The 57,465-nt window shown below is 50.4% G+C and carries 58 protein-coding genes (2 of these 58 running past the window's edge); 29 read left to right on the forward strand and 29 right to left on the reverse strand.

All coding sequences use genetic code 11. From position 1 onward, the window contains the following. Both pyk and hexR read right to left on the reverse strand, forming a co-directional pair. A protein-coding gene (pyk, locus tag ACU8XX_RS10050) for a pyruvate kinase (protein ID WP_000091148.1) crosses the window boundary here: on the reverse strand, positions 1–825 show its 5' portion. 618 nt of this gene lie to the left of the window's left edge; the window shows 825 of its 1,443 coding nt (coding positions 1–825); the start codon lies at positions 823–825; its stop codon lies off the left edge, out of view. A 127-nt stretch (positions 826–952) separates the two neighbouring features. Then, positions 953–1,822, reverse strand: a complete 870-nt coding sequence (gene hexR, locus ACU8XX_RS10055) for a DNA-binding transcriptional regulator HexR (RefSeq protein ID WP_001056706.1) — start codon at positions 1,820–1,822, stop codon at positions 953–955. Positions 1,823–2,159: 337 nt separating this feature from the next. Between hexR and zwf the strand changes: the two genes are divergently transcribed. The 3 genes from zwf to kdgA all read left to right on the forward strand — a co-directional run bounded on the left by zwf (position 2,160) and on the right by kdgA (position 6,359). Further along, positions 2,160–3,635, forward strand: a complete 1,476-nt coding sequence (gene zwf / locus ACU8XX_RS10060) for a glucose-6-phosphate dehydrogenase (protein ID WP_000301720.1) — start codon at positions 2,160–2,162, stop codon at positions 3,633–3,635. Between the two features lie 234 nt (positions 3,636–3,869). Continuing rightward, complete coding sequence (edd, locus tag ACU8XX_RS10065) at positions 3,870–5,681, forward strand: phosphogluconate dehydratase (protein WP_112033980.1); 1,812 nt, start codon at positions 3,870–3,872, stop codon at positions 5,679–5,681. Positions 5,682–5,717: 36 nt separating this feature from the next. Then, on the forward strand, positions 5,718–6,359 hold the full coding sequence (gene kdgA, locus ACU8XX_RS10070; protein ID WP_000800512.1) for a bifunctional 4-hydroxy-2-oxoglutarate aldolase/2-dehydro-3-deoxy-phosphogluconate aldolase: 642 nt from the start codon (positions 5,718–5,720) through the stop codon (positions 6,357–6,359). 55 nt (positions 6,360–6,414) lie between these two features. Here kdgA and purT read toward each other — a convergent pair whose 3' ends face one another. Then, a complete protein-coding gene (gene purT, locus ACU8XX_RS10075) occupies positions 6,415–7,593 on the reverse strand; it encodes a formate-dependent phosphoribosylglycinamide formyltransferase (RefSeq protein WP_004016280.1) in 1,179 nt (392 codons plus the stop codon). Positions 7,594–7,726: 133 nt separating this feature from the next. Here purT and yebG point away from each other — a divergent pair, with 133 nt between their 5' ends. From yebG to ptrB, 4 genes are all read left to right on the forward strand, one after another. Continuing rightward, on the forward strand, positions 7,727–8,017 hold the full coding sequence (gene yebG, locus ACU8XX_RS10080) for a DNA damage-inducible protein YebG (RefSeq protein ID WP_000257738.1): 291 nt from the start codon (positions 7,727–7,729) through the stop codon (positions 8,015–8,017). Positions 8,018–8,083: 66 nt separating this feature from the next. Beyond that, the gene (gene yebF, locus ACU8XX_RS10085; protein ID WP_001295500.1) at positions 8,084–8,440 is read left to right on the forward strand and encodes a protein YebF; all 357 of its coding nucleotides are present in this window, start codon (positions 8,084–8,086) and stop codon (positions 8,438–8,440) included. Positions 8,441–8,766: 326 nt separating this feature from the next. Further along, positions 8,767–9,426, forward strand: coding sequence for a tellurite resistance TerB family protein (locus tag ACU8XX_RS10090; protein ID WP_000024745.1), 660 nt, complete (start codon positions 8,767–8,769; stop codon positions 9,424–9,426). Positions 9,427–9,634: 208 nt separating this feature from the next. Continuing rightward, entirely contained in the window at positions 9,635–11,695 is a 2,061-nt protein-coding gene (gene ptrB / locus ACU8XX_RS10095) for an oligopeptidase B (RefSeq protein ID WP_000936951.1), read from the forward strand. Here the strand turns inward: ptrB and exoX are convergent. The 3 genes from exoX to holE all read right to left on the reverse strand — a co-directional run bounded on the left by exoX (position 11,692) and on the right by holE (position 13,366). Further along, positions 11,692–12,354 (reverse strand): exodeoxyribonuclease X, encoded by a 663-nt coding sequence (gene exoX / locus ACU8XX_RS10100; protein ID WP_000944256.1) that lies wholly within the window; start codon positions 12,352–12,354, stop codon positions 11,692–11,694. The two genes, ptrB and exoX, sit on opposite strands and share 4 nt — an antisense overlap. Positions 12,355–12,377: 23 nt before the next feature. Further along, positions 12,378–13,034 (reverse strand): carbon-nitrogen hydrolase family protein YobB, encoded by a 657-nt coding sequence (gene yobB, locus ACU8XX_RS10105; RefSeq protein WP_000011657.1) that lies wholly within the window; start codon positions 13,032–13,034, stop codon positions 12,378–12,380. Positions 13,035–13,135: 101 nt separating this feature from the next. After that, positions 13,136–13,366: a DNA polymerase III subunit theta gene (gene holE / locus ACU8XX_RS10110; RefSeq protein ID WP_000916763.1), complete on the reverse strand. Its 231-nt coding sequence runs from the start codon at positions 13,364–13,366 to the stop codon at positions 13,136–13,138. A gap of 138 nt (positions 13,367–13,504) precedes the next feature. Here holE and yobA point away from each other — a divergent pair, with 138 nt between their 5' ends. From yobA to pphA, 4 genes are all read left to right on the forward strand, one after another. Next, positions 13,505–13,879 carry a CopC domain-containing protein YobA gene (yobA, locus tag ACU8XX_RS10115; RefSeq protein WP_000168738.1) on the forward strand — a complete coding sequence of 125 codons (375 nt, stop codon included), beginning with the start codon at positions 13,505–13,507 and terminating at the stop codon, positions 13,877–13,879. Between the two features lie 3 nt (positions 13,880–13,882). After that, positions 13,883–14,755 carry a copper homeostasis membrane protein CopD gene (copD, locus tag ACU8XX_RS10120; protein WP_000879286.1) on the forward strand — a complete coding sequence of 291 codons (873 nt, stop codon included), beginning with the start codon at positions 13,883–13,885 and terminating at the stop codon, positions 14,753–14,755. Positions 14,756–14,767: 12 nt separating this feature from the next. Continuing rightward, positions 14,768–15,109 carry a YebY family protein gene (locus ACU8XX_RS10125; protein WP_000976472.1) on the forward strand — a complete coding sequence of 114 codons (342 nt, stop codon included), beginning with the start codon at positions 14,768–14,770 and terminating at the stop codon, positions 15,107–15,109. 395 nt (positions 15,110–15,504) lie between these two features. Further along, entirely contained in the window at positions 15,505–16,161 is a 657-nt protein-coding gene (pphA, locus tag ACU8XX_RS10130; protein WP_000812739.1) for a protein-serine/threonine phosphatase, read from the forward strand. On the opposite strand, the gene ACU8XX_RS10135 is transcribed toward pphA, so the two are convergent. The 5 genes from ACU8XX_RS10135 to yebS form a co-directional block, all read right to left on the reverse strand. Next, positions 16,162–16,353, reverse strand: coding sequence for a YdfD/YebW family protein (locus ACU8XX_RS10135; RefSeq protein ID WP_001313035.1), 192 nt, complete (start codon positions 16,351–16,353; stop codon positions 16,162–16,164). It abuts the gene before it with no gap. 104 nt (positions 16,354–16,457) lie between these two features. Next, positions 16,458–16,694, reverse strand: a complete 237-nt coding sequence (locus ACU8XX_RS10140; protein ID WP_001295499.1) for a YebV family protein — start codon at positions 16,692–16,694, stop codon at positions 16,458–16,460. Between the two features lie 117 nt (positions 16,695–16,811). After that, positions 16,812–18,251 carry a 16S rRNA (cytosine(1407)-C(5))-methyltransferase RsmF gene (rsmF, locus tag ACU8XX_RS10145; protein ID WP_024176540.1) on the reverse strand — a complete coding sequence of 480 codons (1,440 nt, stop codon included), beginning with the start codon at positions 18,249–18,251 and terminating at the stop codon, positions 16,812–16,814. 79 nt (positions 18,252–18,330) lie between these two features. Next, positions 18,331–20,964, reverse strand: coding sequence for a lipid-binding membrane homeostasis protein YebT (gene yebT, locus ACU8XX_RS10150; RefSeq protein ID WP_089640258.1), 2,634 nt, complete (start codon positions 20,962–20,964; stop codon positions 18,331–18,333). Next, positions 20,933–22,216, reverse strand: coding sequence for a membrane integrity lipid transport subunit YebS (gene yebS, locus ACU8XX_RS10155; protein WP_001741872.1), 1,284 nt, complete (start codon positions 22,214–22,216; stop codon positions 20,933–20,935). Before yebS ends, yebT begins: the two co-directional genes overlap by 32 nt. A 129-nt stretch (positions 22,217–22,345) precedes the next feature. On the opposite strand from yebS, the gene msrC reads away from it, so the two are divergent. From msrC to htpX, 4 genes are all read left to right on the forward strand, one after another. Then, entirely contained in the window at positions 22,346–22,843 is a 498-nt protein-coding gene (gene msrC / locus ACU8XX_RS10160; protein ID WP_001043882.1) for an L-methionine (R)-S-oxide reductase, read from the forward strand. A 96-nt stretch (positions 22,844–22,939) separates the two neighbouring features. Continuing rightward, positions 22,940–23,638 (forward strand): RNA chaperone ProQ, encoded by a 699-nt coding sequence (proQ, locus tag ACU8XX_RS10165; RefSeq protein ID WP_000431370.1) that lies wholly within the window; start codon positions 22,940–22,942, stop codon positions 23,636–23,638. Positions 23,639–23,657: 19 nt separating this feature from the next. After that, positions 23,658–25,706, forward strand: a complete 2,049-nt coding sequence (gene prc, locus ACU8XX_RS10170) for a carboxy terminal-processing peptidase (RefSeq protein WP_097466566.1) — start codon at positions 23,658–23,660, stop codon at positions 25,704–25,706. A 191-nt stretch (positions 25,707–25,897) separates the two neighbouring features. Then, entirely contained in the window at positions 25,898–26,779 is an 882-nt protein-coding gene (htpX, locus tag ACU8XX_RS10175) for a protease HtpX (RefSeq protein WP_000984517.1), read from the forward strand. Positions 26,780–26,824: 45 nt separating this feature from the next. Here htpX and ACU8XX_RS10180 read toward each other — a convergent pair whose 3' ends face one another. Further along, the gene (locus ACU8XX_RS10180) at positions 26,825–28,198 is read right to left on the reverse strand and encodes an MFS transporter (protein ID WP_001127216.1); all 1,374 of its coding nucleotides are present in this window, start codon (positions 28,196–28,198) and stop codon (positions 26,825–26,827) included. A gap of 176 nt (positions 28,199–28,374) precedes the next feature. Here ACU8XX_RS10180 and kdgR point away from each other — a divergent pair, with 176 nt between their 5' ends. Further along, positions 28,375–29,166 (forward strand): DNA-binding transcriptional regulator KdgR, encoded by a 792-nt coding sequence (gene kdgR, locus ACU8XX_RS10185; RefSeq protein WP_001262182.1) that lies wholly within the window; start codon positions 28,375–28,377, stop codon positions 29,164–29,166. Between the two features lie 142 nt (positions 29,167–29,308). Here the strand turns inward: kdgR and ACU8XX_RS10190 are convergent, their stop codons facing one another. Beyond that, positions 29,309–29,548, reverse strand: a complete 240-nt coding sequence (locus ACU8XX_RS10190) for a YobH family protein (RefSeq protein ID WP_001211011.1) — start codon at positions 29,546–29,548, stop codon at positions 29,309–29,311. A gap of 158 nt (positions 29,549–29,706) precedes the next feature. On the opposite strand from ACU8XX_RS10190, the gene mgrB reads away from it, so the two are divergent. From mgrB to rlmA, 5 genes are all read left to right on the forward strand, one after another. After that, on the forward strand, positions 29,707–29,850 hold the full coding sequence (gene mgrB / locus ACU8XX_RS10195; RefSeq protein WP_000714550.1) for a PhoP/PhoQ regulator MgrB: 144 nt from the start codon (positions 29,707–29,709) through the stop codon (positions 29,848–29,850). A gap of 74 nt (positions 29,851–29,924) precedes the next feature. Continuing rightward, positions 29,925–30,212, forward strand: a complete 288-nt coding sequence (locus ACU8XX_RS10200; protein ID WP_001006866.1) for a YebO family protein — start codon at positions 29,925–29,927, stop codon at positions 30,210–30,212. 668 nt (positions 30,213–30,880) lie between these two features. Then, positions 30,881–31,024 carry a DUF2627 domain-containing protein gene (locus ACU8XX_RS10205; protein ID WP_001295496.1) on the forward strand — a complete coding sequence of 48 codons (144 nt, stop codon included), beginning with the start codon at positions 30,881–30,883 and terminating at the stop codon, positions 31,022–31,024. Positions 31,025–31,036: 12 nt separating this feature from the next. Next, complete coding sequence (cspE, locus tag ACU8XX_RS10210) at positions 31,037–31,246, forward strand: transcription antiterminator/RNA stability regulator CspE (protein ID WP_001062678.1); 210 nt, start codon at positions 31,037–31,039, stop codon at positions 31,244–31,246. Between the two features lie 165 nt (positions 31,247–31,411). Next, on the forward strand, positions 31,412–32,221 hold the full coding sequence (gene rlmA / locus ACU8XX_RS10215) for a 23S rRNA (guanine(745)-N(1))-methyltransferase (RefSeq protein ID WP_016242188.1): 810 nt from the start codon (positions 31,412–31,414) through the stop codon (positions 32,219–32,221). Here rlmA and mntP read toward each other — a convergent pair. The 5 genes from mntP to manX all read right to left on the reverse strand — a co-directional run bounded on the left by mntP (position 32,218) and on the right by manX (position 36,424). After that, entirely contained in the window at positions 32,218–32,784 is a 567-nt protein-coding gene (gene mntP, locus ACU8XX_RS10220) for a manganese efflux pump MntP (RefSeq protein ID WP_001296134.1), read from the reverse strand. The two genes, rlmA and mntP, sit on opposite strands and share 4 nt — an antisense overlap. 428 nt (positions 32,785–33,212) lie before the next feature. Then, on the reverse strand, positions 33,213–33,671 hold the full coding sequence (locus ACU8XX_RS10225; RefSeq protein WP_000156255.1) for a DUF986 family protein: 459 nt from the start codon (positions 33,669–33,671) through the stop codon (positions 33,213–33,215). Between the two features lie 54 nt (positions 33,672–33,725). After that, positions 33,726–34,577 (reverse strand): PTS mannose transporter subunit IID, encoded by an 852-nt coding sequence (gene manZ, locus ACU8XX_RS10230; protein ID WP_000228655.1) that lies wholly within the window; start codon positions 34,575–34,577, stop codon positions 33,726–33,728. A gap of 12 nt (positions 34,578–34,589) precedes the next feature. Continuing rightward, on the reverse strand, positions 34,590–35,390 hold the full coding sequence (manY, locus tag ACU8XX_RS10235; RefSeq protein ID WP_000406926.1) for a PTS mannose transporter subunit IIC: 801 nt from the start codon (positions 35,388–35,390) through the stop codon (positions 34,590–34,592). Positions 35,391–35,452: 62 nt separating this feature from the next. Next, positions 35,453–36,424, reverse strand: coding sequence for a PTS mannose transporter subunit IIAB (gene manX / locus ACU8XX_RS10240; RefSeq protein WP_000150543.1), 972 nt, complete (start codon positions 36,422–36,424; stop codon positions 35,453–35,455). 316 nt (positions 36,425–36,740) lie between these two features. Here manX and ACU8XX_RS10245 point away from each other — a divergent pair, with 316 nt between their 5' ends. Further along, positions 36,741–36,899 (forward strand): protein YoaL, encoded by a 159-nt coding sequence (locus ACU8XX_RS10245; RefSeq protein ID WP_001327808.1) that lies wholly within the window; start codon positions 36,741–36,743, stop codon positions 36,897–36,899. After that, positions 36,887–38,443 carry a CNNM family cation transport protein YoaE gene (gene yoaE, locus ACU8XX_RS10250; RefSeq protein WP_000394983.1) on the forward strand — a complete coding sequence of 519 codons (1,557 nt, stop codon included), beginning with the start codon at positions 36,887–36,889 and terminating at the stop codon, positions 38,441–38,443. The genes ACU8XX_RS10245 and yoaE overlap by 13 nt, the downstream gene beginning before the upstream one ends. Before the next feature lie 3 nt (positions 38,444–38,446). Here the strand turns inward: yoaE and ACU8XX_RS10255 are convergent, their stop codons facing one another. The 4 genes from ACU8XX_RS10255 to pabB all read right to left on the reverse strand — a co-directional run bounded on the left by ACU8XX_RS10255 (position 38,447) and on the right by pabB (position 43,667). Then, positions 38,447–40,045 (reverse strand): EAL domain-containing protein, encoded by a 1,599-nt coding sequence (locus ACU8XX_RS10255; protein ID WP_112033981.1) that lies wholly within the window; start codon positions 40,043–40,045, stop codon positions 38,447–38,449. 130 nt (positions 40,046–40,175) lie between these two features. Beyond that, the gene (gene sdaA / locus ACU8XX_RS10260; protein WP_000624298.1) at positions 40,176–41,540 is read right to left on the reverse strand and encodes an L-serine ammonia-lyase; all 1,365 of its coding nucleotides are present in this window, start codon (positions 41,538–41,540) and stop codon (positions 40,176–40,178) included. 183 nt (positions 41,541–41,723) lie between these two features. Next, entirely contained in the window at positions 41,724–42,302 is a 579-nt protein-coding gene (locus tag ACU8XX_RS10265) for a CoA pyrophosphatase (RefSeq protein ID WP_000456725.1), read from the reverse strand. A gap of 3 nt (positions 42,303–42,305) precedes the next feature. Further along, positions 42,306–43,667: an aminodeoxychorismate synthase component 1 gene (pabB, locus tag ACU8XX_RS10270; protein ID WP_000854972.1), complete on the reverse strand. Its 1,362-nt coding sequence runs from the start codon at positions 43,665–43,667 to the stop codon at positions 42,306–42,308. A 73-nt stretch (positions 43,668–43,740) separates the two neighbouring features. Here pabB and ACU8XX_RS10275 point away from each other — a divergent pair, with 73 nt between their 5' ends. After that, positions 43,741–43,920, forward strand: a complete 180-nt coding sequence (locus ACU8XX_RS10275; RefSeq protein WP_000457334.1) for a YoaH family protein — start codon at positions 43,741–43,743, stop codon at positions 43,918–43,920. Between the two features lie 119 nt (positions 43,921–44,039). Here the strand turns inward: ACU8XX_RS10275 and ACU8XX_RS10280 are convergent, their stop codons facing one another. The 3 genes from ACU8XX_RS10280 to ACU8XX_RS10290 all read right to left on the reverse strand — a co-directional run bounded on the left by ACU8XX_RS10280 (position 44,040) and on the right by ACU8XX_RS10290 (position 45,882). After that, entirely contained in the window at positions 44,040–44,339 is a 300-nt protein-coding gene (locus ACU8XX_RS10280; protein ID WP_001111993.1) for a DUF1889 family protein, read from the reverse strand. Between the two features lie 259 nt (positions 44,340–44,598). After that, a protein-coding gene (locus ACU8XX_RS10285; RefSeq protein ID WP_103215986.1) for an IS1-like element IS1A family transposase occupies positions 44,599–45,296 on the reverse strand; the annotation gives its coding sequence in 2 pieces (ribosomal slippage) (positions 44,599–45,047 and positions 45,047–45,296; 699 coding nt in all). A 241-nt stretch (positions 45,297–45,537) separates the two neighbouring features. Further along, positions 45,538–45,882 (reverse strand): RidA family protein, encoded by a 345-nt coding sequence (locus ACU8XX_RS10290; RefSeq protein ID WP_001295493.1) that lies wholly within the window; start codon positions 45,880–45,882, stop codon positions 45,538–45,540. Between the two features lie 131 nt (positions 45,883–46,013). Between ACU8XX_RS10290 and ACU8XX_RS10295 the strand changes: the two genes are divergently transcribed. From ACU8XX_RS10295 to rnd, 5 genes are all read left to right on the forward strand, one after another. Next, a complete protein-coding gene (locus tag ACU8XX_RS10295; RefSeq protein WP_000128847.1) occupies positions 46,014–47,924 on the forward strand; it encodes an ATP-dependent DNA helicase in 1,911 nt (636 codons plus the stop codon). Between the two features lie 57 nt (positions 47,925–47,981). Next, positions 47,982–48,677 carry a tRNA (adenosine(37)-N6)-threonylcarbamoyltransferase complex dimerization subunit type 1 TsaB gene (tsaB, locus tag ACU8XX_RS10300; RefSeq protein ID WP_001220966.1) on the forward strand — a complete coding sequence of 232 codons (696 nt, stop codon included), beginning with the start codon at positions 47,982–47,984 and terminating at the stop codon, positions 48,675–48,677. Between the two features lie 39 nt (positions 48,678–48,716). Continuing rightward, positions 48,717–49,298, forward strand: a complete 582-nt coding sequence (gene yeaY, locus ACU8XX_RS10305; RefSeq protein ID WP_000290576.1) for a Slp family lipoprotein YeaY — start codon at positions 48,717–48,719, stop codon at positions 49,296–49,298. A gap of 204 nt (positions 49,299–49,502) precedes the next feature. Continuing rightward, complete coding sequence (fadD, locus tag ACU8XX_RS10310; protein ID WP_000758422.1) at positions 49,503–51,188, forward strand: long-chain-fatty-acid--CoA ligase FadD; 1,686 nt, start codon at positions 49,503–49,505, stop codon at positions 51,186–51,188. Between the two features lie 81 nt (positions 51,189–51,269). Further along, positions 51,270–52,385 (forward strand): ribonuclease D, encoded by a 1,116-nt coding sequence (gene rnd, locus ACU8XX_RS10315; RefSeq protein ID WP_001318538.1) that lies wholly within the window; start codon positions 51,270–51,272, stop codon positions 52,383–52,385. Positions 52,386–52,438: 53 nt separating this feature from the next. On the opposite strand, the gene yeaX is transcribed toward rnd, so the two are convergent. The 4 genes from yeaX to dmlA all read right to left on the reverse strand — a co-directional run. Then, positions 52,439–53,404, reverse strand: a complete 966-nt coding sequence (gene yeaX, locus ACU8XX_RS10320) for a carnitine monooxygenase reductase subunit YeaX (RefSeq protein ID WP_001287031.1) — start codon at positions 53,402–53,404, stop codon at positions 52,439–52,441. Positions 53,405–53,459: 55 nt separating this feature from the next. Beyond that, positions 53,460–54,584 carry a carnitine monooxygenase, oxygenase subunit YeaW gene (gene yeaW / locus ACU8XX_RS10325; protein WP_000067822.1) on the reverse strand — a complete coding sequence of 375 codons (1,125 nt, stop codon included), beginning with the start codon at positions 54,582–54,584 and terminating at the stop codon, positions 53,460–53,462. A gap of 31 nt (positions 54,585–54,615) precedes the next feature. Further along, a complete protein-coding gene (gene yeaV, locus ACU8XX_RS10330) occupies positions 54,616–56,226 on the reverse strand; it encodes a BCCT family transporter YeaV (RefSeq protein WP_000987525.1) in 1,611 nt (536 codons plus the stop codon). A gap of 250 nt (positions 56,227–56,476) precedes the next feature. Further along, positions 56,477–57,465, reverse strand: partial view of a multifunctional D-malate/3-isopropylmalate/tartarate dehydrogenase gene (dmlA, locus tag ACU8XX_RS10335; RefSeq protein ID WP_032174071.1) — the 3' portion only. Its footprint extends 97 nt past the window's final position; the window shows 989 of its 1,086 coding nt (coding positions 98–1,086); its start codon lies off the right edge, out of view; the stop codon is at positions 56,477–56,479.

A 57,465-nucleotide genomic window follows, 5' to 3' on the forward strand; every position in this document is an offset into this window, starting at 1 on the left:
CTGACGCGCACGACGGATCAACGCTTTCTGAATGCCGACCAGTTCCGGGTCGCCAATTTCCACACCGAGGTCGCCACGTGCAACCATTACCACGTCAGAGGCGAGGATGATGTCATCCATTGCATCCTGGCTGCAAACGGCTTCCGCACGTTCAACCTTGGCAACAATTTTCGCATCACATCCTGCATCGCGTGCCAGGCGACGGGCATAGTTCAGATCTTCGCCACAGCGTGGGAAGGAGACAGCCAGGTAATCTACGCCAATCAACGCCGCAGTCTTAATGTCTGCTTTGTCTTTTTCGGTCAGCGCTTCAGCCGACAAACCGCCGCCAAGTTTGTTGATACCTTTATTGTTGGAGAGGGGACCACCGACGGTGACTTCGGTGAACACTTTCATGCCCTGAACTTCCAGTACTTTTAACTGGACGCGACCATCGTCCAGCAGCAGGATGTCACCAGGCACGACGTCAGCAGGCAGGCCTTTGTAGTCGATACCGACTTTTTCTTTGTCGCCTTCACCTTTACCCAGGTTGGCGTCGAGCAGGAATTTATCCCCAATATTGAGGAAAACTTTGCCTTCTTTAAAGGTGGATACACGGATTTTGGGCCCCTGGAGGTCACCCAGAATAGCCACATGACGCCCCAGTTTTGCGGCAATCTCACGAACTTTATCCGCGCGCATTTTGTGATCTTCAGGCGAGCCGTGAGAAAAGTTCATACGTACAACGTTGGCACCCGCCGCGATAACTTTTTCAAGATTATTATCGCGATCTGTTGCTGGGCCTAACGTGGTAACGATTTTTGTTCTGCGAAGCCTTCTGGACATGTAATACTCCGTTGACTGAAACAACCAGGTGTTGCTTGAACATGAAATCCGAATGAAATAACGCCGCGATGGCGATAAATTAATCTCATTCGGATGTCGTATAAGATTAGGACAGTGACAGTCGTTTTTAGCGATCGTCACTTAAATTAAGTAACTGCTTATCAAAACGCGATTCCTTCAGCGCTTCCTTGACCCGCTTCAAGTTATCTCTGAATTTTGCACCGCGTCGCAAAGTAAATCCTGTCGCCAGCACATCTATCACGGTCAGCTGTGCAAGTCGAGAAACCATGGGCATATAAATGTCAGTATCTTCCGGTACGTCGAGGGTAATTGCCAGCGTTGCTTCCCGGGCGAGCGGGGTACCCGCAGAGGTGAGGGCAATCACCATTGCGTCGTTTTCGCGAGCCAGCTGCGCCAGCTCGACCAGATTTTTTGTTCTTCCAGTGTGAGAAATCAGCACCACCACGTCTCCGTCGCTACAATTCATACAACTCATGCGTTGCAGCACAATATCATCGGAGTACACCACCGGAACATTAAAACGAAAGAACTTATTCATCGCATCGTGGGCAACGGCGGCTGAAGAGCCTAATCCGAAAAAGGCGATTTTTTTTGCCTGAGTGAGCAAGTCGACGGCGCGGTTGATGGCAGATTTATCCAGTGAATGACGGACATGATCGAGCGTTGCCATTGCGGACTCAAATATTTTCCCTGTGTATGATTCAACGCTGTCATCTTCATTGACGTTGCGATTAACATAGGGAGTGCCATTCGCCAGACTCTGTGCCAGATGAAGTTTAAAATCAGGAAAACCGCGCGTGTCCATGCTGCGACAGAAACGATTCACCGTCGGTTCGCTAACATTGGCTTCCAGTGCCATAGCAGCAATACTCGAATGGATCGCGTTATCGGGCGAAGCCAGAATGACCTCGGCAACTTTGCGCTCTGATTTGCTCAAATGTTCCAGCTGAGACTGGATTTTTTCCAGCATATTCATGATGTAAAGAGACTCACGGGTAATGACGATTTCCGCACTGAAAGAAATCGAAATGCAGTTTTGTCAGATATTACGCCTGTGTGCCGTGTTAATGACAAAAGCAGATAAAAAAGTTGTTATTTTTTTTCATAACATGATCAGTGTCAGATTTTTACCGAATGGAAAACGATGATTTTTTTATCAGTTTTGCCGCACTTTGCGCGCTTTTCCCGTAATCGCACGGGTGGATAAGCGTTTACAGTTTTCGCAAGCTCGTAAAAGCAGTACAGTGCACCGTAAGAAAATTACAAGTATACCCTGGCTTAAGTACCGGGTTAGTTAACTTAAGGAGAATGACATGGCGGTAACGCAAACAGCCCAGGCCTGTGACCTGGTCATTTTCGGCGCGAAAGGCGACCTTGCGCGTCGTAAATTGCTGCCTTCCCTGTATCAACTGGAAAAAGCCGGTCAGCTCAACCCGGACACCCGGATTATCGGCGTAGGGCGTGCTGACTGGGATAAAGCGGCGTATACCAAAGTTGTCCGCGAGGCGCTCGAAACTTTCATGAAAGAAACCATTGATGAAGGTTTATGGGACACCCTGAGTGCACGTCTGGATTTTTGTAATCTCGATGTCAATGACACTGCTGCATTCAACCGTCTCGGCGCGATGCTGGATCAAAAAAATCGTATCACCATTAACTACTTTGCCATGCCGCCCAGCACTTTTGGCGCAATTTGCAAAGGGCTTGGCGAGGCAAAACTGAATGCTAAACCGGCACGCGTAGTCATGGAGAAACCGCTGGGGACGTCGCTGGCGACCTCGCAGGAAATCAATGATCAGGTTGGCGAATACTTCGAGGAGTGCCAGGTTTACCGTATCGACCACTATCTTGGTAAAGAAACGGTGCTGAACCTGTTGGCGCTGCGTTTTGCTAACTCCCTGTTTGTGAATAACTGGGACAATCGCACCATTGATCATGTTGAGATTACCGTGGCAGAAGAAGTGGGGATCGAAGGGCGCTGGGGCTATTTTGATAAAGCCGGTCAGATGCGCGATATGATCCAAAACCACCTGCTGCAAATTCTCTGCATGATTGCGATGTCTCCGCCATCTGACCTGAGCGCAGACAGCATCCGCGATGAAAAAGTGAAAGTACTGAAGTCCCTGCGCCGCATCGACCGCTCCAACGTACGCGAAAAAACCGTACGTGGGCAATATACTGCGGGCTTCGCCCAGGGCAAAAAAGTGCCGGGATATCTGGAAGAAGAGGGCGCGAACAAGAGCAGCAATACAGAAACCTTCGTGGCGATCCGCGTCGACATTGATAACTGGCGCTGGGCCGGTGTGCCATTCTACCTGCGTACTGGTAAACGTCTGCCGACCAAATGTTCTGAAGTCGTGGTCTATTTCAAAACACCTGAACTGAATCTGTTTAAAGAGTCGTGGCAGGATCTGCCGCAGAATAAACTGACTATCCGTCTGCAACCTGATGAAGGCGTGGATATCCAGGTACTGAATAAAGTTCCTGGCCTTGACCACAAACATAACCTGCAAATCACCAAGCTGGATCTGAGCTATTCAGAAACCTTTAATCAGACGCATCTGGCGGATGCCTATGAACGTCTGCTGCTGGAAACCATGCGTGGTATTCAGGCACTGTTTGTACGTCGTGATGAAGTGGAAGAAGCCTGGAAATGGGTAGACTCCATTACTGAGGCGTGGGCGATGGACAATGATGCGCCGAAACCGTATCAGGCCGGAACCTGGGGACCCGTTGCCTCGGTGGCGATGATTACCCGTGATGGTCGTTCCTGGAATGAGTTTGAGTAATATCTGCGCTTATCCTTTATGGCTATTTTACCGGTAACATGATCTTGCGCAGATTGTAGAACAATTTTTACACTTTCAGGCCTCGTGCGGATTCACCCACGAGGCTTTTTTTATTACACTGACTGAAACGTTTTTGCCCTATGAGCTCCGGTTACAGGCGTTTCACTCATAAATCCTCTGAATGAAACGCGTTGTGAATCATCCTGCTCTGACAACTCAATTTCAGGAGCCTTTATGAATCCACAATTGTTACGCGTAACAAATCGAATCATTGAACGTTCTCGCGAGACTCGCTCTGCTTATCTCGGCCGGATAGAACAAGCGAAAACGTCGACCGTTCATCGTTCGCAGTTGGCATGCGGTAACCTGGCACACGGTTTCGCTGCCTGCCAGCCAGAAGACAAAGCCTCTTTGAAAAGCATGTTGCGTAACAATATCGCCATCATCACCTCCTATAACGACATGCTCTCCGCGCACCAGCCTTATGAACACTATCCAGAAATCATTCGTAAAGCCCTGCATGAAGCGAATGCGGTTGGTCAGGTTGCGGGTGGTGTTCCGGCGATGTGTGATGGTGTCACCCAGGGGCAGGATGGAATGGAATTGTCGCTGTTAAGCCGAGAAGTGATTGCGATGTCTGCGGCGGTGGGGCTGTCCCATAACATGTTTGATGGTGCTCTGTTCCTCGGTGTATGCGACAAGATTGTCCCAGGTCTGACGATGGCAGCCCTGTCGTTTGGTCATTTGCCTGCGGTGTTTGTGCCGTCTGGACCGATGGCAAGCGGTTTGCCAAATAAAGAAAAAGTGCGTATTCGCCAGCTTTATGCCGAAGGTAAAGTGGACCGCATGGCCTTACTGGAGTCAGAGGCCGCGTCTTACCATGCGCCGGGAACATGTACTTTCTACGGTACTGCCAACACCAACCAGATGGTGGTGGAGTTTATGGGGATGCAGTTGCCAGGCTCTTCTTTTGTTCATCCGGATTCTCCGCTGCGCGATGCTTTGACCGCTGCCGCTGCGCGTCAGGTTACACGCATGACCGGTAATGGTAATGAATGGATGCCGATCGGTAAGATGATCGATGAGAAAGTGGTGGTGAACGGTATCGTTGCACTGCTGGCGACCGGTGGTTCCACTAACCACACCATGCACCTGGTGGCGATGGCGCGCGCGGCCGGTATTCAGATTAACTGGGATGACTTCTCTGACCTTTCTGATGTTGTACCGCTGATGGCACGTCTCTACCCGAACGGTCCGGCCGATATTAACCACTTCCAGGCGGCAGGTGGCGTACCGGTTCTGGTGCGTGAACTGCTCAAAGCAGGCCTGCTGCATGAAGATGTCAATACGGTGGCAGGCTTTGGTCTGTCTCGTTATACCCTTGAACCATGGCTGAATAATGGTGAACTGGACTGGCGGAAAGGGGCGGAAAAATCACTCGACAGCAATGTGATCGCTTCCTTCGAACAACCTTTCTCTCATCATGGTGGGACAAAAGTGTTAAGCGGTAACCTGGGCCGTGCGGTTATGAAAACCTCTGCCGTGCCGGTTGAGAACCAGGTGATTGAAGCGCCAGCGGTTGTTTTTGAAAGCCAGCATGACGTTATGCCGGCCTTTGAAGCGGGTTTGCTGGACCGCGATTGTGTCGTTGTTGTCCGTCATCAGGGGCCAAAAGCGAACGGAATGCCAGAATTACATAAACTCATGCCGCCACTTGGTGTATTATTGGACCGGTGTTTCAAAATTGCGTTAGTTACCGATGGACGACTCTCCGGCGCTTCAGGTAAAGTGCCGTCAGCTATCCACGTAACACCAGAAGCCTACGATGGCGGGCTGCTGGCAAAAGTGCGCGACGGGGACATCATTCGTGTGAATGGACAGACAGGCGAACTGACGCTGCTGGTAGACGAAGCGGAACTGGCTGCTCGCGAACCGCACATTCCTGACCTGAGCGCGTCACGCGTGGGGACAGGACGTGAATTATTCAGCGCCTTGCGTGAAAAACTGTCCGGTGCCGAACAGGGCGCAACCTGTATCACTTTTTAAGACGACAAATTTGTAATCAGGCGAGAGAAAACTCTGATGAAAAACTGGAAAACAAGTGCAGAATCAATCCTGACCACCGGCCCGGTTGTACCGGTTATCGTGGTAAAAAAACTGGAACACGCAGTGCCGATGGCAAAAGCGTTGGTTGCTGGTGGGGTGCGCGTTCTGGAAGTGACTCTGCGTACCGAGTGTGCAGTTGATGCTATCCGTGCTATCGCCAAAGAAGTGCCTGAAGCGATTGTGGGTGCCGGTACGGTGCTGAATCCACAGCAGCTGGCAGAAGTCACTGAAGCGGGTGCACAGTTCGCAATTAGCCCGGGTCTGACCGAGCCGCTGCTGAAAGCTGCTACCGAAGGGACTATTCCTCTGATTCCGGGGATCAGCACTGTTTCCGAACTGATGCTGGGTATGGACTACGGTTTGAAAGAGTTCAAATTCTTCCCGGCTGAAGCTAACGGCGGCGTGAAAGCCCTGCAGGCGATCGCGGGTCCGTTCTCCCAGGTCCGTTTCTGCCCGACGGGTGGTATTTCTCCGGCTAACTACCGTGACTACCTGGCGCTGAAAAGCGTGCTGTGCATCGGTGGTTCCTGGCTGGTTCCGGCAGATGCGCTGGAAGCGGGCGATTACGACCGCATTACTAAGCTGGCGCGTGAAGCTGTAGAAGGCGCTAAGCTGTAAAAGTCAAAATGCCCGATCGAGGATCGGGCATTTTTGTAGCGTTTTTTTGCCGGGTTTAACCCTGTACTTTTACCTGTCCGGCGGCGTGCTTCGCGCGCTCAATGGCGTCAACAACACTCTCAGCGGTCGCCAGCGCAACACCCAGACGACGGTTGCCATCAATTTCCGGCTTACCAAATAAACGAATCTGCAAATCTGCGCCTACGGCATTCTGCACATTATCAAACGTGACATTCTGACTGGTCAGTTGTGGCAGAATAACGGCAGAAGCTGCAGGACCATACTGACGGATCCCGCCAACCGGAAGTCCGAGGAAGGCACGTACATGCAGGGCAAACTCTGAGAGATCTTGAGAAATTAACGTCACCATCCCGGTATCATGTGGACGAGGGGAGACCTCACTGAAAATCACCTCATCACCACAGACAAACAGCTCGACACCAAACAGACCATAACCGCCCAGTGCCAGCACCACTTTACGGGCAATCTCCTGCGCACGTTCAAGGGCAAGCGGGCTCATTTGCTGTGGTTGCCAGGATTCACGGTAGTCGCCATCTTCCTGGCGATGACCTACCGGTGCACAGAAATGGACGCCATCCACCGCGCTGACGGTTAGCAAGGTAATTTCGAAGTCAAACTTAACGACGCCTTCAACAATTACGCGGCCCGCTCCGGCGCGACCGCCTTGCTGAGCGTACTTCCATGCCTGAGCAAGTTGCTCTGCAGAACGAATAAACGTCTGCCCCTTGCCGGAAGAGCTCATCACCGGTTTTACAATGCAGGGATAGCCAATGTCAGCAACCGCCTCGCGGAAAAGGCTTTCGCTATCGGCAAAACGATAAGTGGAAGTGGGCAGCTGCAGCTCTTCTGCCGCCAGGCGACGGATACCCTCGCGATTCATCGTTAATTTCGTTGCGCGAGCGCAGGGGACAACATTCAGTCCTTCCTCTTCAAGTTGGATCAGCATATCGGTGGCAATAGCTTCGATCTCCGGCACGATATAATGTGGTTTTTCCAGTTCAACCACACGGCGTAATGCATCACCATCAAGCATATTAATGATATGGGAGCGATGCGCGACATGCATGGCTGGTGCGTCGGCATAGCGATCGACGGCAATCACCTCTACGCCGAGACGCTGACACTCGATTGCCACTTCTTTACCCAGTTCACCGGAGCCTAATAACATCACGCGAGTTGCTGCCGGACGCAGCGCAGTGCCTAATAACGTCATAACGAATATCCCCTGATTAATTCCGCGCGCAGTATAAACGAAAACGTTTGCGCGTGTCTTTATTGCTGATGTTGATTTCTCAACCGAAAAGAAATATACTGTATAAAATCACAGTTATTATGAGAGGCTGCAAATGGCGGTTGAAGTTAAATACGTAGTCATTCGTGAGGGCGAAGAGAAAATGTCGTTTACCAGCAAAAAGGAAGCCGATGCTTATGATAAAATGCTTGATACGGCGGATCTGCTTGACACCTGGCTGACAAATTCTCCAGTGCAAATGGAAGACGAGCAACGTGAAGCCCTTTCGCTATGGCTGGCAGAACAAAAAGATGTGCTGAGCACCATTCTGAAAACCGGCAAATTACCGTCCCCACAGGTCGTCGGTGCTGAATCCGAAGAGGAAGATGCCTCACACGCGGCCTGAAGCAACTTGCGCTCCTGACAATTTGTACCATGCTTTCTCCTGAATCATTGTGCTATGGAGAAAAACATGAAAAAAAGAGGGGCGTTTTTAGGGCTGTTGTTGGTTTCTGCCTGCGCATCAGTTTTCGCTGCCAATAATGAAACCAGCAAGTCGGTCACTTTCCCAAAGTGTGAAGGTCTGGATGCTGCCGGAATTGCCGCGAGCGTAAAACGTGATTATCAACAAAATCGCGTGGCGCGCTGGGCAGATGATCAAAAAATTGTCGGTCAGGCCGATCCCGTGGCTTGGGTCAGTTTGCAGGACATTCAGGGTAAAGATGATAAATGGTCAGTACCGCTAACCGTGCGTGGTAAAAGTGCCGATATTCATTACCAGGTCAGCGTGGACTGCAAAGCGGGAATGGCGGAATATCAGCGGCGTTAATGGCTTCTGATAATTCGATTGACCGTTGGCGGATGCGGCGCGAGTGCCTTGTCCGCCCCAGAACGCACCACAATCGTAGGCCTGAGAAGACGCAACAGCGTCGCATCGGGCAATCAGCATCAAACAATGCCACTCAAAACGACAAACTACTTTCACCTAAAATACCCTTATCACCTGATATACAGTAAATACCTTACCTGGCGCGAATTTCTTTGAATAACGGCCTACCGCCCCGCTTATTTGCGCATCTTTTGTCTCGATATACATTTTCTGACATCCTCATCCGCTATGCTACAGGCACTAAAAATGGTTATTGAGGAGCAAATATGGCTAACTGGTTAAATCAACTGCAATCCCTGCTTGGGCAAAGCAGTTCTTCTACCTCCTCGTCTGCGGATCAGGGATTGGGCAAACTGTTAGTGCCAGGCGCATTAGGCGGACTGGCTGGGCTGCTGGTCGCAAATAAATCAGCACGTAAACTTCTTACGAAATATGGCACCAACGCGTTACTGGTTGGCGGCGGAGCGGTAGCGGGTACGGTGCTGTGGAATAAATACAAAGATAAAATTCGCGCGGCGCATCAGGACGAACCGCAGTTTGGCGCGCAAAGTACGCCGCTGGATGAGCGTACAGAACGTTTGATCCTTGCGCTGGTCTTTGCCGCTAAAAGTGATGGTCATATTGATGCCAAAGAACGTGCGGCAATCGACCAGCAATTGCGTGAAGCCGGCGTGGAAGAGCAGGGACGTGTACTCATTGAGCAGGCAATCGAACAACCGCTGGATCCACAACGCCTGGCTACCGGGGTCCGCAATGAAGAAGAGGCGCTGGAAATCTATTTCCTGAGTTGCGCGGCTATTGATATTGACCATTTTATGGAACGCAGTTACCTGAATGCACTGGGTGACGCGCTGAAAATCCCCCAGGATGTTCGTGACGGCATTGAACGCGATCTCGAACAGCAAAAACGCACTTTGGCGGAATAATTCCGCTCTCTGGATAGCCTGAAGTTGACTATTTCGGGCTATCCAGAACCGCACAGCCATTTGAACAGGCTGATTTTCTCTGTCTGCATAACATTCGATATCCGCGCCATTACCTGTCATCATCTAAGCAATGACGACCCTGTTTCGCTTGCATCCCCGGTGAGTTTTGCCACCCTTATAAGATGTTTCAACCAGAAAGAACAATAACATGCTACCAAAAGCCGCCCGCATTCCCCACGCCATGACGCTTCATGGCGATACGCGAATCGATAATTACTACTGGCTGCGGGACGATACGCGTTCTCAGCCGGAAGTTCTGGACTACCTGCAACAAGAAAATAGTTACGGTCATCGGGTGATGGCCTCACAACAAGCCTTGCAGGATCGCATCTTAAAGGAAATCATCGACCGCATTCCGCAACGAGAAGTTTCTGCGCCCTACATCAAAAATGGCTACCGCTATCGGCATATTTATGAACCAGGCTGTGAATATGCTATCTACCAGCGTCAATCGGCATTCAGTGAAGAGTGGGATGAGTGGGAAACATTGCTCGATGCCAATAAGCGCGCAGCTCATAGTGAGTTTTATTCGATGGGCGGAATGGCGATTACGCCCGATAACACCATTATGGCGCTGGCAGAAGATTTTCTTTCCCGACGCCAGTACGGCATTCGTTTTCGTAATCTGGAAACTGGTAACTGGTACCCGGAACTGCTGGATAACGTTGAACCCAGCTTTGTCTGGGCAAATGACTCCTGGACTTTCTACTATGTTCGCAAGCATCCGGTGACGCTGCTGCCTTATCAGGTCTGGCGTCACGCCATCGGTACTCCAGCATCGCAAGATAAACTGATCTACGAAGAAAAAGACGATACCTATTACGTCAGCCTGCATAAAACGACCTCGAAGCACTATGTAGTCATTCATTTGGCCAGCGCCACCACCAGTGAAGTTCGCCTGCTGGACGCGGAAATGGCCGATGCCGAGCCGTTTGTTTTTCTGCCGCGCCGCAAAGATCACGAATACAGCCTTGATCACTACCAGCATCGTTTTTATCTGCGTTCCAACCGCCACGGCAAAAACTTTGGCTTATACCGTACCCGTATGCGTGATGAGCAACAGTGGGAAGAGTTAATTCCGCCACGCGAAAACATCATGCTGGAAGGGTTCACGCTGTTTACCGACTGGCTGGTGGTTGAAGAGCGTCAGCGCGGGTTAACCAGTTTGCGCCAAATTAACCGCAAGACCCGGGAAGTCATTGGTATTGCCTTTGATGATCCAGCCTATGTGACCTGGATTGCCTACAATCCAGAACCTGAAACCGCGCGATTGCGTTATGGTTATTCTTCCATGACCACACCAGACACTTTGTTTGAACTGGATATGGATACCGGTGAGCGTCGTGTATTAAAACAAACAGAAGTGCCCGGTTTTGATGCGGCGAATTACCGCAGTGAACACCTGTGGATAGTCGCCCGTGATGGCGTCGAAGTTCCGGTTTCGTTGGTCTACCATCGCAAACATTTTCGCAAAGGACACAACCCGTTGCTGGTGTATGGCTATGGTTCTTACGGCGCAAGTATTGATGCCGATTTCAGTTTTAGCCGCTTGAGTTTATTAGATCGTGGATTTGTCTACGCCATTGTCCATGTTCGCGGCGGCGGTGAGCTGGGGCAACAATGGTACGAAGACGGTAAATTTCTGAAGAAGAAAAATACGTTTAATGATTATCTTGATGCCTGCGATGCATTGTTAAAACTGGGCTATGGCTCTCCTTCGCTTTGTTATGCGATGGGCGGGAGTGCGGGGGGCATGTTGATGGGCGTTGCAATTAATCAACGCCCGGAATTATTCCACGGCGTTATCGCCCAGGTACCGTTTGTTGATGTTGTAACAACGATGCTTGATGAATCAATTCCTCTTACCACTGGTGAGTTTGAAGAGTGGGGTAACCCGCAGGATCCGCAATATTACGAGTACATGAAAAGCTACAGCCCGTATGACAACGTCACCGCACAGGCTTATCCGCATTTACTGGTAACGACCGGTTTACACGATTCTCAGGTGCAATATTGGGAACCGGCAAAATGGGTCGCTAAATTGCGCGAGCTGAAAACCGATGACCATCTTTTATTGCTCTGTACCGACATGGACTCAGGCCATGGCGGTAAATCTGGTCGCTTTAAATCGTACGAAGGCGTAGCGATGGAATATGCTTTTCTGGTCGCGCTGGCGCAGGGAACATTACCCGCTACGCCTGCGGATTAAGTATTTTCCAGATAATGTTTCAGTGTTAAACGCAGCTCCGGGCTCATACTGTCCAGGTTATTAAATAACCAGCGCAGATAGCCCGGATCGCGTTCGGCAACGTCGGAAACCGCTTTGCCACGGTATTTGCCAAAGGTGAAGGTCGTCATCAACGACGGACGTCCGGTGATATCGGCCATCTGTTCTGCCGTCCAGCCGGAGGTGTTCATAATATCGATAAGCAACGCGGCGGTGATATAACAGTCATACAACGCGCGGTGATGATGCAGGCCCGGCGGCGTCTGTACATTGAGCTTCCGTGTTTTATATAACGCCATATTGCTGTACTTGATTCCTGGCCACAAGCGACGGGCCAGTTTCATGGTGCAAATCCACTCACCGGGCATCTCAGGCAGTACGCGGCGGTCAAAGCTGGCGTTGTGCGCGACATACCATTCACTGCCGTAATAGTGTGGGATCACATCTTCAATCCACGGTTTATCGGCGACCATGGCTTCGGTGATGCGATGAATCGCCATCGCTTGTGGACTAATAGGACGATCGGGGCGCACCAGGTGGCTCATGGGGTTGACGATTTTTCCGTCAATGACATCAACAGAGGCAATCTCAACGATCCCTCCCTGCAAACCGCAGGTTTCTGTATCGATAATGCGCAACATGGCATGCTCCAGGCCGAAAAAGCCTAGCGTAATGGAATGATATCGCCTTGCCAACCCTGTGATGAACGCTGACCGACTAACAATAATGAACCATGATCGGCGCGAACGATGAGACGACCATATTCATCCCATAGTGCACTGTTACCACGGGCATTTGCCATCAGCACAGCAATCGAGTACTGATGTGAAAAAAATTGTAAGCGACGGGCCGACGCCAGCAGGTCGGGTTCTCCCAGACATTGCCCTGTCGTAAACAGTGAACAGGTCGGGTCCATATCCATACCTTGCGGTTGTTCATCTACCACCGTGATGGTTCTGGAACGACGGCCCAGACATGCACCATGACTCTGATGGTAGATCCCCGGCGTTTTTCGCCACGGTGCGAACACCGCAATTCCACGAATAAAGCGATCGTTATATTCAACGGGAAGGCCGGCAATGATGGTCATTCGCCAGGTCGTTGCGGCATAACAAAGCGGGTCTAACAGTGAGAGATCGGGTGGGGCAGGAAGGGCACGTCGCGAATAATCACACCCCAGTAAAGAAAGCGATGGAAAAACTAACAGCTGACATTGTTGCCTGGCGGCGGCCCTCACAAACTCCAGATGATGAGCTACCTGTTCGGTGAGTGAGGTTTTACGAGGCTCATATTGCGCTGCTGCAACTTTCCAGAACGACATAATGACTTCCTTTTCAAAATGACTGCAAATTATGGGTGCGGTTTAGAAAATACTCATAATTTAGCAGGCGTTATGTAAGAAAGTGTAACTCTGTATAAGTTTTATTTAAGTTTGGGCTCGTAAGGTAAACGTGACAGATTGACCGAAGCCAAACGGTGGGCAATAAGCCGCTCGCGAAACCAGCTGCGCAAATGTTCAGGCTGTTCACGTTCAACCGCTTCAGCGATCACCGGCATATTGTAGCGTTCTTTAAATGCCACCCCGGCCGCCGCCAAATCGACATTCACTTTATCCATTTCTGTTTGATCCAGTTTAGCCAGATTCTTCAGCATTCTTAATCTCCTCATCATTCGCGGGCAAAAGTTACTAAGAGTGAGCCTGGATGGCAAGCCGGAATTGATGATCCTCGACTCAGACATTAGACAAAGTTATGCTCTGTAAAAAAGTTATTACAAAAAGGAATAGATAATATGGCTTCAACTGCACGCTCCCTTCGCTACGCGCTGGCAATCCTGACCACTTCGTTGGTGACACCTTCCGTCTGGGCACATGCGCATTTAATGCATCAGTATCCTGCGGCAAACGCGCAAGTGACAGCATCTCCGCAGGCAATCACTTTAAACTTCTCGGAAGGCGTTGAAACAGGATTCAGTGGTGCAAAAATCACGGGGCCAAAAAACGAAAATATTAAAACATTACCGGCGAAGCGAAATGAGCAGGACCAAAAGCAACTGATTGTTCCACTGGCCGATTCGCTGAAACCCGGAACCTACACCGTTGACTGGCATGTTGTTTCGGTGGACGGGCATAAAACGAAAGGACACTACACCTTTAGCGTGAAATAAACCATGCTGGCGTTTACCTGGATCGCGCTGCGATTTATCCATTTCACCTCGCTGATGCTGGTTTTTGGCTTCGCAATGTACGGTGCCTGGCTGGCCCCCTTAACGATTCGTCGTTTGCTGGCGAAGCGTTTTCTGCGTTTACAACAGCACGCTGCCGTCTGGAGTTTGATCAGTGCCACTGCAATGCTCGCCGTTCAGGGCGGGTTGATGGGAACGGGATGGAAAGATGTATTTTCGCCAAACATTTGGCAGGCTGTTTTGCAAACGCAGTTTGGTGGCGTCTGGTTATGGCAAATTGTTCTCGCCCTCGTAACGTTGATCGTCGCCCTTATGCAACCGCGGAATATGCCACGTTTGCTGTTTATGCTCACTACCGCGCAATTTATTCTGCTGGCGGGAGTGGGGCATGCGACGCTGAATGAAGGGGTAACGGCGAAAATCCATCAGACTAATCACGCGATTCACCTGATTTGTGCGGCGGCGTGGTTTGGGGGATTACTGCCGGTGCTCTGGTGTATGCAACTCATCAAAGGCCGTTGGCGACACCAGGCTATTCAGGCGCTGATGCGTTTTTCCTGGTGCGGGCATTTTGCGGTGATCGGCGTACTGGCAAGCGGCGTGCTTAATGCATTGTTGATTACCGGATTTCCCCCCACGATTACGACTTACTGGGGCCAACTCTTATTGCTCAAAGCCATCCTGGTGATGATTATGGTGGTCATTGCGCTGGCTAATCGTTATGTTCTTGTACCGCGCATGAGGCAGGATGAAGATCGTGCGGCTCCCTGGTTTGTGTGGATGACTAAACTCGAATGGGCGATAGGTGCGGTAGTGCTGGTGATCATCAGCCTGCTTGCGACTCTCGAACCTTTTTGATGGATTACGAAAATGATGAAAAAAAGTATTCTGGCGTTTCTGTTACTCACCAGTTCTGCAGCGGCGCTGGCTGCACCGCAGGTGATTACCGTCAGCCGTTTTGAAGTGGGTAAAGACAAATGGGCGTTTAATCGCGAAGAGGTGATGCTGACTTGCAGACCGGGTAATGCTTTGTATGTCATTAACCCAAGTACCCTCGTGCAGTATCCTTTAAACGATATCGCACAGAAGGAAGTTGCCAGTGGGAAGACTAAAGCCCAACCCATTTCGGTGATTCAGATTGATGATCCCAACAATCCCGGCGAAAAAATGAGTCTGGCACCGTTTATAGAACGAGCTGAAAAACTCTGTTAATTACCTAAAATAGCCTTTTGATTTCCAATAAAAAAACCGCCTCAGTTCTTTCACCAGAACGGGCGGTTTTTAACATTTAAGCTGATGACCACCGCGCTTTTTATTGACCATTTTGCACGCAAACTGGAAAACCTGGCGTCGTCATCTATTCTTAAAGGGCAAGGCAACTAAGCCTGCATTAATGCCAACTTTTAGCGCACGGCTCTCTCCCAAGAGCCATTTCCCTGGACCGAATACAGGAATCGTGTTCGGTCTCTTTTTATCTGTTAAAAGCCAGAAGCATTTCCTTCGCTGACTTTATAGTCAACCATAACACACACTCTACTGTCTGAGTCCAGCATTTTTTAACATTCTTGTTAAGATTATGTGATCTTTAGCGCGGGAGGAAAATATTGATGAAACAGCCTGCGCCCGTTTATCAGAGAATTGCGGGTCATCAATGGCGACATATCTGGCTTTCTGGCGATATACACGGTTGTCTTGAGCAGTTGCGCCGCAAATTATGGCATTGTCGTTTTGATCCGTGGCGAGATTTACTTATCTCAGTGGGAGACGTTATCGATCGTGGGCCGCAAAGTTTACGTTGTCTGCAGTTACTGGAACAACATTGGGTTCGTGCGGTAAGAGGCAATCATGAACAGATGGCGATGGATGCGCTGGCATCCCAGCAGATGTCTTTATGGTTGATGAATGGCGGCGACTGGTTTATTGCGCTGGCAGATAATCAACAGAAACAAGCGAAAACGGCGCTGGGGAAATGTCAGCATTTGCCCTTTATTCTTGAAGTACACAGTCGCACCGGCAAGCATGTTATTGCTCATGCCGATTATCCAGATGATGTTTATGAATGGCAAAAGGACGTCGATTTGCATCAGGTCTTGTGGAGCCGCTCGCGATTAAGTGAACGCCAAAAAGTGCAGGGAATTACAGGTGCTGATCATTTCTGGTTTGGTCATACACCGTTGCGACATCGCGTGGATATTGGCAACCTGCATTATATTGATACCGGTGCTGTCTTTGGGGGCGAACTGACTCTTGTGCAATTGCAATAATTAAAAATCACCGTACTCCTGTGCAGGTCGCCAGAAACCATCTATAAAATCCTCAATCGGAAAACAACCGCCATGGCGGATCCGTTGATCGCTCATAGAATGAAGACACTGCTGTTCCGTGTTGTAGACATCCACAACAATATCTTCACAACCGCCATCCAGGTAGCAAACAAAAAGTACCAGCGCGAACATTTCATCCCCGAAGTGTGGTGCCGTACCGTTAAGTTTAGGAGAGATTTTACAACGGGGGAATAACCAGGACAAATAACCCGCCATGCCGACGGGTTCTTTTTGGATCAGGCAAGACGCATAATCCAGGCATCAGATTGTTGATCGTAACGGGTACGGTAAAGGACAGAGTGTTCGCCATTTAGCAGGGCAGGGATACTGGTTTCAGCATCCCAGGCATCCAGTTGCATACATAAATCGGGGTCAGATTTACAAGGAATGGTTAACGTTCGATCACCCGGCGATTCACCGTGTAATTCGCCGTCGTCGATTTCAAAAGCGCCTATGCGCACACTGGTTTTCATCTTCGTGCTCTCCATTTAGCTGCCGATTGTGGTACGACCAGTCCGATCGCACCATTTTTCAGCCTAGTTGAGGCCGCCGAATGTGCCAGTCAAAAAGTGCGCTTTTTTTGTGCGCTGTCAGGCGTTACCGGTAAAAAGTTTCCCATCGCGCACCAGTTCACGCGGATAGCTGTTTTTCAATCGCGAACCAATCCGTTTGGCTAAACCAATCGGTTGATGCTGGAAAGTAACCAATACATCATCCGCCACTGGCGCGGCTTGCGGGTAAACATCGCGCCCGCGATACCACTCCTCCGCTTCCTGCGGTGTCAGCTCGAATGCATTCATATTATCGGGTGAGGCAAGAGCAATAACCGCTTCATGCTGCCAGCGATAACCTTTGTTGTGCGTCTCGGCAAGTTTAATCCCCAACCGAGAAAATCGGACTTTACCGATCAGGGCTTCAATGCCCACCGGGAACAACCACAGTTCTTTGTCACGCTGCCAGAGGCGCAGGTTTTCATCCCAGTTTAAGCCAACACCTGCAGCCGCCTGCCGAATTTGTCCAGCTTCGCGATCTTTCACCGGGCTGAACGGAAAATTGCCCACTTTGTATGTTGGGGTGGGTAAGGCGGGAATGGCCTGAGTTTTACGCAGACGAGCAACGAAGAAGCCTTCGCAGTCGTAAATTTGTGGGAAAACATGCAAAAAGCCTTCTTCGGTCAGCGCTTTGTTTGCAGCAGGGAAGAGCTCGCCAAGTGGTAAAAACTCTACTGCGTCAGGGTAAGTCTCTTTCAGCCACATGCAAACGGCTTCGTTTTCTTCCCTGTTTAAGGTACAGGTCGAGTAAACCAGCGTACCACCAGGACGTAATGCATGAAAGGCGCTGTCGATAAGCTCCCGTTGTGTAGCTGCGATTTCCTGATTGCTTTCTGGTGACCAGTTTTTTAGCGCATCGGGATCTTTACGCACCACGCCTTCGCCAGAGCAGGGAGCGTCCAGCAAAATGGCATCGAACATTTCTGGCACTGCCACACCAAACACGCGGCCATCAAAATGTGTGAGCGCAACATTACTGATGCCACAGCGGCTGATATTGGCATGTAACACTTTTACCCGACTGGCGGAAAACTCATTGGCAAGGATTGCCCCTTCGTTATTCATCCGTGCGGCAATTTGCGTCGTTTTGGAGCCTGGCGCAGCAGCGACATCCATCACCCGCTGTGGTGCATTACCGTCAGCAAACAAGGCGGCGACGGGCAACATTGAACTGGCTTCCTGAATATAAAACAGGCCGCTTAAATGCTCGGCGGTACTACCCAATGGCAATGCATCTTCATTGTCGCGTTCAATCCAGAAACCTTCTTCACACCACGGAATTGGCGTAAGCGTCCAGCCATAAGGAGCGGTTAATTGCAGGAAATCAGCAACGGAGATTTTCAGCGTATTAACGCGAATGCTGCGGCGCAACGGGCGCTGACAGGCGGCAAGAAAATCATCAAAAGAGAGCGTCGAAGGCATCGCTTCGCGCATTTGCGTCAGAAAGGCGTCCGGGAAATAAACGGTGTGTTGGGCCACGAGCATATACCACTGGCAAAAAAACAGGCGCGCAGTTTAGCATAAACGCTCCGGCGCAGGCACGCCGGAGCAGTGGGCATTATTTGGGAAGCGCAGTACCCCATTCACGCCACTCTTTCGGTTCACTTTCCTGCAACAGGAAGTGCTTGCCTTCCTGGGCTTTCGGTGCCAGTGGCGTCCCCGGAGGCGTGGCGAAGGCGATGCCGCCACGGATAAACTGGTTAAAGGTGCCGGTTTTCACTACGCCGCCCGTCAGACCAAAGTCCAGACTGTAACCCGATGCCAACCAGAAGACGGAATTGTTACGCACCAGGTGTTGATAGCGTTTACTGATGCGCATCGCAATCATCACGCGATCTGACAATGTCCCCAGCGTCATTCCTGTAACCGTACCGACTTCCAGACCACGGAACAGCACAGGCGTACCGATGCCTAACGAACCGGCTTCCGGCGCTTCAACAATAATGCTTAAGCCATCCAGGTAACGCGAATCAGTAATGGTGGCCTCTTGTAATTCAAAGTCGCGGCGAGGATTGCCCCGGCCTGGTTCGACGTTGATATACGGCTGGAGGATAGTATCAAGATGCTCAACGCCAGCTGCCGAAATTTGCGGTGTGACCACTGAGAAGCGCGTACCACCGCGAGCAAAGGTCTGGACATATTCCGGATAGAGCACCGCCTTTGCCTGTACTTCATTGCGCGCGGTAATCAGATCCAGCGTCTGGATTTGCCCGATATCAATACCGAGATAGCGAATTGGCATCCCGACCGCCAGTTTTCCGGCATCGAAAGCGTGAAGCGTAATCTGCCTACCAACCGCACGGGCCGCTGTTTCGGAAGCATACAGAATTCGTTTGTCGCCTTTACGCTGACTGGCGCTGGCACCGCTGAGGTTATCGAAGCTAATGGCTCCCTTTAATGCTCTGGAGAGCGGGGATGCCTGTACGGTCAGGCCACTACCATTCAGCTGAACTTTCGCCCCGCCTTCTGCCCAGAACACGCTATTGCTGGTCAGAAGGTTGCGATACTCCGGCTTAATATGCAGATCGATATCAAACGCGTTAGCTCGCGGACGGACGGTAATAACTTCACCAACTTCAAATTTACGGTAGAGCACTACCGATCCTGCCTGCACATCCGGCAGCGTCTCTGCACTCAAACTCACGGTTGTGGTGGGTAAATCGCTAAGGCTGTTCTCCAGCGCTTTTTCCAGATTGGCATACAGTGGATAGCTGGCTTTCATCTCGCCTTTATCGCCCGGCAGAATACGTATCCCGCCGTTAATCCATTCTGAGGCGCTGGCACCGAGAAACTCAACGCCATCCAGCCCCACCTTCACGTCGACACGGCTGTTGACGACAAATTTGCTATCGCCTTTTACCAGTTCTCGATGCTGAGGCTCGATGGCGACGGTAAAGGTGACGCCTTTGCTGGTGAGTTTACGATCGATAACCTGGCCTACCTGCACGCCGTGAAGAATGAGCGGCTGACCCGCATCAATACCGTAACTTTCCGGTGCGGTCAGGGTCAGCGTCAGAACATCAGGTTCATGCAGCAGTGCTTTTTCGCCTGGCACAACAACGAACTCTTTGCGTGGCTCGCCATCGCCGGGTACCAACTCGAAGGTTTTGCCAGTCAGCAGGGCGCTGAGATTGGCATCGCTAAGGGATAATTTCGGGTTGCGTAATTCGATGCGGGTATTTTCCCGTAACAGCGTAACGACGCTGGGGTCAACGGTCATTTCTCCGGTGACTTTACCACCAGGATTTAAATCCAGTTTAGTCAGCTGTCCGACTTCCAGCCCCTGATACATTAACGGCGTCGAGTCGGCGGTTAATCCTGCCCCACTCGGCAGTTCCAGTTTTATTATTACGCCACGCTGGCTGTGGGCCAGATCTTCATACAGACCAAAGGTATCTTCCGCCTCGGCAGGTTTCGACTCTTCTGGTGAATCGAAGGCAATCGCACCGTTAACCAGTGCCGCCAGACTTTCCAGTTTCACCTTCGCGCCACTGATACTGACGTTGGCATCAACGCCGGAAACGTTCCAGAAACGGCTACCTTTTTTCACCAGGTCGGTAAAACGCCGCTCGATCAGGACATCAATCACCACGCCTTGCTTGTTGGGATTGATGGCATAGTCGTAGACTTTTCCCACCGGGATCTTGCGGAAATAGACCAATGAACCGCTGTTCAGCGAACCGAGATCGGGGGCTTGCAGGTGGATCATCAGATCGCCATTGTCCAGCCGATATTTCGGTTGGGTATCGAGTGCGACAAAGTGATCCTGCTCTTTACCTTTACCCGGCATCATGCCGATATAGTTACCACCGACGAGGGCGTCCAGCCCGGAGACACCTGCCAACGATGCTTTTGGCGTCACCAGCCAGAACTGAGTCTCTTCGCGCAGCGCATCTTTCATATCGGACTTGATGCTGACCTTGACTTCAATCTTACGAAGATCGTCGCTGAGGCTGATATCCTGCACTGTTCCGACTTCAACGCCCTGATAACGAACAGGCGTACGGCCCGGAACAATACCATCCGCCGACATAAAGTCGATGGTGACGGTATTACCCCGGTCCTGATAACTGTCCCAAATCAGCCAACCGGCAATCATTAGCGCGATGAAAGGCAGCAGCCAGAAAGGTGAGATACGGCGTTTATTTTTAATCTGCGCTTCAGTCGTCGAAGCGGGCGTTTCCTGACTCATGTGCATCCCAAAGTAAGCGGCTGTCCAGCCATTCCACAGCAAGAATAGTCAAAATTACCGCTGCGCCGAAATAAAACGCAGCCGGTCCCATAGTAAAAGCGAGGATCTGATCGCGATTAATCAGCGACATGGTTAAAGATATGACAAACAGGTCGAGCATCGACCAGCGACCAATCCAGGTCACCATCCGCAGTAACAGAATGCGTGTGCGTAAACCTTGCTGGCATTTAAAATGAATGCTCAACAGTAAAGTGAACATGACGATCACTTTAGTAAACGGTACCAGAATACTGGCGATAAACACGATTCCCGCAACCGCAATGTTGCTACTTGCCAGCGACATAATTCCGGAAAGAATTGTATCTTCCTGCCGTCCTCCGTTCAGATAAATGATAGAAATAGGCAACAGGTTGGCAGGTAACAACAAAACGATTGACGCTAACAGCGCCGCCCAGCATTTTTGCAAACTATGACGGCGACGCACGCGTAGCGGGATATGGCAACGCGGGCAGCGACCACGCTGATCAGGATAGCCGGTAAAATGGCACCCAAGACAGACACGGAGTTTCTCGTCCCTACGCGTAGCGGGGCGCTGCGGATAAAATCGCTCCCACAGCTCCTCGACATTAAGATGTGACAACGTCACCGTCGTTAAAATCACCAACGCCACAAAAGAGAACAAGCCCACACCCGCCTGGATATGGGCATAATCCTGTACCTTTATAGAAGCAACGCCAATGCCGACCAGGTAGATATCCAGCATTACCCACTCTTTAAGTCGCTCAAGCATCAGCAGTACCGGGCGTAGATTCATTCCCAGTCGGTTACCAAACCATAAATAAGCTATGGAGGTCACCAGAATGAGGGGGGCACCGATAACGCAGAAAAAGACCATCGACCCCGTTATCGCATCGCCCTGTTTGGTCATTTGCCAGATGCCTTGCATAACGTTGGCGTCAATACGAATGCCTAACAGCCAGATATGCAACAGCGGTTCGCCCCAGGCAAACGGCATCAGCAACAGCATGGTGAAAGCCATTGCCGCCAGGCGCGTTAGCGACCAGTCGCGCCCGTCGCGAATTTTTGCCTGACAGCGCGGACAATAGGCACTCTGATGAGAATTTATCTCGGGCAGGCTAAACAGCATGTCACATTGCGGGCAACGTTGGTAATCACCACGCGGCAGTTCCTCGCCGATTGACCTCACTGTTATCTTTTTTGTCGGCGTAATTTGTGGTGTGTTAAGAGCCATGACGTGCCAAATGTAATAAGAATTAACATTAATATTAACCCATGATTGGAATGATCTTGAGCATTAACGCATTTAATGCTTATTTTAATAGGCTGGCAGTTCCAGGTAAGACAACCAAGTGATTATATAATGAACAAAACAGAATTTTACGCGGATTTAAATCGCGACTTTAACGCGCTGATGGCGGGAGAAACCAGTTTTCTGGCAACGCTTGCGAACACCAGTGCGTTGTTATACGAGCGTCTCACTGACGTAAACTGGGCAGGTTTTTATTTGCTTGAGGACGATACACTGGTACTCGGACCATTTCAGGGCAAAATTGCCTGTGTCCGGATACCCGTCGGGCGCGGGGTGTGCGGCACTGCGGTTGCCCGCAATCAAGTGCAGCGTATCGAGGATGTTCACGCGTTTGACGGGCATATTGCCTGTGATGCGGCGAGTAATTCTGAAATTGTTCTGCCGCTGGTGGTGAAAAATCAGATTATTGGTGTTCTTGACATCGATAGTACCGTCTTCGGTCGCTTTACAGACGAGGACGAGCAAGGCTTACGTCAGCTTGTGGCACAGCTTGAAAAAGTGCTTGCAACGACGGATTACAAAAAATTCTTTGCGAGCGTCGCAGGATAATCAACGGATAACGTAGCATTTACTGGTAGCGTCATTATAATGACGCCTGTTCATGCCTGCGCTTGTTGGCTACGTCCGTTGTAATCAGGAAATTTCATGGAAAATCAACCTAAGTTGAATAGCAGTAAAGAAGTAATCGCGTTTCTGGCCGAACGTTTTCCCCACTGTTTCAGTGCGGAAGGTGAAGCGCGTCCGCTGAAAATCGGTATTTTTCAGGATTTGGTCGATCGTGTTGCCGGGGAAATGAACCTGAGCAAAACGCAATTACGATCCGCTTTACGTCTCTACACTTCGAGCTGGCGTTATCTTTACGGTGTTAAACCCGGCGCAACGCGTGTCGATCTTGACGGCAACCCATGCGGTGAGCTGGACGAGCAACATGTAGAGCATGCTCGCAAGCAGCTTGAAGAAGCGAAAGCGCGTGTTCAGGCACAGCGTGCTGAACAGCAAGCGAAAAAACGCGAAGCTGCCGCAGCTGCTGGTGAGAAAGAAGACGCACCGCGCCGCGAACGCAAGCCACGTCCGACCACGCCACGCCGCAAAGAAGGCGCTGAACGTAAACCTCGTGCGCAAAAGCCGGTAGAGAAAGCGCCAAAAACAGTAAAAGCACCTCGCGAAGAACAGCACACCCCGGTTTCTGACATTTCAGCTCTGACTGTCGGACAAGCCCTGAAGGTGAAAGCGGGTCAAAACGCGATGGATGCCACCGTATTAGAAATCACCAAAGACGGCGTCCGCGTCCAGCTGAATTCGGGTATGTCTTTGATTGTGCGCGCAGAACACCTAGTGTTCTGAAACGGAGGCCGGGCCAGGCATGAACATGTTTTTTAGGCTTACCGCGTTAGCTGGCCTGCTTGCAATAGCAGGCCAGACCTTCGCTGTAGAAGATATCACGCGTGCTGATCAAATTCCGGTATTAAAGGAAGAGACGCAGCATGCGACGGTAAGTGAGCGCGTAACGTCGCGCTTCACCCGTTCTCATTATCGCCAGTTCGACCTCGATCAGGCATTTTCGGCCAAAATCTTTGACCGCTACCTGAATCTGCTCGATTACAGCCACAACGTGCTGCTGGCAAGCGATGTTGAACAGTTCGCGAAAAAGAAAACCGAGTTAGGCGATGAACTGCGTTCAGGCAAACTCGACGTTTTCTACGATCTCTACAATCTGGCGCAAAAGCGCCGTTTTGAGCGTTACCAGTACGCTTTGTCGGTACTGGAAAAGCCGATGGATTTCACCGGCAACGACACTTATAACCTTGACCGCAGCAAAGCGCCCTGGCCGAAAAACGAGGCTGAGTTGAACGCGCTGTGGGACAGTAAAGTCAAATTCGACGAGTTAAGCCTGAAGCTGGCAGGAAAAACGGATAAAGAAATTCGTGAAACCCTGACACGCCGCTACAAATTTACCATTCGTCGTCTGGCGCAAACCAACAGCGAAGATGTTTTCTCGCTGGCAATGACGGCGTTTGCGCGTGAAATCGACCCGCATACCAACTATCTTTCCCCGCGTAATACCGAACAGTTCAACACTGAAATGAGTTTGTCGCTGGAAGGTATTGGCGCAGTGCTGCAAATGGATGATGACTACACCGTTATCAATTCGATGGTGGCAGGTGGTCCGGCAGCGAAGAGTAAAGCTATCAGCGTTGGTGACAAAATTGTCGGTGTTGGTCAAACAGGCAAGCCGATGGTTGACGTGATTGGCTGGCGTCTTGATGATGTGGTTGCCTTAATTAAAGGGCCGAAGGGCAGTAAAGTTCGTCTGGAAATTTTACCTGCTGGTAAAGGGACCAAGACCCGCACTGTAACATTGACCCGTGAACGTATTCGTCTCGAAGACCGCGCGGTTAAAATGTCGGTGAAGACCGTCGGTAAAGAGAAAGTCGGCGTGCTGGATATTCCGGGCTTCTATGTGGGTTTGACAGACGATGTCAAAGTTCAACTGCAGAAACTGGAAAAACAGAATGTCAGCAGTGTGATCATCGACCTGCGTAGCAATGGCGGTGGGGCGTTGACCGAAGCGGTATCGCTCTCAGGTCTGTTTATTCCTGCGGGTCCCATTGTTCAGGTCCGCGATAACAACGGCAAGGTTCGTGAAGACAGCGATACCGACGGGCAGGTGTTCTATAAAGGCCCGCTGGTGGTACTGGTTGACCGTTTCAGTGCTTCGGCTTCAGAAATCTTTGCCGCGGCAATGCAGGATTACGGTCGTGCGCTGGTTGTGGGTGAACCGACGTTTGGTAAAGGCACCGTTCAGCAATACCGTTCATTGAACCGTATTTACGATCAGATGTTACGTCCTGAATGGCCAGCGCTGGGTTCTGTGCAGTACACGATCCAGAAATTCTATCGCGTTAACGGCGGCAGTACGCAACGTAAAGGCGTAACGCCAGACATCATCATGCCGACGGGTAATGAAGAAACGGAAACGGGTGAGAAATTCGAAGATAACGCGCTGCCGTGGGATAGCATCGATGCCGCGACTTATGTGAAATCAGGAGATTTAACTGCCTTTGAACCGGAGCTGCTGAAGGAACATAATGCGCGTATCGCGAAAGATCCTGAGTTCCAGAACATCATGAAGGATATCGCGCGCTTCAACGCTATGAAGGACAAGCGCAATATCGTTTCTCTGAACTACGCTGTGCGTGAGAAAGAGAATAATGAAGATGATGCGACGCGTCTGGCGCGTTTGAACGAACGCTTTAAACGCGAAGGTAAACCGGAGTTGAAGAAGCTGGATGATCTACCGAAAGATTACCAGGAGCCGGATCCTTATCTGGATGAGACGGTGAATATCGCACTCGATCTGGCGAAGCTTGAAAAAGCCAGACCCGCGGAACAACCCGCTCCCGTCAAGTAATATCAATCAGGCACAAGAAATTGTGCCTGATTTTTTAACAGCGGCAAGATGCCGTAAATCAGATGCTACAAAATGTAAAGTTGTGTCTTTCTGGTGACTTACGCACTATCCAGACTTGAAAATAGTCGCGTAACCCATACGATGTGGGTATCGCATATTGCGTTTTGTTAAACTGAGGTAAAAAGAAAATTATGATGCGAATCGCGCTCTTCCTGCTAACGAACCTGGCCGTAATGGTCGTTTTCGGGCTGGTACTGAGCCTGACAGGGATACAGTCGAGCAGCGTTCAGGGGCTGATGATCATGGCCTTGCTGTTCGGTTTTGGTGGTTCCTTCGTTTCGCTTCTGATGTCCAAATGGATGGCATTACGATCTGTTGGCGGGGAAGTGATCGAGCAACCGCGTAACGAAAGGGAACGTTGGCTGGTCAATACTGTAGCAACCCAGGCTCGTCAGGCGGGGATCGCTATGCCGCAAGTGGCTATCTACCATGCGCCGGACATCAACGCTTTTGCAACCGGTGCGCGCCGTGATGCCTCTCTGGTTGCTGTCAGCACCGGTTTGCTGCAGAACATGAGCCCGGATGAAGCCGAGGCGGTAATTGCTCACGAAATCAGCCACATCGCCAATGGTGATATGGTTACCATGACGCTGATTCAGGGCGTGGTGAACACCTTCGTTATCTTTATTTCCCGTATTCTGGCGCAGCTTGCCGCGGGTTTTATGGGCGGAAATCGTGATGAAGGTGAAGAGAGCAACGGCAACCCGCTGATCTACTTTGCGGTTGCAACGGTTCTGGAACTGGTGTTTGGTATTCTGGCGAGCATTATCACCATGTGGTTCTCGCGTCATCGTGAATTCCATGCTGATGCCGGTTCGGCAAAATTGGTTGGTCGCGAGAAAATGATTGCCGCGCTGCAGCGCCTGAAAACCAGCTATGAACCGCAAGAAGCAACCAGCATGATGGCTTTCTGCATTAACGGTAAGTCGAAATCGCTCAGTGAGTTGTTCATGACTCACCCGCCGCTGGATAAACGAATTGAAGCTCTGCGTACGGGTGAATACCTGAAGTAATATGAAGTAAATACTAAAAAGCGCGTCCTGATCGACGCGCTTTTTTTATGCCCTGGATCGTGGCTGAGTGATACGTAAACCACTGACACAGGCAGCAATCACTGCCAGAATAGCCGCAGCCATCAGCGAAACGTGCGTACCATTATCACCGAACTGATTTAGCATCAGCGCCACCAGTGCCGCGCCGCTACTCTGACCCAGTAGACGAGCCGTTCCTAACATGCCACTGGCTCCACCGCTACGTTCGCGAGGAGCGGAGGTAATAATGGTGTGGTTATTGGGTGACTGGAACAAGCCAAATCCAGCGCCACATAAGATCATCGGCCAGATAATATTGATATCCGCAGGTGACGCGGGCAGCAGAACCAGGGAAAAAAGCCCCGCAGCCATGATGAACAACCCTAGAGCACCCAGCAATCCTGCATGTACGCGTTCAATCAAATAGCCTGCCAACGGAGCCATCACCATCGTTGCTAACGGCCACGGTGTCAGAAGTAAACCTGTTTCGACTTCACTACGCCCGAGCACGGTTTGCAGGTAAAAGGGCAGGGAAACCATTGCCAGCATTTGTGCGCAGAAAGAGCAAACAGATGTGCAAATAGAAAGTGAAAACAGCGGGATACGCAGTAAATCCACCGGTAGCAGCGGTACGGGAAGAGAAAGCTGGCGGCGAATAAAGAAAATACCAACAACAACCATTACCACCAGTTCCGCAGCAATTAACGTCAGCGATTGCCCCTGAGCGAAACCACTCAACGCAGTGATAAGCAGGCCGAAGGTTAACGCGTTCATCACGGCGCTGGGCAGGTCGAAACGGGGTTTACTGGCGCGAGAACCATTGGGTGGCAGAAAACGCATCGCCAGAAGCAGGGCGATAATACCTAACGGTACGTTGATTAAAAATAACCATTTCCAGGATGCGATGGAGAGGATTGCTGCAGCAATTGTCGGCCCGGCAGCAGAAGAGACGGCAACAATAAACGAGTTTATGCCCATCCCTCTCCCCAGAAAACGTTGTGGATAGATCAGGCGGATAAGTGCGGTATTAACGCTCATCAACGCTGCACCGCCGAAACCTTGTATGACACGCGCAAGGGTGAGCATTTGCAGCGAATCAGAAAGGGCGCAGAACAGTGAAGACAACAGAAAAACGACCAGACCGCATTTATAAATACGTCGATAGCCAAACATATCGCCCAGAAACGAAAACGAGAGCAGGGAGATGACAATGGCGATTTGATAGGCGTTCACTACCCAGATGGAACTGGCTGGCGTGGCATGAAGGTCCGTGGCGATTGTTGGCAGGGCGACGTTGGCGATTGCGCCGTCAAGGACAGCCATCGAAATACCAATCACAATGGTTAATATCGCACCGTATCGCTGGGGCAATGGCAGGCCGTCGGCCTGAACTTTTGGCATAGGAATTTTATATCTTTGGTGAATAATCAACAGGGGTATGATTCTAGCACTGATATTCACGGTGGATGTCGCAGAATTGTAACTAACCGGCAAAAGATGGATTGCGACCACCCTGGTGCGAAATTATAATAAAAAACAGTTCTGATTTTTATAAAACACTCGCAATGAGGTGATAAATGGCTAACGCAGATCTGGATAAACAGCCTGATTCTGTATCTTCCGTGCTAAAAGTTTTTGGCATTTTGCAGGCGCTGGGTGAAGAGCGCGAAATAGGGATAACCGAGCTGTCGCAGCGCGTCATGATGTCAAAAAGCACCGTTTATCGCTTTTTACAGACCATGAAAACCTTAGGTTATGTGGCGCAGGAAGGGGAGTCGGAGAAATATTCCCTGACCCTGAAATTGTTTGAACTGGGCGCTCGCGCGTTACAAAACGTCGATTTAATTCGTAGCGCAGATATCCAGATGCGTGAGATCTCCCGCCTGACCAAAGAAACTATCCACCTCGGCGCACTGGACGAAGACAGTATTGTTTACATTCACAAAATTGACTCTATGTACAATTTGCGCATGTATTCACGGATTGGGCGTCGTAATCCGCTGTACAGCACCGCGATTGGTAAGGTACTGCTGGCATGGCGCGATCGCGATGAAGTGAAGCAAATTCTTGAGGGCGTGGAGTATAAACGCAGTACCGAGCGGACCATCACCAGTACAGAAGCGTTATTACCCGTTCTGGACCAGGTGCGCGAGCAGGGGTATGGCGAAGATAACGAAGAGCAGGAAGAAGGGCTGCGATGCATTGCGGTACCGGTATTTGATCGCTTTGGCGTGGTCATTGCCGGTTTGAGCATCTCCTTCCCGACGTTGCGTTTCTCTGAAGAGCGTTTACAGGAATATGTCGCAATGTTGCATACCGCAGCGCGCAAAATTTCTGCCCAAATGGGTTATCACGACTATCCGTTCTGATGAGAGTAAGAACCTGTCGGAATATCAAACAGACAGGTTCTTTATTTAGCATGAGAAAAATAAAGTTGAAGGTGCGTTATATTAAACGCGCTTGCTATAAGAATATTTTACTCATGAGTGAGAATCTGGTTATTTATTACCCTTAACCATTATCGACCACGATATTGCTTTTACGTAACAGTGGGCAATCTGTTATCCCCAAGAAACCACTTTTAGTGTGCAAGTATTGTACCGTGCTGGTGCCTCTGGCAGTCAGATAGGTACATTGCAAACCTAATCCTGCGGCATTCTCTTTGCTTCCAATCAAAACGCCATATCCGCTGAGTAATAATCCTATCCATACCAGTGCTATCAGCATAACTGTGCGAATGATGAATCGCATTACAACCTCTTCTCTTTTTATGTTCGCTTAATCGTAGCGGCAATATGCGCTGAAGCAAGCTACTCATTCCGAAAAAGCACGAATATCGACATAGTTAGGCGCTGTTTAACTAACGCATGCTAGTTTAATGACATAAGGTAGGTGAAGCGGAGATTGGAGTGAAAAAGTTTCGATGGGTCGTTCTGGTTGTCGTGGTGTTGGCTTGCTTGCTGCTTTGGGCGCAGGTATTCAACATGATGTGCGATCAGGATGTACAATTTTTCAGCGGAATTTGTGCCATTAACCAGTTTATCCCGTGGTGATATCATTTTTTCAGCACTAGATTTTCTTCCTCTCCAGCAGTGGTAGAATAGCGCCTCTACTCAGAGGTGGTGAAATGAACGAAGTTGTAAATTCAGGCGTGATGAACATTGCGTCTTTGGTTGTATCGGTGGTGGTTCTTCTTATCGGGCTCATCTTGTGGTTTTTTATCAATCGTGCCAGTTCTCGGACTAACGAACAGATTGAACTGCTTGAGGCGTTGCTGGATCAGCAAAAACGTCAAAATGCACTGTTACGTCGTTTGTGCGAAGCAAACGAACCTGAGAAAGCAGATAAAAAGACCGTTGAGAGTCAAAAATCGGTTGAAGACGAAGATATTATTCGTCTGGTCGCCGAACGATAATCCTTCCTCAATCTTGAGTAACCCCGTCGTTGAAGGGTTACTCAATTCATCCTGATTATACGCACTGCCATGGTGCAACTGCTTCAAATTAAAACTCTGGTCTGACTTCAAATAATTATCATATTATTTATTTGCGTAACGGGATATCAGAAAAAGATATTTTCCTCATTAATTTATTAGGATGTTTACATCGGATTTGTGATTAAGCGTGGTATTATTTATTAGCGAAACGTTTCTCTCTTGATTTTTTGCTCATTCATCAATTTTTCTTATTTTAAATTTTCAATCCCTTTGGGGATTGACTTCTCTTTAGGGTAATTGATAGCCGTTAACTGACTGTTTTATGAGAAAAAGTGATATAACTTTTTATTCATTGCATAGCAAAAAATGTGATATTGCACGCACTATGTAATAACTTCTCCCACTGGCCTGGAACAACTGAACTTATTGAACTATGTTAGAAACTACGCCAGTTTAAGTATCTGCCTGAACTGGCAAGGTTAAGCACAATGATATATCGGCGCGTATTCCGTTGCATAAGTGTGCAAAAAAAGTGGAAGACGTATCGAGATTTGTGCGTCTGATCGAGACATGTTTAAAAATGGCTTGCCATAATTAACGTTGTATGTGATAACAGATTTCGGGTTAAACGAGGTACAGTTCTGTTTATGTGTGGCATTTTCAGTAAAGAAGTCCTGAGTAAACACGTTGACGTTGAATACCGCTTCTCTGCCGAGCCTTATATTGGTGCCTCATGCAGTAATGTGTCAGTTTTATCTATGTTATGCCTGCGGGCGAAGAAAACAATCTAAGGAATTTTTCAAATGGCAAAGATTAAAGGTCAGGTTAAGTGGTTCAACGAGTCTAAAGGTTTTGGCTTCATTACTCCGGCTGATGGCAGCAAAGACGTGTTCGTACACTTCTCCGCTATCCAGGGTAATGGCTTCAAAACTCTGGCTGAAGGTCAGAACGTTGAGTTCGAAATTCAGGACGGCCAGAAAGGTCCGGCAGCTGTTAACGTAACAGCTATCTGATCGAATCCACTGATCTGAAGTGTGAATACGCTTCAATCTCGCTATAAAGCCTCGTCGAATGCGAGGCTTTTTACTATGCTTTATCTTCGCTCCTGGCGTTCGGATATTTGCCCGCCGCGTGATTCGCGTTACACTTGCGGCCTTTAGTATCCTGCCGGAGTTGTCATGTCTTTTTCCTGTCCACTTTGCCATCAGCCTCTTTCGCGTGAAAAAAACAGCTATATCTGTCCCCAGCGACATCAGTTTGATATGGCGAAAGAAGGGTATGTCAATCTGCTGCCCGTTCAGCATAAACGGTCTCGTGATCCGGGCGACAGCGCGGAAATGATGCAAGCACGCCGCGCATTCTTAGATGCCGGACATTATCAGCCGCTGCGTGATGCAATTGTCGCCCAACTGAGGGAACGGCTTGATGATAAGGCCACGGCGGTGCTGGATATTGGCTGTGGTGAAGGGTATTACACACACGCATTTGCCGATGCGTTGCCCGAAATCATCACGTTTGGTCTGGATGTTTCGAAGGTAGCGATAAAAGCGGCGGCGAAACGCTATCCGCAGGTCACTTTTTGTGTCGCTTCCAGCCACCGTTTGCCGTTTTCCGATACCAGTATGGACGCCATAATACGTATTTACGCGCCGTGTAAAGCAGAAGAATTAGCACGAGTAGTGAAGCCCGGCGGCTGGGTCATTACTGCCACGCCGGGACCGCGACATTTGATGGAGCTGAAGGGGCTGATTTACAATGAAGTACATCTTCATGCACCTCATGCAGAACAACTGGAAGGTTTTACATTACAGCAGAGTGCGGAGTTGTGTTATCCGATGCGTCTTCGCGGTGATGAAGCCGTCGCATTATTGCAGATGACGCCGTTTGCCTGGCGTGCGAAGCCAGAAGTCTGGCAAACACTGGCAGCAAAAGAAGTGTTCGACTGCCAGACGGACTTTAATATTCACCTCTGGCAGCGTTCTTATTAACCGTGGAAGTGCGTCCAGAGGATCTGGACGCCGATGCCGATCAGTACCAGCCCGCCGAGAATTTCCGCTTTTTTCCCAATAATTGAGCCGATAAAGCGACCAACCATCATCCCTAATGTTGACATAATCAAGGTTGCACAACCAATGGCCAATGCGGTCGCGATAATGTTGACCTGCAGGAAAGCAAGACCAACACCCACAGCCATGGCATCCAGGCTGGTGGCAATCGCGGTGGTTACCAGTAGCCAGAAACCGTGTCGACGGCGCGGCTCTTCATCTTCATCATCTGCGCCACGAAAACCCTCAATAATCATTCGCCCGCCGAGGAATATCAGCAGCACAAACGCAATCCAGTGGTTCCATTCAAGGACAAACCGGCTGGCTAACATGCCCATTCCCCAGCCGATCAGCGGCGTCAGGGTTTCGACGGCACCAAAAATAAGGCCGGTTCGCAATGCTTCAGAAAATTTCGGTTTATGGAGGGTGGCACCTTTACCGATTGATGCAGCAAATGCATCCATCGACATACCAAACGCAAGAAGAACAGTAGCAGTGATATTCATGACAATGTCCTGACCGGGGTATCCATAAAACACATCATCGCCCCCAGCAAACATGCATACATGAACAACAAGCCGCGATGGTTTTCGCGTTCATGCAGGCATAGCGATTGATGTGCATATGGTCTCGCCTGACTGAAAGTATTCAGTCCGTACGTGCCACGTTTTGCAACGAGTATGTTGACACGTACATTTCCGGAATCTGGAAATCGGCTACTCCCCAAATGAGGGCGCAACCTTAACATATTTTGAGAATATAAAACAACTGTTGGAATATATTATTTCATTGCTTTATTGATAACGATTTACATTTAGATTTATATATCAATGAAACGTTAAAATAAATAACAAATAAGGGAAGAGGTAATATAGCCTAAGCTATGTCTGATTATTAAAAATACACTAAACATAGCTTTGGCTAAATTCATAACTTATTGAGTTGAAACGAGAAGCTTATAAATTTTTTCCAGATCGTCGATATTTCGAACGCGGATTAACAGCCGACGCTGTTCTAATTGCATCACCAACACGCCATCTTCCGACAAGTTCATCGCTTTGATTCGGCTATATTCAATCCAGACATTGGCGAAGAAAAAACCTTTTTGTTTAAAGATGATCTTCGGAACGCGGATCCAGAATATATAAAAACCCATCAGAGCCAGTGCGCTTAATAACCATGTCGTTATTAACGCACCATGATTCGTGACGTTGTTATAGATAAGAATGACAATCAATCCGACGAAGATAACGCTATCGATGCGACCACGCCGGAGCAAAGGAATTGCCAGCAGGGTGGGGCCATTACGGCGGGGCATGATGAACTGATCGTAGATCGCGAAGGCCAGGAGTGCGGCGATGAAAAGAATCAGTACCAGGTCCGTGATTGTCATTAATCCTCCAGATAAAAAAACGGGGCCAAAAGGCCCCGGTAGTGTACAACAGTCTTACAGTCCCAGCAGGCCGCAAGCGTAACCAGCGATACCGATGACGAAGAAGCCAACGATGATCCACAGCGGGTTAACTTTTTTGCGCAGTAGCCACATACAAGCAAAGGTCAGCAGCAGTGGTACCAGGCCTGGCATTAACTGGTCCAGAATAGTCTGGACAGTAGTAACGTGTTCTTTGCCCGTCTGGTCAGTAATGCGAGAGACAACCAGCGGGATGTTGACATGTGTCCACTTGTTAACCAATGCCCCCATGACAAACAGGCCGAGGATAGACGCCCCTTCCGTCAGTTTTTGCAGGAAGCCACCACCCATATCTTTAACGATATCGATACCTTTGGAGTAACCATACGCTACGCCGTAGTAACGGGTTGCCAGACGCACCAGGTTAAACAGGATGAAGAACAGCAGCGGACCTAACAGGCTGCCGCTCATCGCGATACCGGCACCCAGTGCTGCAAATACCGGACGTACGGTTCCCCAGAAGATCGGGTCGCCTACACCAGCCAGTGGCCCCATCAAACCGACTTTGATACCGTTGATAGCACCGTCGTCGATCTCTGCGCCATTAGCACGCTGTTCTTCCAGCGCCAGGGTTACGCCGAGAATCGGCGCAGCCACGAACGGCTGGGTGTTAAAGAACTCCAGGTGACGGCGAATAGCTTGTTTACGAGCTTCGTTGTTCTCAGGGTAGAGGCGACGAATTGCCGGTACCATAGAGAAGCAGAAACCCAGTGCCTGCATACGTTCGAAGTTCCATGAACCCTGGAAGAGGTTAGAACGCAGGAAGACGCCACGAATATCACTTTGAGTGAGTTTTTTCTCGGTGGTAGTTTGAGTTGTATCAACCATTTCGCTCACCTGTTAGTCCAGTTCGTTATCGAGATCGTTGTTACCAGCTGCCTGAGCAGGCGCACCGGCTACGCGGTTGTATTTCGGGCTAAGTTGGATGTAGAGCACTGCCATAACAGTACCAATCACACCCAGAGCAACCAGGTTAAAGTTGGTGAATGCTGCGGTTACGAAGCCGAGGTAGAAGAACGGCATCAGGTAGCCAGCACGCATCATGTTGATAACCATCGCATAACCAACCACCACGATCATGCCACCGGCGATATTCAGACCATTGGTCACCACTTCCGGAATCGCATTCAGCATGTTCTGTACTTCGCTGGTACCAACAGACAGCGCAACGATGACGGCCGGAATAGCCACACGCATTGCTTGCAGGAACAGAGAAGAAACGTGGATCCAGGAAATCGCTGTCAGGTTGCCGTTATCAGCAGCCTTATCCGCAGCGTGCTGGAAAGCAACGGTAATAGTACGAACGATGATGGTCAGTACCTGGCCCGCAGCGGCCAGAGGGATTGCCAGTGCGATACCTGCACCAATGCTCTGATGACCTGCGATAACCAGAATGGTAGAAATGATAGAAGCCAGAGCGGCGTCAGGCGCAACTGCAGCACCGATGTTCATCCAGCCCAGCGCGATCATTTCCAGCGTACCACCGATAATAATACCGGTTTTCATATCCCCAAGAACGATACCCACCAGGGTACACGCGATTAGCGGACGGTGAAACTGAAATTCATCGAGGATTGATCCCATACCTGCGATACAGGCTACGATAAATACCAGCACAATTTGAAGAGTGGTAATCTCCATTGTACTTCTCCTGTTTACGTAAGACTTAAGTGTGAAAACTGAGTGATAATCAACACAATACGTTACTTATCGATTTTGCTGATCAGATCCATCATTTTCAGTTTCGGATCGGTGGAAACCTTACGGACTTCCAGCTCAATACCGCGCGCATTCAGTTTCTTGAACGCCTCGATATCTTTTTCATCAACCGAAACCGCGTTATTCACCTGGGTTTTACCCTGACGGAATGCCATACCACCGACGTTAACAGAGGTGATTTTCACGCCGCCTTCAACGAGACGCTCTACATCTGTTGGGTTGGTAAATAACAGCATTACGCGTTCGCCAGCATATTTCGGGTTGTTGTAGACGCGAATCATTTTGGCAACATCAACTACGTGTGCTGTTACGCCCGGAGGTGCAACCTGGGTGAGCAGTGTCTTACGAACGGTATCCGCAGCCACTTCATCACTAACAACAATAATACGGGAGACATTGGTTTCTTTGGTCCAGCGGGTGGCGACCTGACCGTGAATCAGACGGTCGTCGATACGCGCAAGGCCAATAACCATGTAGTCGTTTGGCCCCATTGGTTTTGCCGGAGTTGGAGCCGCTTTTGGTGCTGCGGCAGCGGGTGCTGGCGCGGCTTTTTCAACCGGTTTGGCTTTCAGTGCTTTCACGCCTTCACGGCCTGTTTCTACTGCCAGCGCAACCAGTTCATCAAAGCTTGGGTCATCATCACGAGCCATTAACGTTTCCACGAGCATTGGAATGTTAACGCCTGCAATGACTTCATAATGCTCTTTGTCGACGACAATGCGGCTGGCAGCATTGAACGGGCTGCCTCCCCATGTATCAACGAGAAACAGCACGCCTTTAGTGGTGTCGAGTTTTGCCAACTGAGCGTTGTACTTTTCAATCAGCGTTTCGGCATTTTCACCTGGAACGAAATCGATCCAGCCGACGTTTTCCTGCTCGCCTAACAGCATTTCTGCCGTTTTAAGCAACTGCTCTGCAGCCCAACCATGTGTGCCTATAACAATAGCAATGGTCACTTGCTACCTCCTTTATTATCGTTAACACCTCAACGTGCCAGATGTATTTTTGAATCGTCGTCCACAATCGAATCGATTCAGATAAGGGCTACAACCAAAAACCCCTGCGTTTCGCGATTTATTTTAGATATCGAAAAAATTATTTTATGTGATGAAGATCCGTAATTTAACTTTCGATTAGCAGAAATTTCGAAAGGTAAAATATCCTTGTCACATTCGTTTGCAAAGGAAGGTAAATCTTTGCCAAATCAGAGGCGTCTCTGATATGTTTAACTCCCGTTTAACAACCATGGAGTATAGGGCAGTAGCCCGCAGTATGGATCGTCACCGACGTCATTTCAGCATCAGGCCTTTTAACGCCTGCCTTTCTGGCACTCTATGCCGCACCTTTCGTTTGCATTTTGTCGTTACGCCTGCATTATTTCTGGCGTCGAATAGCTATTCCTTAAGCAGGAGCTTGTCATGGAATTCTTAATGGACCCCTCAATTTGGGCGGGGCTACTCACGCTTGTTGTTCTCGAAATTGTGCTGGGTATCGATAACCTGGTCTTCATCGCCATTCTTGCTGACAAACTGCCGCCAAAACAACGCGATAAAGCGCGTTTGCTGGGGTTATCACTGGCGCTGATTATGCGTCTGGGGCTGCTGTCGCTGATTTCATGGATGGTCACGCTGACCAAACCGCTATTTACCGTCATGGATTTCTCCTTCTCCGGACGCGACCTGATTATGTTGTTCGGGGGGATATTCTTGCTGTTCAAAGCAACAACCGAACTGCATGAACGGCTGGAAAACCGCGATCATGATTCCGGCCACGGTAAAGGCTACGCCAGTTTCTGGGTGGTCGTCACACAGATTGTCATCCTTGACGCCGTCTTCTCGTTGGATGCGGTAATTACTGCAGTAGGGATGGTTAACCATCTGCCGGTGATGATGGCGGCGGTAGTGATTGCGATGGCGGTTATGTTGCTGGCATCCAAACCGCTGACGCGATTCGTTAACCAGCACCCCACGGTGGTGGTGCTCTGTCTGAGCTTCCTGTTAATGATTGGTCTGAGTCTGGTGGCAGAAGGTTTCGGTTTCCACATTCCGAAAGGTTACCTGTATGCCGCGATTGGCTTCTCGATCATCATCGAAGTGTTTAACCAGATTGCGCGTCGCAACTTTATTCGCCACCAGTCGACTTTGCCGCTGCGAGCGCGTACTGCCGATGCCATCCTGCGTTTGATGGGCGGGAAACGTCAGGCCAATGTTCAGCACGATGCCGATAACCCGATGCCGATGCCGATCCCGGAAGGTGCATTTGCCGAAGAAGAACGTTACATGATTAACGGCGTACTGACGCTGGCGTCGCGTTCTCTGCGCGGGATCATGACGCCGCGCGGTGAAATAAGCTGGGTTGACGCTAATCTCGGGGTCGATGAAATCCGCGAGCAACTGCTCTCTTCACCGCACAGTCTGTTCCCGGTATGTCGCGGTGAACTGGATGAAATCATCGGTATTGTACGTGCTAAAGAACTGCTGGTGGCGCTGGAAGAGGGCGTTGATGTGGCGGCGATTGCTTCGGCGTCTCCGGCGATTATCGTCCCGGAAACCCTCGATCCGATCAACCTGTTGGGCGTGCTGCGTCGTGCTCGCGGGAGCTTTGTTATCGTGACCAACGAGTTTGGTGTGGTACAAGGTCTGGTCACGCCGCTGGATGTGCTGGAAGCCATTGCGGGTGAATTCCCGGACGCTGACGAAACGCCGGAAATCATTACTGATGGTGACGGCTGGCTGGTAAAAGGCGGTACAGATTTGCATGCCTTGCAGCAGGCGCTTGATGTTGAGCACCTTGCCGATGACGATGATATCGCGACGGTCGCGGGCCTCGTGATCTCGGCAAATGGTCACATTCCCCGTGTGGGCGATGTGATTGATGTAGGGCCACTGCATATCACCATCATTGAAGCCAATGATTATCGTGTTGATCTGGTTCGCATTGTTAAAGAGCAACCGGCGCACGATGAAGATGAGTAAGCATTAACGTAACGGCATAATGGGCGTGATATGTCCATTATGCCGGGCGGGCGGCGGTTGGCTGCCTGCCAGCCATTTGGGAAAATCACGTAGCGGCATCGGCTGTGCGTACAAATACCCTTGCAAAATATGCACGCCATGACGGCGCAAATACTTCGCCTGTTCTTGCGTTTCCACGCCCTCCGCCACCAGTTCAATATTCAGTCTTTGCCCCAGCGCGATGATGATATCGGTCACCGTCGAGTTAACCGCGTCAGAACCTATAGCTGCGGTAAATGACTTATCAATTTTCAGCACGTCAGGACGTAATGTTTCAAGCCAGGAAAATGAACTGTTGCCGGTGCCGAAGTCATCAATCGCCAGTTTGACGTTTTTACGATGTAGCTCGCGGGCAATCCGATAATCAACATCCAGTAAGGCATCGCGTTCGGTGATTTCGAGGATCAGTTGCTGAATCGGGTGAGCGCTAAACCAGTACTGATTGAGATCTTTTATCAGCACACCACGGCGAAAATGGCTGGGTGCGACGTTAATGCCAACATGAAACTGACTACTCATCGGGAAAACATGGCGCTGACGAATGGTTTCTGCCATCACATAGCGGGTCAGTGGCACAATTAAATGATGTTCTTCCGCGATAGGAATAAACACATCCGGTGAAATCCAGCCCTGACGCGGATTGTTCCAGCGCAGCAAAATCTCTATACCAATACATTGCTGGCTGCGCGCATTAAGCAAAGGCTGACAGAACAATTCGAACTCATGTTGCGCCAGGCCCAGATTGATTTCGCGGGAAAAGCTCATCCGGTAAGCGGTCGCCAGCCAGGCGATGTAGCCCACCAGTAAACTTAGCAGCACCGCCAGCGGTAATTGTGTTGGAAGATAGTGCCATGCCAGCGCCGTAGCCCCCGGACCATTAACGTTAATGGTAAAAGGAAAGCGTTGCGAAGAAACCTGATAGTTTTCATTGTCTTCAGGTTGCGGAAGGGAATCTACCAGCCCATTACCATAGAGCAAATGCCGTTTGTCCACCGTCAGGCTGGCGCTACTGATTTGCGGCAGTTGTGGCTCAAGGAGCATTGCCGTCAGTAAGTCGATGTTAATCATCTCCATGACCCCAGCATTGCTACTGCCCGCTGCAGGCGTCCATTGAATCAAAACCGGACTGCCTTTAATCAGGGCACGGTCGATCGTCAGGCGTAAAAGTGGTTGCGGTGCAGGAAGTTCAGCCAGAATGTCCACGACGGGCACATTGCGATAACCAAAGATGCTGGAGCAATAAAGTGTGCCGTCTTGCACCAGGCCAATGGATCGCACAGTTTGGAGTTTTGCCGCCTGTTTACGTAATGGCAAATGGGCGACAGAGCAGGGCAGACCAATCAGCGGAAGCAAGACTTCGCTACCTGCCTGTAGGGGAAGCAGTACTTTATCTAATTCCTCTACAGCGTGATTGGCGAATTGTACTACCCGTTGTTGATTTAAGTTACGCTGTGAAATAAATCGCACGCTCAGGGTCGAAGCGAGCGTAACGAGTGCGCAAATCGTACAAACAATCATTCGATTACGGCGATAGGTTTTAATGATCCGTTGTGCTTTTTGCATGCGGGCCACCCTGTAAGCGTATGGCGACAAACGCCTGACGCAACAGTGGAAGTGTAGTGGGGAATATTACAGCAGACGAGAAAGCGGGTATAAATTCGCCCATCCGTTGCAGATGGGCGAGTAAGAAGTATTAGTCACACTGGACTTTGATTGCCAGACCACCGCGTGAGGTTTCGCGGTATTTGGCGTTCATGTCCTTACCGGTTTCGTACATCGTTTCGATGACCTTATCCAGCGAGACGCGCGGTGCACTGGTGCGGCGCAGAGCCATCCGTGCGGCGTTAATCGCCTTCACAGAGGCAATGGCATTACGCTCAATGCACGGCACCTGAACCTGCCCTGCAACCGGGTCGCAGGTTAAACCAAGGTTGTGTTCCATGCCAATTTCCGCCGCCACGCAAACCTGTTCCGGGCTACCGCCCAGCAGTTCTGCAAGACCCGCAGCAGCCATTGAACAGGCAACACCCACTTCGCCCTGGCAACCAACTTCCGCACCGGAAATAGAGGCGTTCATTTTATACAATGCACCAATCGCGCCCGCTGCCATAAAGTAACGGGTATAGATGTCCGGGCTGACCGATTCAATAAAGTGGTCATAGTAAGCCAGCACTGCCGGAACGATACCGCAGGCACCGTTGGTTGGCGCAGTTACCACACGACCACCGGCGGCGTTTTCTTCGTTAACTGCCAGCGCAAACATGTTTACCCAGTCAATGACATTCATCGGATCGTTAGACAGTTTATCGCTGGAAACTAACATCCGGCGCAGGGCAGACGCACGACGTGGCACGCGCAGCGGGCCTGGCAGTACACCTTCGGTGTTCATCCCGCGATCGATACATGCCTGCATGGTTTGCCAGACATGCGCGAAATACTCGTCGATCTCTTTCTTGCTGTGCAGCGCCAGTTCGTTCTGCATAGCGAGACCAGACAGCGAATAGCCGGTTTCATTACAGTACGCGAGCAGTTCGGTGGCAGATTTGAACGGATACGGCACGCTCACTTCGTTGGCAGCATCCTGACCAAAGTGTTCTTCATCGACGATAAAACCACCGCCGATGGAATAATAAGTTTTGCTGTAGACGACTTCATCGCCGTTATAGGCGTGGATTTGCATACCGTTTTCATGCAGCGGCAGGTTGCCGTTATGAAAACGCATCCCGTTGTCGCGCGGGAAATCCACTTCATGCCGTCCCTGTGCCAGCAGCAGACGTTCGCGCTCTTCTACGTCGCGAATAAAACCGGGAATACTGTCGATATCCACGGTGGCAGGTTCGTTACCTGCAAGACCCATAATAATGGCGATATCGGTGTGGTGGCCTTTACCCGTCAGCGACAGTGAACCATAAACGTCCACGGCAACGCGAGTAACGCTATCCAGTAAGCCTTTTTCGACCAGATCATCGACGAACTGTTTACCCGCCTTCATAGGCCCTACGGTATGGGAAGATGAGGGACCAATCCCCACCTTAAACATGTCGAATAGACTAATCACGATAATACTCCTGACAAGGTGACTGGACTTCCAGTAACGAACTAATAACAGCGCATAGTGTAAGAGGGAACGCGGCGACTGGCTTAACTATTCACATGAATTAAACTAATCAAAAACCGCGATTTAACTAATATTGCGATGATTGTCTCAAGTAGTGTTTTGTAGATGTAAAGATAAGTATAGTCAGGGTTTCACACCAATTTGCAGCGCCAGCTCACGAATTATGCCTGCGGTCATTCCCCATACAAAATACTGTTCGTACCAGGACAGCCATACCCGATGTGAATCGCCACGGCGGTAGATATCTAAAGGGTGATAACGACCCAGATGTAATGCCTGGGCGAGCGGCATTTCAAACACCGCCGAGACTTCATCTTCACTGGCGCGATACGGCAGATCGGGCGGGATAATGCCGACCACTGGGGTTACCTGATAGCCAGTTACGCTATCGACGGGCGGCAGCACGCCGATAACTTCAACGGCGGAAGGCGGTATAGCGACCTCTTCTTCAGCTTCGCGCAGCGCGGCGGCGATAACTGATGCGTCCGTGTCATCGACTGCACCTCCAGGGAATGCCACTTGTCCAGCGTGTTTACGCAGATGAATTGAACGCTGAGTCAGCAACAACCCCGGTTGCGGTCGACGGACGATGGGGATTAACACGGCAGCCTGACGATGATTTAGGGTTTCCCGGTTAATTTGCGGGCGCAAAAGTTGAAAGCGAGATAAAAAATCATCAAGCGTCAGGCTACGGTATTCCACGTCTTACTTCTCCAGTTGGCGTAATATCTTATTAACTTTATCAAAAGTTTCCTGATATTCCGCTTCTTCCTGGCTATCGGCGACAATTCCACCGCCCGCAGAGCAGTATATTTGTCCGTTAATGGCAGTCAGCGTGCGGATAGTAATGCTGGTATCCATGTTGCCGCAAAAGCTCAAATAGCCAATGCTGCCGCACCAGGCATTACGTCGCTGCGGTTCCAGTTCGTCGATAATTTCCATAGCCCGTACTTTCGGAGCCCCGGTTATTGAGCCACCAGGAAAAGCTGCGCGCAGCAGATCGCTGGCGTGTAACTGTTCTGGTAGTCGCGCCGTTATAGTGCTGACCAGATGATGCACGGCAGGGAAGGGTTCCACCACGAACAGCTCTGGTACTTTTACCGAACCGGCTACGGCAACACGACCGATATCATTACGCATTAAATCGACAATCATCAGATTTTCGGCACGATCTTTCGCTGAGTTCGCCAGTTTTTCTGCTTGTTTGCTATCTTCCTGAGGATCGGGCAGGCGTGGTAGCGTGCCTTTAATCGGGCGGGTCTGGATTTCACTATTATCACAAAGAATAAACCGCTCTGGCGAAAGGCTTAAAATTGCACCCTGTTCAAGACGTAAAAAAGCGCTAAATGGCGCGCGGTTGGCCTGATTAAGCTGAAGGAATGCCTGCCATTCATCGCCAGAATAGGTCGCATGAAAACGCTGGGCGAGATTCACCTGATAGCAATCACCGCTGTGCAGATATTCCTGTACCTGGCGAAATTTTTCGCCGTACTGCTCGCGGGTCATATTGGATTGCCAGTCGGAAGTGAGCGTGAAATCTTCCTGCGGCGAGAATTGCTGGCTTTCCAGCCAGGCCCGACGGGCATTGACATCATTATGACTCAGCAAAGAAACTGTATGACGCTGGTGGTCGACAATGAGCGCCCAATCGTAGATACCCACTGCCATATCCGGCAGAACGATATCTTGTTCCGCAATTTCTGGCAGTGACTCAAAACGGCGGCCCAGATCGTAGCCAAACAACCCCAGTGCGCCGCCCTGAAATGGCAAATCTTCGTTATGCGTTGGGCGAATGTCTGCGCGATCCAGCACCTGCTGGAGCACCTGTAGCGGGTCATCAGTGGTCGTTGTGCGTTTTTCGCTTTCACTAACAACGGTTTCTTTACCGAAAGTGGTTAAAGTGCAAATCGGATCGGCGACCACAATATCAAAGCGGCTATACGGATGATCGGCATAGCCGGAGTGTAAAAGCATCGCCCACGGCAGGTGGCTTAAGCGGGAGAAATAAAATTCAGCGGCGTCCTGACGCCAGGGTAAAGTAATCACAGCGGGAGATAACGTCTTCATCAGTCCTGACTCTACTGGCTATGTGCCGGGTAGCATGAAATAATTAGCGCCAACAATTTAGCAGGAGTTAACAATGTTTGCAGGTTTACCTTCACTCACCCATGAACAGCAGCAAAAAGCTGTCGAGCGGATCCAGGAACTGATGGCACAAGGGATGAGCAGCGGCCAGGCAATCGCGCTGGTGGCAGAAGAGCTGCGTGCCAACCACTCCGGCGAGCGAATCGTGGCGCGTTTTGAGGATGAAGACGAGTAACACACTAATCCGTATCGATTTCGTTATAGAATCCGATGATTATTTGATTGTGAGAAAAAGGACGCTTTTTATATGTGATTAAAAGCGTCCTGACCCATTTATGCTGATATAAATTAAACTCAGACCAGTGCTTTTAGTTCTTCCTGCATATATGTTGAAAAGTATTCAGGATTTTTAATTACAGTGCGTTCACCAGACTCCATTTTTTTTGCCCATCCAACCATTTTTTCCGTGAACCCAGGGTTCCAGCCTTCCTGGTCAGCTCGCGCCGTAATATCAGCGGCACTCGCGGGTACTCCCAGTTCTTTTAAATATTTAAAGATTCCCTTCGCTGTGCTTTCATTCATCGAACTTGGTGTTGGCGCTGATACATCCATGGCACCAATGAAATCCAGGGCTTTATCTATTACAGCAGGCATATTCTTATCCTTAAAATTAACCATGTTATCGATAAGGCTATATATGACCTTAATTTGCATCTAATATCAAAGGGATTATAACGATATGGCACGAGTTAACCTGTTGACATTCAGGTGTTTTAAAGGTAGCAGCTCATGGTGTGTTATCCAGTAAGATGGAGAAAATTAACGGTCAGTCCGCACGCTATAACCAGATTGTTCAGCTAAGAAAGAAAACCAGAGGTGCTAATCGAAGGGCGAACACGGTAATGACTCCAACTTATTGATAGTGTTTTATGTTCAGATAATGCCCGATGACTTTGTCATGCAGCTCCACCGATTTTGAGAACGACAGCGACTTCCGTCCCAGCCGTGCCAGGTGCTGCCTCAGATTCAGGTTATGCCGCTCAATTCGCTGCGTATATCGCTTGCTGATTACGTGCAGCTTTCCCTTCAGGCGGGATTCATACAGCGGCCAGCCATCCGTCATCCATATCACCACGTCAAAGGGTGACAGCAGGCTCATAAGACGCCCCAGCGTCGCCATAGTGCGTTCACCGAATACGTGCGCAACAACCGTCTTCCGGAGCCTGTCATACGCGTAAAACAGCCAGCGCTGGCGCGATTTAGCCCCGACATAGCCCCACTGTTCGTCCATTTCCGCGCAGACGATGACGTCACTGCCCGGCTGTATGCGCGAGGTTACCGACTGCGGCCTGAGTTTTTTAAGTGACGTAAAATCGTGTTGAGGCCAACGCCCATAATGCGGGCTGTTGCCCGGCATCCAACGCCATTCATGGCCATATCAATGATTTTCTGGTGCGTACCGGGTTGAGAAGCGGTGTAAGTGAACTGCAGTTGCCATGTTTTACGGCAGTGAGAGCAGAGATAGCGCTGATGTCCGGCGGTGCTTTTGCCGTTACGCACCACCCCGTCAGTAGCTGAACAGGAGGGACAGCTGATAGAAACAGAAGCCACTGGAGCACCTCAAAAACACCATCATACACTAAATCAGTAAGTTGGCAGCATCACCGGCGAACACAACGGCATGGTTATGTTTATTTATATAGTTAGCTTTATAGCTAAAATTGAAATTATAAAAATAAATAATGAATTAGCAGGAGCATCAACAGTAATATCTTAATCTCTGGTCGATTTATGTAAAACCGACCAGTATTATCGATAAATTATCGTCTGACTTATTTTGCTTCGATAAAGCTTACACCGCAGCCACAATCTTAATTTCAACTTTATACTTCGGGTTCATCAGCCCCGCTTGCACCGTGCAGCGCACCGGCGCATGACCCGCCACAACCCAGGCATCCCACGCTTTATTCATCGCCGCGAAGTCGTTTTTATCGGCTAGGAAAATGGTGGCATCCAGAATGCTCGATTTATTGCTGCCCTGTTTTTCCAGCACGGCGTCAATCTGTGCCAGCGTGTTGGCGGTTTGCTCAAAGGCATCGGCGTCGAGGTTTTCCGGTACACCAGTGTAGTAGAGCGTGTTGTTGTGGATTACTACATCAGACCAGCGGGCTTCAGCATCGATACGAACGATAGTCATCATTTTGTCCTCATTATACTTCCATTTTCGTGCTGCAAAGACTGCCACAATGTGAGGTCGCCGTCACCACTTCAACTGGCGAAAGCGCCCTCATCCTGACATAATCCCTGTTCAAATCAACAGGGGGTAGTGTGACGGACGATTTTGCACCAGACGGTCAGCTGGCGAAAGCGATACCAGGCTTTAAGCCGCGAGAACCACAGCGACAGATGGCGGTAGCCGTCACCCAGGCGATAGAAAAAGGCCAGCCGCTGGTGGTGGAAGCAGGAACCGGTACGGGCAAAACCTACGCTTACCTGGCTCCTGCGCTGCGGGCGAAAAAGAAAGTCATTATCTCGACCGGCTCAAAAGCGTTGCAGGATCAGCTCTACAGCCGCGATTTGCCAACAGTCTCAAAGGCATTGAAATATACGGGCAACGTGGCGCTGCTGAAAGGGCGCTCAAACTACCTCTGCCTCGAACGTCTCGAACAGCAGGCGCTGGCGGGGGGCGATCTGCCGGTACAAATCTTAAGCGATGTGATCCTGCTGCGCTCCTGGTCTAATCAAACAGTCGATGGTGATATCAGCACCTGCGTCAGCGTGGCGGAAGATTCACAGGCGTGGCCGCTGGTCACCAGCACCAACGACAACTGTCTTGGCAGCGACTGCCCGATGTATAAAGATTGCTTTGTGGTCAAAGCACGTAAAAAAGCGATGGACGCCGATGTGGTGGTGGTAAACCATCATCTCTTTCTGGCGGATATGGTGGTTAAAGAGAGTGGATTTGGCGAACTGATCCCGGAAGCGGACGTCATGATCTTCGACGAAGCCCACCAGCTACCGGACATTGCCAGCCAGTATTTTGGTCAGTCACTCTCCAGTCGACAACTGCTCGACCTGGCAAAAGACATCACCATCGCCTACCGCACCGAATTAAAAGACACCCAGCAGTTACAAAAGTGCGCTGATCGTCTTGCCCAGAGTGCGCAGGATTTTCGTCTGCAACTCGGTGAGCCAGGTTATCGCGGTAACCTGCGTGAGCTGTTAGCTAATCCGCAAATTCAGCGGGCATTTTTACTGCTCGATGACACCCTGGAACTTTGTTATGACGTGGCAAAACTGTCACTGGGGCGTTCCGCCTTGCTGGATGCGGCATTTGAGCGCGCCACGTTGTATCGCACACGGCTGAAGCGGCTAAAAGAGATCAATCAGCCGGGCTACAGCTACTGGTACGAATGCACTTCGCGCCATTTTACTCTGGCTCTCACGCCGCTCAGCGTGGCGGATAAATTCAAAGAGTTAATGGCGCAAAAGCCCGGTAGCTGGATCTTCACCTCAGCAACGCTGTCGGTGAACGACGATCTGCATCATTTCACCTCGCGGCTTGGGATAGAACAGGCGGAGTCGTTGCTATTGCCAAGCCCGTTTGATTACAGCCGCCAGGCGTTACTCTGTGTGCCGCGCAATCTGCCGCAAACCAACCAGCCAGGTTCTGCTCGCCAGTTAGCGGCAATGCTGCGACCGATCATCGAAGCTAACAACGGTCGTTGTTTTATGCTTTGTACCTCGCACGCCATGATGCGCGATCTGGCCGAGCAGTTCCGCGCTACCATGACGCTTCCCGTTTTGTTGCAGGGGGAAACCAGTAAAGGCCAACTGTTGCAGCAGTTTGTCAGTGCCGGTAATGCGCTTCTTGTGGCAACCAGTAGTTTCTGGGAAGGGGTGGACGTGCGTGGCGATACATTGTCATTGGTAATTATCGACAAATTGCCGTTTACCTCGCCGGATGATCCACTGTTAAAAGCGCGCATGGAAGATTGTCGTTTGCGCGGTGGCGACCCGTTCGATGAAGTGCAACTACCAGATGCCGTCATTACTCTCAAACAGGGGGTAGGGCGACTGATTCGCGACGCCGACGATCGTGGCGTGCTGGTGATTTGTGACAATCGGCTGGTGATGCGTCCTTACGGCGCGACGTTTCTCGCCAGTCTGCCGCCCGCGCCACGCACCCGTGACATTGCCCGTGCGGTTCGTTTCCTTGCGATACCATCCTCCAGGTAATTTGTTACGGAGTATGGTATGATGCGCGCCTTTTTATTGATCTAAGCACGAAGACCCATGCGAATTCTGGCTATCGATACCGCGACAGAGGCCTGCTCTGTCGCCCTGTGGAACGACGGTACTGTCAACGCTCATTTTGAGCTTTGCCCTCGTGAACATACTCAACGAATCTTACCGATGGTGCAGGATATCCTGACCACCAGCGGAACTTCCCTGACTGATATTAACGCTCTGGCTTACGGGCGCGGCCCCGGTAGCTTTACTGGCGTGCGCATTGGTATTGGCATCGCGCAAGGGCTGGCGCTTGGCGCGGAATTACCGATGATTGGCGTCTCCACGCTAATGACGATGGCGCAAGGGGCGTGGCGCAAAAACGGCGCAACCCGCGTGCTGGCAGCCATTGACGCGCGAATGGGCGAAGTTTACTGGGCCGAATATCAGCGTGATGAAAACGGTATCTGGCACGGTGAAGAAACCGAAGCCGTACTCAAACCCGAAATCGTCCATGAACGAATGCAACAGCTTTCCGGCGAATGGGTGACGGTAGGGACGGGCTGGCAAGCTTGGCCGGATCTCGGTAAAGAGAGCGGGCTGGTTTTGCGCGATGGCGAAGTGTTACTGCCTGCTGCTGAAGATATGCTGCCGATTGCGTGTCAGATGTTTGCCGAGGGTAAAACGGTGGCGGTGGAACATGCCGAACCGGTTTATTTACGTAACAACGTCGCATGGAAGAAACTTCCGGGCAAAGAATGAATCTTAAGAGTATGCCCTGAGAAAAAAAGGAGTCGCACCATGGCGGTTCAAAAGAATGTTATCAAAGGCATACTGGCAGGTACGTTTGCGCTAATGCTGAGCGGTTGTGTCACTGTGCCGGACGCCATTAAAGGCAGCAGTCCCACGCCGCAACAAGATTTAGTTCGGGTGATGAGTGCGCCGCAGCTGTACGTTGGTCAGGAGGCACGCTTTGGTGGCAAAGTGGTTGCGGTACAAAACCAGCAAGGGAAAACCCGCCTGGAAATTGCTACCGTACCGCTGGACAGCGGAGCCAGACCGACGCTGGGAGAACCTTCTCGCGGTCGCATTTATGCCGATGTGAACGGTTTTCTGGACCCGGTGGATTTCCGTGGACAACTGGTTACGGTAGTCGGGCCAATCACTGGTGCGGTTGACGGCAAAATCGGCAATACGCCCTATAAATTTATGGTGATGCAAGTAACGGGTTACAAACGTTGGCATTTAACCCAGCAGGTGATTATGCCGCCTCAGCCGATTGATCCATGGTTTTATGGCGGTCGTGGCTGGCCCTATGGCTACGGCGGATGGGGCTGGTATAATCCCGGTCCCGCGAGAGTACAAACAGTTGTAACTGAATAATTGCTTGTTTTTAAAGAAAAAGAAACAGCGGCTGGTCCGCTGTTTCTGCATTCTTACGGTAAAGATAAAAATAAATAGTGACGCGCTTCGCAACCTTTTCGTTGGGTAATTATCAAGCTGGTATGATGAGTTAATATTATGTTAACAGCATGTATATCATTTGGGGTTGCGATGACGACGAACACGCATTTTAGAGGTGAAGAATTGAAGAAGGTTTGGCTTAACCGTTATCCCGCGGACGTTCCGACGGAGATCAACCCTGACCGTTATCAATCTCTGGTAGATATGTTTGAGCAGTCGGTCGCGCGCTACGCCGATCAGCCTGCGTTTGTGAATATGGGGGAGGTGATGACCTTCCGCAAGCTGGAAGAACGCAGTCGCGCGTTTGCCGCTTATTTGCAACAAGGGTTGGGGCTGAAGAAAGGCGATCGCGTTGCGTTGATGATGCCTAATTTATTGCAATATCCGGTGGCGCTGTTTGGCATTTTGCGTGCCGGGATGATCGTCGTAAACGTTAACCCGTTGTATACCCCGCGTGAGCTTGAGCATCAGCTTAACGATAGCGGCGCATCGGCGATTGTTATCGTGTCTAACTTTGCTCACACACTGGAAAAAGTGGTTGATAAAACCGCCGTTCAGCACGTAATTCTGACCCGTATGGGCGATCAGCTATCTACGGCAAAAGGCACGGTAGTCAATTTCGTTGTTAAATACATCAAGCGTTTGGTGCCGAAATACCATCTGCCAGATGCCATTTCATTTCGTAGCGCACTGCATAACGGCTACCGGATGCAGTACGTCAAACCCGAACTGGTGCCGGAAGATTTAGCCTTCCTGCAATACACCGGCGGCACCACAGGTGTGGCGAAAGGCGCGATGCTGACTCACCGCAATATGCTGGCGAACCTGGAACAGGTCAACGCCACCTATGGGCCGTTGCTGCATCCAGGTAAAGAACTGGTAGTAACGGCACTGCCGCTGTATCACATTTTTGCCCTGACCATTAACTGCCTGCTGTTTATCGAACTGGGTGGGCAGAACCTGCTTATCACTAACCCGCGTGATATTCCAGGGTTGGTAAAAGAGTTAGCGAAATATCCGTTTACCGCTATCACTGGCGTTAACACCTTGTTCAATGCGTTGCTGAACAATAAAGAGTTCCAGCAGCTGGATTTCTCCAGTCTGCATCTTTCCGCAGGCGGTGGGATGCCAGTGCAGCAAGTGGTGGCAGAGCGTTGGGTGAAACTGACCGGACAGTATCTGCTGGAAGGCTATGGCCTTACCGAGTGTGCGCCGCTGGTCAGCGTTAACCCATATGATATTGATTATCATAGTGGTAGCATCGGTTTGCCGGTGCCGTCGACGGAAGCCAAACTGGTGGATGATGATGATAATGAAGTACCACCAGGTCAACCGGGTGAGCTTTGTGTCAAAGGACCGCAGGTGATGCTGGGTTACTGGCAGCGTCCCGATGCTACCGATGAAATCATCAAAAATGGCTGGTTACACACCGGCGACATCGCGGTGATGGATGAAGAAGGGTTCCTGCGCATTGTCGATCGTAAAAAAGACATGATTCTGGTTTCCGGTTTTAACGTCTATCCCAACGAGATTGAAGATGTCGTCATGCAGCATCCTGGCGTACAGGAAGTCGCGGCTGTTGGCGTACCTTCCGGCTCCAGTGGTGAAGCGGTGAAAATCTTCGTAGTGAAAAAAGATCCATCGCTTACCGAAGAGTCACTGGTGACCTTTTGCCGCCGTCAGCTCACGGGCTACAAAGTACCGAAGCTGGTGGAGTTTCGTGATGAGTTACCGAAATCTAACGTCGGAAAAATTTTGCGACGAGAATTACGTGACGAAGCGCGCGGCAAAGTGGACAATAAAGCCTGAGCGTTAAGTCAGTCGTCAGACGCCGGTTAATCCGGCGTTTTTTTTGACGCCCACTAAAGAGAATACAATTTGAATTACCAAATGATTACCACGGACGATGCGCTGGCTTCTTTGTGTGAAGCCGTCCGTGCCTTTCCGGCGATAGCCCTGGATACTGAATTTGTTCGTACGCGCACTTATTACCCGCAGCTGGGTTTAATTCAACTTTTTGATGGTGAGCATCTGGCGTTAATTGATCCTCTCGGGATCACCGACTGGTCACCGCTGAAAGCGATCCTGCGCGATCCGTCCATCACAAAATTTCTCCATGCAGGCAGTGAAGATCTGGAAGTGTTCCTCAATGTCTTTGGCGAATTACCACAACCCCTGATTGACACGCAAATCCTTGCTGCCTTCTGCGGACGCCCGATGTCATGGGGGTTCGCTTCCATGGTGGAAGAGTATTCCGGCGTTACGCTGGACAAGAGTGAATCGCGCACCGACTGGCTGGCCAGACCGCTGACCGAACGTCAGTGTGAATACGCAGCGGCTGATGTCTGGTATCTGTTACCGATCACCGCCAAGCTTATGGTAGAAACGGAGGCCTCCGGCTGGCTACCTGCGGCGCTGGATGAATGCCGCCTGATGCAAATGCGTCGTCAGGAAGTCGTTGCGCCGGAAGATGCCTGGCGTGATATGACCAATGCCTGGCAATTACGCACACGCCAACTGGCCTGTCTGCAACTGTTAGCCGACTGGCGACTGCGCAAGGCTCGTGAGCGTGATCTGGCGGTGAACTTTGTCGTGCGTGAAGAGCATTTGTGGTCGGTCGCGCGTTATATGCCGGGAAGTTTAGGCGAACTGGACAGCCTGGGTTTATCCGGTAGCGAAATCCGCTTTCACGGTAAAACGCTGCTGGCGCTGGTGGAAAAAGCGCAGACATTGCCGGAAGAGGCCTTACCGCAGCCGATGCTTAACCTGATGGACATGCCGGGTTATCGTAAAGCGTTTAAAGCGATTAAGTCGCTGATTACTGACGTGAGCGAAACGCATAAGATCAGCGCCGAATTGCTGGCATCGCGTCGGCAAATCAACCAACTGCTGAACTGGCACTGGAAACTGAAACCGCAGAACAATTTGCCGGAGCTGATTTCCGGCTGGCGTGGTGAGCTGATGGCGGAAGCATTACACAATTTATTGCAGGAATATCCGCAGTAAAATCTTCCGAAGCCGGACTGGGCGCGCTCAGCGCCACATCCGGCTTTGGCAAACTACAAATCCAACACCAGGCGTTTACCCTTCGCACGCGAACAACAGATCAACATACTTTGCTGGCTGGCACGCTCTTCATCGCTAAAATACTGATCCCGATGGTCAGCTTCACCTTCCAGTATTGCTGTTTCGCAGGTTCCGCATACCCCTTCACGACATAAACATTCCACTTTCGCGGCTTTATTATTTTCAATAACCTGCAAAATAGTCATCTCTTCCGGCACCACAAACTCTTTTCCGGAACGGGCAAGCACCAGGGTAAAGGCATCGCCGGTTTTGTCTTCGATAGCAAATTGCTCAAAGTGCAGCGTATCGGCGGCGATGTCCAGACGCGCAGCTTCACTTCTTACCGCTTCATTTAGCGCCTCGGGACCACAGGTATAAACGTGTGTGCCAGGTTCGATATCCGCCAATAATCGCGCTAATTCCAGTCGTGTTCCGGTTGATGAGTGATGCAAGTGAACTTTCTCAGCCTGCGGATGCTGGACTAGCTCATCACGAAATGCGCAACTTTCTGGATTTCGCGAGCAGTAATGTAGCTGCCAGTCGACGTCGCTGTGTTGCAGCTCTGCCATGTGCGACAGGAAAGGGGTGATACCAATACCGCCCGCGATAAACAGATGCTTTCTGGCTGAGGGAATTAGCGCAAACAGGTTATTAGGCGTTGAAATCGTTAACCGATTGCCCACTTTTACCTGCTGATGCAAAAAGCGGGAACCGCCGCGCGAGTTTTCCTCCAGCCGAACGGCAATCTGATAACAAGAGGTGTCATGCGGCGAACTCAGTAGTGAATACGCATTGCTGTACTGGTTATCACCATCGCTCATCTGCACAATGACGTGACTTCCTCCGGTAAACGCAGGTAATGGTTTGCCATCGGTTGCCACCAGCGTGAAGCGTTTCACCTGTTCGGTAAGGGGTTCAACCTGGCTCACCTGTACTTCAAACATTTGATAGTCTGACATTGCTGTACTCCATCAAAAATCAGCCCAGCGGCGGAAAATACCGCCGCCGATGTCATTAGTCCTTAAACACCTGCGCCAGCAGATTATGGAAATGGGCGATACCATGTTCGGAAATGCCACTACCGCTACTGTCGGCCATGATGCGCCCCTGACCACGATAGCCACGCGATTTCAGCCCTTTCTGTACGCTTTCAACCAGACGTAAATCTTCCGGACGGAACACATCGCGATACCACTCAATCAGCGATTTTTGCTCGTCGGTTAACTCTTCATTGGTGAAGTAAATATCGTAGTTTTGCAGGGTAGTTTCAGAATCCACCGGGAATTCATAAATGACCGTCATCATCCCTTTGATCGGGGTGACGTTCAGCATCGTGCACGGCCACAGCCAGAAACCGTGGAATGCCGCATCCGTACCCTCTTCAAATTTAAACGACTGTTCGGACGGTTTGGCGAAACCGTATTGCAGCGTCCAGTTACCGTGCATGGTGTGCCAGTAACGATCAACCTGTACGGAGTCGGAGAAACCTGGATGCGCCGGACCACAGTGATAGCACTCGAGATAGTTATCGACAATGTTCTTCCAGTTGGCAGGCGTGCGGGTGGTAAAGCGGGCCGCCAGTTTCAGATCGTGGACTTCCGGGCAGGCTTCCAGCACTTTCGCGCCCAGGCCGGGTAATTGATCTTCTACGCTGGTGGCGTTGGGGTCCATGTTGATGAAGACGAATCCGGCATATTCTTCCAGACGCACCGGAACCAGTTGCGCTTTGTCGCTATCGAAATTGGCGACGTTTTCGCAGTTACGTGCATGGGCCAGGTTGCCATCGAGTTTGAATGCCCATGCGTGATACGGGCAGGTAATCACATTTTTTGCTTTTCCTTCACCGCTCAACAACTGATGACCACGGTGCGGACACACGTTATAGAACGCGCGCAAAACCTTATCACGACCGCGTACCAGCACGATGCTTTCGCCAATGATCTCACGCGTCACATAATCATTGGCATTCGCCAGTTCGCTGCTGTGAGCGACGCAAATCCAGCTTTTGGCGAAGACGTTCTCTTTTTCGTGTTCAAACGCGTTCTGATCGGTATAAAAACGGGCAGGAATGGTCCACGCCTCTTGCGGGTTAGCGCAAAAATTTTCGGGTAGTACAAAGTCAGGGCTCAGATTGCTCATAGGGATACCTTTATCGTTAGGATGATGGCGCTCAGTTGTCGCCTTTGAATACGGTTCCCGCAGGGAGCACTGGCGTTTTTTCCAGGGCTTCAACCGGTGTCTGCGGGAGATAATGTTCAACTTGATGAGCCGGAATGTCGGCGTAATCCTGTTTCAGCCAGCGAATAAACCCGCCGACTTTCACCAGTAAAATGACGAGGAAGGGAAGGGCTGTGAGCACGACGGTGGTTTTCATCGTTTCCAGCGAAGCACCGGTAAACAAGATGGAAAGCGGGATCAGAGTGATCACCACGCACCAGAAAAGACGCAGCCCACGGTCAGGATCGTCACCTTCCTGGAGATTACGCGTACTGGTCGCCGCCATGGTGTAGGCCACTGCATCCATATGCGAGGCAAGGAAAATAATCATCACGCCCAGGTATGCGGCGAGGAACAATTTACCGGCTGGCAACGACATCAGAACTTGCTGTACAGCTGTTTCGCCGCCCAGTGTTTCCAGCACCTGTGGGACGTTGATTACGCCATTGATAAACTGATGAATGGCATAGCTTTCCATTACGCCAAAGAAGAACCAGCAACCGACGGTGCTGCCGAGGATCAGTCCCCAGATAACTTCTTTAATCTTACGACCGCGGGAAACGCGGGTGACAAACATTGCTACGCCAGGGGTGTATGAGATCCACCACAGCCAGTAGAAAACGGTCCAGTTGCGGGTAAATGAACCATCGCCAAGCGGATCGGTGAATAAGCTCATTTGCAGGAAGTTTTGCGTGGTCAGGCCGATGGCATTGATGATGCTGTTGGTAATAAATTCGGTTGGGCCGACAATCAGCACCAGTAATGGCAGCAGGAACGCGCCCCAGCCAACCATTTTGCTCAGACGTTGCAAACCGTTGTTGATACCAATCCACGAGCTTAGGCAAAAAATGCCGCCGGAAAGCAGGATCACAAATGCCTGCACGGTGAAGTTATCGGGTAAACCGGTCAGCGCGGAAAGCCCACGGGTAAAGGTTGCTGCGGTAACAACAAGGGAAATGGTCAGTGCGCCGACAGTGGCGATCAGGAACATCAAATCGACCAGTTTTCCCCATGGGCCTTGCGGGCGAACGCCGGTAATAGCAGCAATAATGCCGGAAAGGCTCAGACCTTTGTTTTTCCGCACATGAAAGTGATAAGCCATGATTAATGAGGCCAGCGTATAAGTTGCCCAGGCGCTGATGCCCCAGTGGAAGAAAGAGTAGGGAACGCTAAATTCGAGTGCCTGTTGTGAACGCGGTGCGATATTTAATCCAGGTGTTTGATAATAATAGGCCCATTCAGCAACCCCCCAATAAAGCGTAGAAGAACCTAAACCGGCACAAATAAACATAAACAGCCAGGAGAGCGTGCTGTATTCCGGTTTTCCTTCGCCAAGACGAATATTGCCGTATTTACTGGTGGCTAAATAAATCACCAGTCCCATTGCCAGCAAAACCAATACCTGTACGGCGGAACCTAACGTACGCGTAACAAAAGTGTATATTGCGTTGGCCGCGTCGGCCGATTGTTGTGGGAAAAGGCTTAATGCAGCTGCGATGAAAAGAATGGCCACCAGGCTGATGCTTATCAGCGGCACATCTTTTTTCTTAACATTGCTCATCATGAGTCATCTCCTGGGCATAAAAGCCCGTCTCTGGCTTTTGCCAGTTGTAATTATTTGCAGGGTAATGAGTTGTATGTTGTGTTTAACAAATTGATTATTTGTATGTTACATAAATTAAACAATTAAGAATACGGAAAGCCATAAAACACGAAACGGAAACAATAAAAGGTGAAATGACGCAGGTTATTTACTGCAAAGAACGAATAAAAAAACCGCGTCAGTGACGCGGTTCAAATAAACTGGTTTGACCTTAACGCAAAATAATTTTGCAAATCGCGTCGGCAACCTGTGGCGTGGTGGCATTGCCTTTCATATCAGGTGTTTTCGGCCCGTGAGCAATCACTTCTTCAATTGCTGCCAGAATACCGTTATGCGCTTGCTGGAAACGCTCATCGCCATTGCCGAGAAAATCGAGCATCATTGCCCCGGCCCAAATCGTGGCGATAGGGTTAGCAATATTTTTCCCGTAGATATCCGGCGCGGAACCGTGGACAGGCTCGAAGAGCGACGGGAAAGTGCGTTCCGGATTCAGGTTGGCGGATGGGGCAATGCCAATGGTGCCGGTGCAGGCCGGGCCAAGATCGGAAAGGATATCGCCAAACAAATTGGACGCCACCACCACATCGAAGCGTTCCGGCTGCATCACAAAACGCGCGCAGAGAATATCAATATGCTGCTTGTCCCAGCGGATCTCCGGGTAATTCTCGGCCATTGCTTCCACTCGCTCATCCCAGTACGGCATGCTGATGGCTAAACCGTTCGATTTAGTGGCAGAAGTTAGCGTCTTACGTGGGCGGCTTTGCGCAAGTTCGAAGGCATAACGCAAAATGCGATCGACACCACGACGCGTAAATACCGATTCCTGAATGACGACTTCATGCTCTGTACCTTCATTCACTCTACCGCCGAGCGAGGAATATTCGCCTTCGGTGTTTTCCCTGACCACGTAAAAATCGATGTCGCCAGGCTGTTTTCCCGCCAGCGGGCAGGGAACGCCAGGAAAGAGACGAACCGGGCGCAGGTTGACGTACTGGTCGAATTCACGACGAAATTTCAGCAGCGAACCCCACAACGAAATATGGTCCGGAACGGTATCCGGCCAGCCGACGGCACCAAAATAGATGGCGTCGAAACGGCTAAGTTGCTCATGCCAGTTGTCCGGCATCATTTTACCGTGATGGCTGTAATACTCGCAGCTCGCCCACTCCATTTGCTCAAAACTCAAGGCGAAGCCCCAGC

This window comes from Escherichia sp. MAL-1 (genome assembly GCF_052948035.1).

Coding starts and splice junctions, on each gene's coding strand:
- hexR (WP_001056706.1), bottom strand. CDS start 1,822: ATGAATATGCTGGAAAAAATCCAGTCTCAGCTGGAACATTTGAGCAAA.
- zwf (WP_000301720.1), top strand. CDS start 2,160: ATGGCGGTAACGCAAACAGCCCAGGCCTGTGACCTGGTCATTTTCGGC.
- edd (WP_112033980.1), top strand. CDS start 3,870: ATGAATCCACAATTGTTACGCGTAACAAATCGAATCATTGAACGTTCT.
- kdgA (WP_000800512.1), top strand. CDS start 5,718: ATGAAAAACTGGAAAACAAGTGCAGAATCAATCCTGACCACCGGCCCG.
- purT (WP_004016280.1), bottom strand. CDS start 7,593: ATGACGTTATTAGGCACTGCGCTGCGTCCGGCAGCAACTCGCGTGATG.
- yebG (WP_000257738.1), top strand. CDS start 7,727: ATGGCGGTTGAAGTTAAATACGTAGTCATTCGTGAGGGCGAAGAGAAA.
- yebF (WP_001295500.1), top strand. CDS start 8,084: ATGAAAAAAAGAGGGGCGTTTTTAGGGCTGTTGTTGGTTTCTGCCTGC.
- ACU8XX_RS10090 (WP_000024745.1), top strand. CDS start 8,767: ATGGCTAACTGGTTAAATCAACTGCAATCCCTGCTTGGGCAAAGCAGT.
- ptrB (WP_000936951.1), top strand. CDS start 9,635: ATGCTACCAAAAGCCGCCCGCATTCCCCACGCCATGACGCTTCATGGC.
- exoX (WP_000944256.1), bottom strand. CDS start 12,354: ATGTTGCGCATTATCGATACAGAAACCTGCGGTTTGCAGGGAGGGATC.
- yobB (WP_000011657.1), bottom strand. CDS start 13,034: ATGTCGTTCTGGAAAGTTGCAGCAGCGCAATATGAGCCTCGTAAAACC.
- holE (WP_000916763.1), bottom strand. CDS start 13,366: ATGCTGAAGAATCTGGCTAAACTGGATCAAACAGAAATGGATAAAGTG.
- yobA (WP_000168738.1), top strand. CDS start 13,505: ATGGCTTCAACTGCACGCTCCCTTCGCTACGCGCTGGCAATCCTGACC.
- copD (WP_000879286.1), top strand. CDS start 13,883: ATGCTGGCGTTTACCTGGATCGCGCTGCGATTTATCCATTTCACCTCG.
- ACU8XX_RS10125 (WP_000976472.1), top strand. CDS start 14,768: ATGATGAAAAAAAGTATTCTGGCGTTTCTGTTACTCACCAGTTCTGCA.
- pphA (WP_000812739.1), top strand. CDS start 15,505: ATGAAACAGCCTGCGCCCGTTTATCAGAGAATTGCGGGTCATCAATGG.
- ACU8XX_RS10135 (WP_001313035.1), bottom strand. CDS start 16,353: ATGTTCGCGCTGGTACTTTTTGTTTGCTACCTGGATGGCGGTTGTGAA.
- ACU8XX_RS10140 (WP_001295499.1), bottom strand. CDS start 16,694: ATGAAAACCAGTGTGCGCATAGGCGCTTTTGAAATCGACGACGGCGAA.
- yebT (WP_089640258.1), bottom strand. CDS start 20,964: ATGAGTCAGGAAACGCCCGCTTCGACGACTGAAGCGCAGATTAAAAAT.
- yebS (WP_001741872.1), bottom strand. CDS start 22,216: ATGGCTCTTAACACACCACAAATTACGCCGACAAAAAAGATAACAGTG.
- msrC (WP_001043882.1), top strand. CDS start 22,346: ATGAACAAAACAGAATTTTACGCGGATTTAAATCGCGACTTTAACGCG.
- proQ (WP_000431370.1), top strand. CDS start 22,940: ATGGAAAATCAACCTAAGTTGAATAGCAGTAAAGAAGTAATCGCGTTT.
- prc (WP_097466566.1), top strand. CDS start 23,658: ATGAACATGTTTTTTAGGCTTACCGCGTTAGCTGGCCTGCTTGCAATA.
- htpX (WP_000984517.1), top strand. CDS start 25,898: ATGATGCGAATCGCGCTCTTCCTGCTAACGAACCTGGCCGTAATGGTC.
- ACU8XX_RS10180 (WP_001127216.1), bottom strand. CDS start 28,198: ATGCCAAAAGTTCAGGCCGACGGCCTGCCATTGCCCCAGCGATACGGT.
- kdgR (WP_001262182.1), top strand. CDS start 28,375: ATGGCTAACGCAGATCTGGATAAACAGCCTGATTCTGTATCTTCCGTG.
- ACU8XX_RS10190 (WP_001211011.1), bottom strand. CDS start 29,548: ATGCGATTCATCATTCGCACAGTTATGCTGATAGCACTGGTATGGATA.
- ACU8XX_RS10200 (WP_001006866.1), top strand. CDS start 29,925: ATGAACGAAGTTGTAAATTCAGGCGTGATGAACATTGCGTCTTTGGTT.
- ACU8XX_RS10205 (WP_001295496.1), top strand. CDS start 30,881: ATGTGTGGCATTTTCAGTAAAGAAGTCCTGAGTAAACACGTTGACGTT.
- cspE (WP_001062678.1), top strand. CDS start 31,037: ATGGCAAAGATTAAAGGTCAGGTTAAGTGGTTCAACGAGTCTAAAGGT.
- rlmA (WP_016242188.1), top strand. CDS start 31,412: ATGTCTTTTTCCTGTCCACTTTGCCATCAGCCTCTTTCGCGTGAAAAA.
- mntP (WP_001296134.1), bottom strand. CDS start 32,784: ATGAATATCACTGCTACTGTTCTTCTTGCGTTTGGTATGTCGATGGAT.
- ACU8XX_RS10225 (WP_000156255.1), bottom strand. CDS start 33,671: ATGACAATCACGGACCTGGTACTGATTCTTTTCATCGCCGCACTCCTG.
- manZ (WP_000228655.1), bottom strand. CDS start 34,577: ATGGTTGATACAACTCAAACTACCACCGAGAAAAAACTCACTCAAAGT.
- manY (WP_000406926.1), bottom strand. CDS start 35,390: ATGGAGATTACCACTCTTCAAATTGTGCTGGTATTTATCGTAGCCTGT.
- ACU8XX_RS10245 (WP_001327808.1), top strand. CDS start 36,741: ATGGATCGTCACCGACGTCATTTCAGCATCAGGCCTTTTAACGCCTGC.
- yoaE (WP_000394983.1), top strand. CDS start 36,887: ATGGAATTCTTAATGGACCCCTCAATTTGGGCGGGGCTACTCACGCTT.
- ACU8XX_RS10255 (WP_112033981.1), bottom strand. CDS start 40,045: ATGCAAAAAGCACAACGGATCATTAAAACCTATCGCCGTAATCGAATG.
- pabB (WP_000854972.1), bottom strand. CDS start 43,667: ATGAAGACGTTATCTCCCGCTGTGATTACTTTACCCTGGCGTCAGGAC.
- ACU8XX_RS10275 (WP_000457334.1), top strand. CDS start 43,741: ATGTTTGCAGGTTTACCTTCACTCACCCATGAACAGCAGCAAAAAGCT.
- ACU8XX_RS10280 (WP_001111993.1), bottom strand. CDS start 44,339: ATGCCTGCTGTAATAGATAAAGCCCTGGATTTCATTGGTGCCATGGAT.
- ACU8XX_RS10290 (WP_001295493.1), bottom strand. CDS start 45,882: ATGACTATCGTTCGTATCGATGCTGAAGCCCGCTGGTCTGATGTAGTA.
- tsaB (WP_001220966.1), top strand. CDS start 47,982: ATGCGAATTCTGGCTATCGATACCGCGACAGAGGCCTGCTCTGTCGCC.
- yeaY (WP_000290576.1), top strand. CDS start 48,717: ATGGCGGTTCAAAAGAATGTTATCAAAGGCATACTGGCAGGTACGTTT.
- rnd (WP_001318538.1), top strand. CDS start 51,270: ATGATTACCACGGACGATGCGCTGGCTTCTTTGTGTGAAGCCGTCCGT.
- yeaX (WP_001287031.1), bottom strand. CDS start 53,404: ATGTCAGACTATCAAATGTTTGAAGTACAGGTGAGCCAGGTTGAACCC.
- yeaW (WP_000067822.1), bottom strand. CDS start 54,584: ATGAGCAATCTGAGCCCTGACTTTGTACTACCCGAAAATTTTTGCGCT.
- yeaV (WP_000987525.1), bottom strand. CDS start 56,226: ATGATGAGCAATGTTAAGAAAAAAGATGTGCCGCTGATAAGCATCAGC.